Genomic DNA, 56,345 nt, shown 5'->3' with positions numbered 1-56,345 from the left:
CGAAACGGTTGAACGTGTAGACGAGGTAGTCGTCCTCCGACAGCTTCAGCGGCCGGTCGGTCAACAGGTAGCGCGCGAGCGTCTGGATGTAGCAGGCGATCGCCGCCGCGCGGTCGACCGACAGCGGCGTGTCCATCACGCGCACCTCGATCGTCCCGTAGCCGGGCTTCGGGCGGATGTCCCAGTAGAAATCCTTCATCGAGTTGACGACGCCGGTGTTCACCATCTTCGTGAAGTACTCCTCGAAGCTGTCCCAGGTCAGCACGAACGGCGCGCGGCCCGACAGCGGAAACGCGAACACCGAATTCAGGCGTGCCGAATGGAAGCCCGTGTCGACGTTCTGCACGAACGGCGACGACGCCGACAGCGCGATGAAGTGCGGAATGAAGCGCGACATCGAGTGCAGCAGGAACAGTGCGCTGTCCGGATCGGGGCAGCCGATGTGAACGTGCTGGCCGAACACGGTGAACTGCTTGGCGAGATAGCCGTACAGCTCGGAGATGTACTGGAAGCGCGGTGCATCGTAGATCTGCCGGTCGCTCCATTGCTGGAACGCATGCGTGCCGCCGCCGGCCAGCCCGACGTTGAGCTGGTCGGCCGCCTTCACGAGCACGTCGCGGATCGCGTGCAGCTCGCTCACCGCCTGCTCGTGCGAATGGCAGATGCCGGTCGACAGCTCGATCATGCTCTCGGTGATTTCCGGCGTGATGTTGCCCGGAAAGGTCTCGCCCTGGATCAGGCGCATCAGGTCGGATGCCGCTTTGGTCAGGTCGTAGTTGTGCGTGTTGACGACCTGGATCTCCAGTTCGACGCCGAACGTGAACGGCTCGGAATTGACGAAGGTTTCGAGTGCCATGGCAGGTTCCGGAATCAGTTGCTGTCGCTGCGTTCACCGACCGCCGACAGGCAGCGGTAGACGATGAACGGGCTGACGAGCTGCAGGATCACGATCGTGCACATCACGATCGCGCGCAGGTGCGGGTCGAAATTCGGATAGAGCTGGTAGGTGTCGTCGACGAGCAGGTACGACAGCGCGGACATCGGCGTAAGCGCGATGCCGAGCGCGACGCCCTGCTTCATCCCGATGCCGCTCGGCTTCGCGAACGCGACGACGCCGGCCAGCTTCGCGACGAGCCGCGTAATGATCAGCACGATTGAAAGCAGCCCGCCGAGCGCGATGTCGCCCCACGTGAACGACGTGAGCGTGAGCACGAACAGGACCACCGTCAGCAGCCAGCCGGCCGTGCCGAAGTGTTCGGGCCACAGTTGCGGGCGTGCTTCGAGGTTCTTCACGATGATGCCGGCAAGCAGCAGCGTGAGCAGCGTCGACAGCTTCAGCGCCTGGGCGACGGCGATCGCGAGCATCACGAGCCCGAACAATGCAACGAACGAATGCTCGTCGCGCATCGTCGCGGTCATGTGGCGGAACAGGTAGTTGCACGAACGCGCGACGATATACGCGACGATGAACGAACCGGCGATCAGGTAGAGCGGCTGCAGGATCGTCGCGAAAACGTTGCCGTACGCTTCCTGGTGGAGCCAGCTCGTCACGAGCTTGGTCAGCACGATCGCATAGACGCTGTTGAGCGCGGTGAGCGTGATGAGGCGTTGCGACACCTGCCCTTCCGCGCGCAGCTCGGTCTTCAGCTGGATCACCATCGACGGCGACGTCGCGATCGCGATCGCCGACAGCACGAGCGCGACCATCCCCGATACCCCGAGCGCGAGCATCACGAACAGCACCAGCACGAACGTCAGCGTGGCTTCGGCGAGGCTCGACGCGACGAGCCACGGATTGCGCCGGATCCAGCGCAGGTCGAGACGGCTGCCGAGCTCGAACAGCAGCAGGCCGAGCGCGACGTCGATCAGCAGCCGCGAGGTTTCGTCGGTGCTTGCATCGATCACGCCGAATCCGAATGATCCGGCGATGAGACCGATCACCGCATAACCGGTGATGCGCGGCAGGCGCCATGCGCGATAGCACAGTTCGCCACACAGGCCGGCCGCGAACAGCGCGAGCCCGGCCCAGAACACGGCATCCGGCGTGAGCGGCCAGTTGGGCAGGAATGAGAACGCCGACTTCATCGTGGTGACTTCTCCTTTGGAAGCAACCGCCAGCGACGCGGGGTCAAGCGTCAGAAATGGATGCGCGCCGGCTGGGTGTCGCCCCGAATGTGATTGTTGTGGTCGACGACGGCGGGACATGGGATCCGCCTTTTCCGCCACAGGGCGGAAAGTCGTTCAGGTTGCCGATCTGGATTGTCGGCCTGGTGTGTGAACGGACTGCGCAGTCTCGAAGATTCAGATTCGAAATCGTGCCGACCGTTCCATTGAAGCATGTCCGGCGCCTGGCCGGATGAACGCGAAGGAAACCGATTGTGCCACAGCTTTTTCGGTCTGGAACCCATTGAATCGACTCGCGGCGCTGTGCGACACCTCAGGCCTTTGGTTTCAAAGGTTTACTTGTATATATACGTAGTAGAAGTTAACAAAGGACGCACAGTTCTGTGGATAACTTCGGTTTACGTCGACGGATCAAGGTGTTGGAGAGCCCATAACCCGTTGCACAGACTGTTCGCTCACAGAGGTTTGAGTTGAGCAACTTTCGGGCCGTCTCACAGCAGTGCCGAGTTGCCCAGTTTACGTCCACTGTGATTACACACGAAGTGCGTGTGGATTCCGCGGGGTTATCCACAGCGTCGAGTGGATAACCTTGCGCAGAAAAGTCGGGAAACTGTGAGCGGCTCGGGTGAGCGGTCAGCCGTCCTGGCCGACGCGGCGCGCGCGCAACGCGCGGATCAGGAAGCGTGCGGGATCGACGGCATCGGCAAGTTCGCGCTCGAGCGGCCACGGCTCGCCTTCGAGTTGCGATGCAATCAGTTCGGCGCCGAGTGCAGCCCATACGAGGCCGCGCGAGCCGAAGCCGAATGCCCCGTAGAGTCCGGGCATGCGCGGCAGGTCGCGCGCCTGCGCACCGCTCAGCGCGCGTGCATTGGCGACGGCGCCCGCTTCGTCCGCGAGCGGGCCGAGCAGCGGCAAGCGGTCGCCGACGACCCAGCGGAACGCAACACGGCCGCGCAGGGTGTCGGGAGCCGGCAGGTCGCCGATCAGGCCCGGCAGCAGATGCCGCACGCGCTCGAGGTTTTCGAGGTGGCCGGCCGCGCGCATCGCGGGATCGACGTCGTCGGGTTCGAACGTCGCGCCGATCAACAGCGTGCCATCGTCGAGCGGCACCGCGTAACCGTCGCCGATCGTCGGGCACGGCAACGGTGCCGTGCTGCCGGGCGGCAGTAACGTGAGCTGGCCGCGCACCGGTTGCAGCGCGACATGCCGCAGCCCGGCAAGACGCGCGGCGTCGCCGGCATTCGCGAGCACGACGACGGGAGCTTCGGCCAGCGTGCCGCCCGCATCGTCGAGTGCATGCCATGCGTCGCCCCGCCGTTCGAGTCGTGCAACGCCGGTGGAGGCGAGCAAGTGCACGCGCTCGCCGGCCGCTGCGCATTGGGCCGCGCAAAGGCCGGCCGGCCAGACGGCGCCACCGTGCGGAAACAGCAGCCCTCCCTGCGCGACCGGCAGGTTCAGATGGGTACGCGCGGCATCGGCATCGAGCAGCGACACGTAGTCGGACGGTGCGCCGAATGCATCGAACGCATCGCGCATCCGGGCGAAGTCGTCGGCCGATTCGGCGAGATGGATCATCCCGTGCGTGCTGCGCGCGAATGCATGGCCCGCGCGTTCGAGTGCGCGCCAGCGAGCGATCGCGTGCAGGAAGCCGCCGCGCGTGAGCCGGCTCGCGACGTTGTCGTCGCGTGTCATCAGCGGATGGAACACGCCGGCCGGATTGCCCGACGCTTCGCTCGCGATCCGGTCGTGCCGCTCGATCAGCGTGACGTCCCAGCCGCGCGCGGCGAGGCGTTCGACGACTGCGCAGCCCGCCAGGCCCGCACCGATCACGATCGCGCGGCGCGTCGCAACGGGCAGTGCGAGCGGCGGCTCGTGCCGGCGCGCGCGCCAGCGCGGCGCATATTCGCCGACGAGCTGACCGTCGGCCTCGCGATACGTGAAACCCGCTTTGCCGAGTGCGTGTTTCAACACGTCGGAATGCGCATGCGTTGCAAACGTTGCGCGTTCGCCGGCGATTTTCGAGAGCGCGCGGACGATGTCTGTCGCGCGGAGATCGGCATCATTCGATGACGTGAAGCCGTCAATACAGAATGCGTCGGCGCGCGCGACGATCTTTCCCAGCATGTCGATCGCATCGCCGAATGCGAGCGTGAGCACCACGCGCCCATCGTCGAATTCGAGCCGATGCACGCCCGGCACAAGCATCGGCCACGCGTCGACAAGTGCATCGACATCCGCCGATATGGTTGTGTTGGCAACGATATGTGAAGCTGCGCGGCGCAGGTCGTCACGCGAGAACGGATGCGGTTCGGCTGCGACAAAATGCAGCCGCTCGCAGCGCGCGGGATCGTCGCGCCACGCGGCCCAGGCCGCGAGGAAGCTGCCGCCCGCGCCGAATCCCGTCGCGACGATCGTGAACGTACGGCGGCCCTGCCAGCGCGCCGGCAGCCCGTTGCCCGCGACGAACACGCGATGCGCAAGCGTGCCCGACACGCCGCGATGGAGATCGCCGAACTCGGGCGAGACGAGCGTGCCGTCGTCGCGACGCGTGAGTGTGGCGGGAACAAGTCGGTCGGTCATGCGAAACAAAAAACGTGGCAGCCAAGCCTGGCAAGGGATTGCGCGGGGCCGCCCGTCCGTCCGTTGGAAAAAGCCAACGGCGCGGCGCTCAGGCGGACCGCGCTGCGTATCCTGTCCGGTTGGCGCTGGTCAAAAAACGGGCAGTCGATGATTCATTCGGCGAAATACCGATGAAAATCTTTGAAACCCTTGTCGTTATTGGGTTTGCGCTGCGCTATCATAGCAACGCCGTACCGCGGGGTGGCCGCCGGCTAACCGGAGGGCGCGTCGCGCGGGCCAGGATTCGGCGCTGTGTCGTCGGAGTCTGACTCTCGACGGCACGGTTCGCGCACGTATAATCGGCGCGTTCGCGCTGTTCGTGTCAACCTAACCTGATAAAGGAACCTTAATGAACAAACAGGAACTGATCGACGCCGTCGCCGCCCAAACGGGCGCCAGCAAGGCTCAAACCGGCGAAACGCTGGACACGCTGCTCGAAGTCATCAAGAAGGCCGTGTCGAAGGGTGATGCGGTTCAGCTGATCGGCTTCGGCAGCTTCGGTTCGGGCAAGCGCGCAGCACGTACGGGCCGCAACCCGAAGACCGGCGAAACCATCAAGATCCCGGCAGCCAAGACGGTCAAGTTCACGGCTGGCAAGGCGTTCAAGGACGCCGTCAACAAGCGTTAAACCAGCGCCTGTTCCAAGAAAAACCCGCCTTTCGGCGGGTTTTTTATTGGGCGCACGCAGCATTTTTGCCACAGTCCGCGCCCCTCTTGCAAGATTTAACGGTTGTTTTTACAACGCGTTACGCATGCACGATCTGCGTGTCGCCGTGATCGTCGTCGTCGTGCGAATCGACATCCCACGCCGGGAACGGATCGTCGAACGCGTGCCATCCCGCCGCGCCGAGTGCGAATTCCGCATCGGTCAGCAGGCATGCGTCGAGTTTCGCGCGCCATGCATCCGCGTCGAGCGCGATGCCGATCAGCACGAGTTCCTGCCGGCGATCGCCCACTGCGCGATCGTCGAGATCGCCGTGCCATTCTGCGCGGATTTCAGCAAGCAGCTCGTCGTCGTCCGGCCATTCCGTGCGATCCTGCGCAGCCCACCAGAGACCTGCGGGGCCATGCCGGCATACGCCGCCCGCTTGCGACAACGAGCCCGCGATGTCGTTGCGCGTCGCGAGCCAGAAGAAACCCTTGCTGCGCAGCACGCCCGGCCACTCCTGATGCAGCAGCGCCCAGAGTCGTGCCGGATGAAACGGCCGGCGCGCGCGGTAAACAAAATTGCCGATTCCGAATTCGTCGGCTTCACCGTGCACGTGCGCATGATGTTCGTCATGGCAGTCGGGGTCGTCGCAATGCGTGTGACCGTGATCGAGCGACGCAAGCCAGCCCGGCGCGTTCGCGGCCTCGTCGAAATCGAAGCGGCCCGTGTTCAGCACTTCATCGAGCGGCACGTTGCCGAACGTCGACACGACCTGGTGTGCGCGCGGATTGAGTCGCGCGAGGATGTGCTGCAGGCGTGCGAGTTCGTCGGCGCCGACGAGGTCGGCCTTGTTGATCACCAGCACGTCGCAGAACTCGATCTGCTCGATCAGCAGCTCGACGAGCGTGCGGTCGTCCTCTTCCGATGCGGCGATGCCGCGCGTCGCGAGCGCGTCGTCCGAGCCGTAGTCGCGCAGGAAGTTGTACGCGTCGACCACGGTGACGAGCGTGTCGAGCCGCGCGATTGCCGACAGCGACGTGCCGTCGTCGTCGACGAACGTGAAGGTTTCGGCGATCGGCATCGGCTCTGCGATCCCGGTCGATTCGATCATGATCGCGTCGAAGCGGCCTTCGGACGCGAGCGTGCGGATCTCGACGAGCAGGTCGTCACGCAGCGTGCAGCAGATGCAGCCGTTCGACATCTCGACGAGGCGCTCCTCGACGTGCGACAGCGCCTGCGCGTCGCGCACGAGCGACGCGTCGATGTTGACCGCCGCGAGATCGTTGACGATCACGGCGACTTTCAGGCCCGCGCGGTTCGCGAGGATGTGATTGAGCAGCGTGGTCTTGCCGGCGCCGAGGAAGCCGGACAGCACGGTGACGGGCAACGGCTGGTTCATTGCCGGATTCATAGCGATATGCACCAACGGAAAAATTGAAAAAGCGGCCGCGGCGCCCTTCCGGGGCGCGATCGTCCCGCGGACGGGCGAAATGGCGGCGTGAGCCCGCATTGTGCATCAAACGGGCGCCGGCCGGCCGGGACGGCGTCAGGCCGCGGTGCGGTGCGCTGTCACTGCACGGGCGGCAGCAGCTTCCACTGCGACAGAATGCCGGCGATCTGCCGCGCGTACTTGTCGCGCAGCGACGGTGTTTCCGAATGATAGGCGCCGACGGCCTGCCACGTGTTGCCGTAGCGGTTCATCTTCTGCTTGAGATGCCACGCGGCGATGTACACGTTCTTGCACGGCTCCATCAGCGTGTCGCGGCCGATTCCGTAGCGCGACAGCGTCGGCAGGTGGATCGAATTGATCTGCATCAGGCCGTAGTCGACCGAGCCGTTCGTGTTCTTGTTCAGCGCGCCGGGCCGGTTGCGCGACTCCTGCCACGCGATCGCGCGCAGGATCAGCGGATTGACCTGCTGATATTTGGCCGCCTCGTCGAAACAGTCCGCGCGAGCGTTCGCGCTGGCGAAATACACGCCGGCGGCGATCAACGTGATCGAAACGAACCGTCTGTTCATGGTGCGAAATCGACAGGAAAATGCGTGGAGGTCGGGAAAACCCGTGCCTGTTATTCGTGCGACGAGAAACGCGCCGCCCGTATGATACCGACAGTCCGTCAGCTTGCGACATACAGGAATACGGCAGCCCGGTTATACCGAATTTCCGTGTCGATTTATCATGAAACGGGGCGATGGCCGGCATGCCGAGAATAGTACCGAATCTTACATATTGCATACGGCTCGTCGAATACATGTCGTATGTGAGACAGTCCTCGGATCAATGTGATATTTCGGACATGAAAAACTGCTAATGTCGCCTCTTTAGGACTTGGATCCCAGCACTACCGCCGGAAGTGGCCTGAGCCGGCATCGACCCATTCATCCATGACAAGAAATCGCTTCGTTATGCGGCGTGTCGCCACGACCCTGATCGTCGCTGGCATCATCGTCTCGCAGGCCGCCTACGCTCAGGTCACGCTCAACTTCGTGAATGCGGATATCGACCAGGTCGCCAAGGCGATCGGCGCCGCAACCGGCAAGACCATCATCGTCGACCCGCGCGTGAAGGGTCAGCTCAACCTCGTGGCCGAACGGCCGGTGCCGGAAGACCAGGCACTGAAGACGCTGCAGTCGGCGCTGCGCATGCAGGGCTTCGCGCTCGTGCAGGATCACGGCGTGCTGAAGGTCGTGCCCGAGGCCGACGCGAAGCTGCAGGGCGTGCCGACCTACGTCGGCAATGCGCCGCAGGCGCGCGGCGATCAAGTGATCACGCAGGTGTTCGAGCTGCACAACGAATCGGCGAACAACCTGCTGCCCGTGCTGCGGCCGCTGATCTCGCCGAACAACACGGTCACTGCCTACCCGGCGAACAACACGATCGTCGTGACCGACTACGCGGACAACGTGCGGCGCATCGCGCAGATCATTGCGGGCGTGGACAGTGCCGCGGGCGCGCAGGTGCAGGTCGTGCCGCTGCGCAACGCGAACGCGATCGACCTCGCTGCGCAGCTGCAGAAAATGCTCGACCCGGGCGCGATCGGCAACAGCGATGCGACGCTGAAGGTGTCGGTCACGGCCGACCCGCGCACCAACTCGCTGATGCTGCGTGCGTCGAGCGCGTCGCGCCTTGCGGCCGCGAAGCGGCTCGTGCAGCAGCTCGACGCGCCGAGCGCGGTGCCCGGCAACATGCACGTCGTGCCGCTGCGCAACGCCGATGCGGTTAAGCTCGCGAAGACGCTGCGCGGGATGCTCGGCAAGAGCAGCGGCAGCGATAGCGGCTCGTCGGCGTCGTCCAACGATGCGAACAGCTTCAACCAGAGCGGCGGCTCGTCGTCGAGCGGCAACTTCTCGACCGGCACGTCGGGCACCCCGCCGCTGCCGTCGGGCGGCCTCGGCGGCTCGTCATCCTCGTCGTCGTCGTACGGCGGCTCGTCCGGCGGTGGCGGGCTCGGCAGCGCTGGCCTGCTCGGCGGTGACAAGGACAAGGGCGACGACAACCAGCCCGGCGGGATGATCCAGGCCGACGCGGCGACCAACTCGCTGATCGTCACCGCGTCGGATCCGGTCTACCGGAACCTGCGCTCGGTGATCGACCAGCTCGATGCGCGGCGTGCACAGGTCTATATCGAAGCGCTGATCGTCGAGCTGAACTCGACGTCGCAGGGCAACCTCGGCATCCAGTGGCAGGTGGCGAGCGGCCAGTTTCTCGGCGGCACGAATCTGAACCCCGGGCTGGGGCTGGGCAACAGCATCATCAACCTGACGGCGGGTGGCGTGGCCAACGCCGCCGGCGGCATCACCGGCGGCGGGCTGGCCAACAATCTCGGGGCGCTGAGCCAGGGCCTCAACATCGGCTGGCTGCACAACATGTTCGGCGTGCAGGGGCTCGGCGCGCTGCTGCAGTATTTCGCGGGCGTGAGCGACGCGAACGTGCTGTCGACGCCGAACCTGATCACCCTCGACAACGAGGAAGCGAAGATCGTCGTCGGCCAGAACGTGCCGATCGCGACCGGTTCGTATTCGAACCTGACGAGCGGCAATACGAACAATGCGTTCAATACCTACGATCGTCGCGACGTCGGCCTGACGCTGCACGTGAAGCCGCAGATTACCGACGGCGGGATCCTCAAGCTGCAGCTCTACACCGAGGATTCGGCGGTCGTCGCGGGTACCACGAGCGCGCAGACCGGCCCGACCTTCACGAAGCGCTCGATCCAGTCGACGATTCTCGCGGACAACGGCGAGATCATCGTGCTGGGCGGCTTGATGCAGGACAACTACCAGGTGTCGAACAGCAAGGTGCCGCTGCTCGGCGACATCCCGTGGATCGGCCAGCTGTTCCGTTCCGAATCGAAGGTGCGCGCGAAAACCAACCTGATGGTGTTCCTGCGTCCGGTGATCATCTCCGATCGCGGCACCGCGCAGGAAGTCACGGCCAACCGCTACGACTACATCCAGGGCGTGACGGGTGCGTACAAGTCGGACAACAACGTGATCCGCGACAAGGACGATCCGGTCGTCCCGCCGATGCCGATCGGCCCGAGCCAGGGCGGCACGGCCGCGGGCAACCTGTTCGATCTCGACAAGATGCGTCGCCAGCAGCTGCAGCGCCAGGTGGCGCCCGTGCCGGCCCAGCCGTTGCCGGAGGCGACGCCCGCGCAGCCGCAGAGTGTGCCGCAGCAGGCGGTGCCGCAACAGCCGTTGACGGCCACGCCGGGAGCGTCGCAGTGAGCGACATGCTCGCCTCTTCCGCCCACGACGGCGCGCCGGGCGAACGGCAGCCGCCGTCGCCGCTCGCCGCGCGACTGTTGCCGTACGGTTTCGCGAAGAACGGCCAGGTGCTGATCGCGCATCAGCTCGACGACACGCTCGAGGTGTGGATCAGCGAACGCACGAGCGACGCCGCGCTCGCGGAGATCGCGCGCAACTTCGGCTCGATCTCCGTGCATCGCGTGCCGGCCGACGAGCTCGCGCAGGCGATCAACCATGCGTACGCACGCCAGGATGGCAGCGCGGCCCAGGTGGTCGGCGAGGTCGAAGGCGAAGTCGACCTGTCGCGGCTGATGCAGGACATCCCCGAAGTCGAGGATCTGCTCGAATCGGAAGACGATGCGCCGATCATCCGGATGATCAACGCGCTGCTTACGCAAGCGGCGCGCGAACAGGCGTCGGACATCCACATCGAGCCGTTCGAGAATGCATCGGTCGTGCGCTTTCGCGTCGACGGCACGCTGCGCGATGTGGTGCGGCCGAAGAAGGCGCTGCACGGTGCGCTGATCTCGCGGATCAAGATCATGGCGCAGCTCGACATCGCGGAGAAACGCCTGCCGCAGGACGGCCGCATCACGCTGCGCGTCGGCGGCCGGCCGGTCGACGTGCGTGTGTCGACGCTGCCGACCGGGCACGGCGAGCGTGCGGTGCTGCGTCTGCTGGAAAAGGATGCGCAGCGGCTGAACCTCGAAGCGCTCGGGATGGGCCGCGACACGCTCGTGCAGTTCGACAAGCTGATCGCCCGCCCGCACGGCATCGTGCTCGTCACGGGCCCGACGGGTTCGGGCAAGACGACCACGCTGTATGCGTCGATGTCGCGGCTCGAAACCGCGACGACCAACATCATGACCGTCGAGGACCCGATCGAATACGACCTCGGCGGCATCGGCCAGACGCAGGTGAACGAGCGGATCGGGATGACCTTTGCCCGTGCGCTGCGCTCGATCCTGCGCCAGGATCCGGACGTGATCATGATCGGCGAAATCCGCGACCTCGAAACCGCGCAGATCGCGGTGCAGGCATCGCTGACGGGCCACCTCGTGCTCGCGACGCTGCACACGAACGATGCGGCATCGGCCGTCACGCGTCTGACCGACATGGGCGTCGAGCCCTACCTGCTCGCGTCGTCGCTGCTCGGCGTGCTCGCGCAGCGGCTCGTGCGGCAGCTTTGCTCCGTCTGCAAGGAAGAACGCCAGGAAGAAGGCCGCACCGTGTGGCATCCGGTCGGCTGCGACAAGTGCGGGCATTCGGGCTACGCGGGCCGGCGCGGGGTATACGAACTGTTGCTGGTCGACGAGTCGATCCGCTCGCTGATCCACCGCAATGCGGCCGATGCGGAGATTCTCGCCGCCGGCCGTGCGGAAGGGATGCGCACGTTGCGCGATGACGCCGAGCGCTGGCTCGCGTCGGGCGCGACGTCGCTCGAGGAAGTGCTGCGCGTGACGGGAGGCGCATAGCGCGATGCCGGCATTCCGTTTCGAAGCAATCGATTCGGCGGGACGCGCGCAGAAAGGCGTCGTCGATGCCGACAGTGCGCGTGCCGCGCGCGGCCAGCTGCGTACGCAGGGTCTTACGCCGCTCGTCGTCGAGCCGGCCGCCAGTGCGACGCGCGGTGCGCGGTCGCAGCGGCTCGCGTTCGGCCGCAAGCTGTCGCAGCGCGAACAGGCGATCCTCACGCGCCAGCTCGCGAGCCTGCTGATCGCGGGGCTGCCGCTCGACGAGGCGCTCGGCGTGCTGACCGAGCAGGCCGAGCGCGACTACATCCGCGAACTGATGGCCGCGATCCGTGCCGAGGTGCTCGGCGGCCATTCGCTCGCGAATGCGCTGGGCCAGCATCCGCGCGATTTCCCGGAAATCTACCGCGCGCTCGTCGCGGCGGGCGAGCACACCGGCAAGCTCGGCATCGTGCTGTCGCGTCTCGCCGACTATATCGAGCAGAGCAACGCGCTGAAGCAGAAGATCCTGCTGGCGTTCACGTATCCGGGGATCGTCACGCTGATCGCATTCGGCATCGTCACGTTCCTGCTGAGCTATGTCGTGCCGCAGGTCGTCAACGTGTTCGCGAGCACGAAACAGCAACTGCCCGTGCTGACGATCGTGATGATGGCGCTGTCGGAATTCGTGCGGCACTGGTGGTGGGCGATCCTGATCGCGGTCGCGCTCGTCGTGTGGTTCGTGAAGGCGACGCTGTCGCGTGCGGGGCCCCGGCTCGCGTTCGACCGCTGGGTGCTGACCGCGCCGCTCGCGGGCAAGCTCGTGCGCGGCTACAACACGGTGCGCTTCGCGAGCACGCTCGGCATCCTCACCGCGGCGGGTGTACCGATCCTGCGCGCGTTGCAGGCGGCCGGCGAAACGCTGTCGAACCGCGCGATGCGCGCGAACATCGACGATGCGATCGTGCGCGTGCGCGAAGGCTCCGCGCTGTCGCGCGCGCTGAACAACGTGAAGACGTTTCCGCCGGTGCTCGTGCACCTGATCCGCTCCGGCGAAGCGACGGGTGACGTGACGACGATGCTGGATCGCGCGGCCGAAGGCGAAGCGCGGGAGCTCGAGCGTCGCACGATGTTCCTGACGAGCCTGCTCGAGCCGCTGCTGATCCTGGCGATGGGCGGCATCGTGCTCGTGATCGTGCTGGCCGTGATGCTGCCGATCATCGAGCTGAACAACATGGTGCAGTGACGGCCTGACCGTCTGGCACGGCCGTCACCTTCGGCTTCAGCGCACGTAGATCGCCGGGGACGGCGTGTTGGCGGGAAGCTGGACTTCGGTGCGGGCGCCGTTGCGCTCGACGATGATCGAGCGGGGGCGGACTTCGGCGAGCTTCGCGCCGGACGTGACGTCCGCGCCGAGCGACACGGCACGCGGCGGTTCGCCGCCGATGCCGACGATCGCGGCGCCGCCGTGGTCGAGCGCGAGGATGCCGAACAGGTGGATGTCCTGCACGGGATTCTTGTCGAGCTGACCGCCGAAGAGCGCCGCGGCGTCCTCGGTGCGGATCGGCAGCCGCGCGGCGGCGGCGGGCAGCGGCGCTTCGCGGGCCGACAGCGTGACGACCCAGTAGGTGGCCGTCGCGCACAAACCCGCGAAGAGGGCTAGGGAGAGGATCCGGATCGAGAGCGCGTTCATGCGCGCTATTGTACGGATGTATGTGAAATTTGCGTTGGGTGAAAGCCCTCGGCAATGCGCGCCTTACAATGCGTGCTCCGCGCCCGCGGGTTCGGAAGGTTGCCGTCAGGTAATCGTCCGGTGCGCCGGGTGCGTCACTCAACCAACGACATTTTTTGGAAAGAGGTAGTCAGTCATGCAAACGTGGATCACTCGCCGCAACGCGGCCGTGCGTCGTCAGCGCGGTTTCACGCTGATCGAGATCATGGTGGTGGTCGCGATCCTCGGGATCCTGGCGGCGCTGATCGTGCCGAAGATCATGAGCCGCCCCGACGAGGCGCGCCGGATCGCCGCGAAGCAGGACATCGGCACGATCATGCAGGCGCTCAAGCTGTACCGGCTCGACAACGGCCGCTACCCGACCCAGGAGCAGGGCCTGAACGCGCTGATCCAGAAGCCGTCCACCGATCCGATCCCGAACAACTGGAAGGACGGCGGCTATCTCGAGCGCCTGCCGAACGATCCGTGGGGCAACGGGTACAAGTACCTGAACCCGGGCGTGCACGGCGAGATCGACGTGTTCAGCTACGGCGCCGACGGCAAGGAAGGCGGCGAAGGCAACGACACCGACATCGGTTCGTGGCAATAAGCGCGCACTGACCGGCCCGACGCTTCGTTCCCGTTCTTCATGCTCGCCATTCGCACGACCTTCCGCTGCGGCCGCGATCGCCGTGTGCGTCGCGGCGCGGCTTCGTCCGTGCAGGCGCGGGCCGGCGGCGGGCAGGCGTTGCACGGTGTGCGGCGCCATCGCGCGCGCGGCTTCACGCTGCTCGAAATGCTGGTCGTGCTCGTGATCGCGGGGCTGCTCGTGTCGCTCGCGTCGCTGTCGCTCACGCGCAATCCGCGCACCGACCTGCGCGAGGAAGCGCAGCGCATCGCGCTGCTGTTCGAGACCGCCGGCGACGAAGCGCAGGTGCGTGCCCGGCCGATCGCGTGGCAGCCGACCGCGCACGGCTTCCGTTTCGACGTGAGCTCGCCCGACGGCTGGCGCACGCTGCGCGACGACCTGCTGCGCCCGCGCGACTGGGACGGCGGCGTCACCGGCGCCGACATCGATTATCCGGGGTCCGACACGCACGCGAATCGCGTTGTGTTCGGCACCGAGAGCATCGACACGCCGGTGCGCGTGACGCTGCATTCGGCCGCCGGCAGCGCGACGATCGTCGGCACCGGCAACGGCCGCTACGAGGTGCAATGACGATGCGTCGTCGCTTGCCCTCCCCCGTTTCTTCATCGAGCGGTTTCACGATGATCGAGGTGCTGGTCGCGCTCGCGATCATCGCAGTCGCGCTCGCCGCGTCGATCCGCGCGGTCGGCACGATGGCGACCAACGCCTCCGATCTTCATCGCCGGCTGCTCGCCGGCTGGAGCGCCGACAATGCGCTCGCGCAGATGCGGCTCACGCATGCGTGGCCGGAGATCGGCGAACAGAGTTTCGACTGCTCGCAAGGCAACGTGCAACTCGTCTGCACGCAGCGCGTGAGCACTACGCCCAACCCGGTGTTCCGGCGTGTCCGGATTTCGGTGAGCATGCCCGGGCGGTCCGGCGTGCTCGCGCAGATGGTGACGGTGGTCGCGAATGAAACCAGCCGTCCGCTCTGACCCGCCGATGCGACGCCCGCTCGCCCGCCCCGCCCGCGGCTTCACGCTGATCGAGCTGATGATCGCGATCGCGATCCTCGCGGTGGTCGCAATCCTCGCGTGGCGCGGGCTCGACCAGATCATGCGCGGTCGCGACAAGGTCGCGTCCGCGATGGAAGACGAGCGCGTGTTCGCGCAGATGTTCGACCAGATGCGCATCGACGCGCGGCTCGCCGCGACCGACGACGAGGCCGGCCAGCCTGCGATCGGCGTCGCCGGCAGTACGCTGCAGATCGTCCGTGAACTCGAGGTGCCGGGCGCCGCGCCGCGGTTGCAGGTGATCCGCTACCGGATCGCCGGCGGGCGCGTCGTGCGCTATGCGTCGCCGCCGATCGACGACGCGAACCGTCTGCGCGGCATGCTGAAGGACAGCAGCGTCGAAGGCTGGAGCTGGGTCGCGCTGATGGGCGGCGTCGGCGCGATCGACGCGAAGCTGTACGTGCCGCGCGTGGGCTGGACTACTAACCTGCAGACGGCCGACGAAGCGCTCGCGCAGAACAACGATGCGCTCAAGGTGCCGCAGATCGGCAACGCGCCGCCGACGCGCGCGGTGACGGGGCTGCAGGTCAGCATCGGCGCGACGTCGCTGCGCGTGCCGGTCACGCGCATCTTCCTCGTCGGGGAATGAAGATGCGCGCGCGCCCTCACCGCTCATTGCTTGCCGTCCGTGCCGCCGGTCGCGCGCGGGCACGCGGCCGCCAGCGCGGTGCGGCGATCATCACCGCACTGCTCGTCGTCGCACTGTCGGCGATCCTCGTCTCGGGGATGCTGTGGCGCCAGCAGGTGCAGATCCGTCGCATCGAGAACCAGCGCGTGATCGCGCAGGCGCAGTGGGTTGCGCGCGGCGCGCTCGACTGGACGCGGATGATCCTGCGCTCCGAAGGCGATACGGCGCCTGGCATCACCTATCTCGGCGGCATCTGGGGCGTACCGATCGCGAAGACGAAGCTGTCGGATTTCCTCGGCCGCATCGGTGCGCCCAACGACACCGGCAGCGAAGACACCTATATTTCCGGCTCGATCGAGGACGCACAGGCGAAGTTCAACCTGCGCAACCTCGTGGCGTCGCCGGCACCCGGCGTGCTGCAGCTGAACGTCACGCAGGTCCAGGCGTTCCAGCGCCTGCTGACGACGCTCGGCTACGACGGCGCGTTGTCGAAGCGCATCGCGCTTCAGGTGCGCGCGAGCCTGCTGAATTCGGCGACGCGTTTCCAGATGCCGACGCTGCCGGGTGGCGGCACGGCGCCGATCACCGCGCCGGTGGCGACCGATCAGCAGGGCGGCGGCGGCTTCACCGACGATCCCGGCATGACGGGCGGCGACCGCGGGCCCGCGCCGCTGATGATGACGGGCGTCGACAGCCTGCTCGACGTCGACGGCGTGACGCCCGAGATGGTCGCGCGGCTGCGCCCTTTCGTCACCGTGCTGCCGACCACGACGCCCGTGAACATGAACACCGCGCCGGCCGAGGTGATCGCGGCGCTGATACCGGGGATGAGCGTGTCGTCCGCGCAGGCGCTCGTGTCGCGCCGCGAGACCGTGTTTTTCCGCAACGTCGGCGACGTGCAGCTCGCGCTGCGCGGTGCCGGTGTGCCGCCGAACGTGACGATCGATTCGAGCCTCGTCGACGTCAATTCGAGCTATTTCATCGTGCATGGCCGGATCCAGCACGAACGCGCGGAGGTCGATCGCACCTCGCTCGTGTATCGTGATCCGACCACGCACTCGACACGGGTCGTGCGCATCCGCGACCAGCTATAACGACGCCAATCGGGAGAGGAGCTCTTGTGAGCACGTTGATTGTTTCTTTGCCGCCGCGCGAGCCTGCCGTGCCGTTGCAGGAATGGCAGTGGCCCGAGCTGCCGTTCACGCTCGTCGACAAGGCCGGCCACGTGCAGCGCGCCGGCCGCGCCGCGCTCGCGCTGCTGCCGCGCGCGAACGCGACGGTGCTGATCGTCGCCGCGCGCGACGTGCTGCTGCTGGCCGCGACCGTGCCGCCGCTGAAGGGACCGAAACTGCGCCAGGCGCTGCCCAACATCATCGAGGATCAGCTGATCCAGGATCCGCTCGGCTGCCATATCGCGCTCGATCCGGACGCGCTGCCCGACGGGCGCCGCGTGCTGGCCGTCGTCGATCGCGCGTGGTTCCGCACGATCTGCGAAGCGTTCACGGCGGCCGGCCACCGGCACCTGAGCGCGGTGCCCGCGACCCGCTGCCTGCCGGCGCCGCACGCAACGGGCGCGCCGGCCGGCAGCGAAGCCGCCGCCGCCGCGGTTGCCGCGGACGCCGTCGAGGCGCCGCCGGCCCGCCCGACGACGGTGGCCGCGGTGCTCGGCCTCGCGGCATCGGTCGAACAGGTGCTCGTCGAGGCCGGCGCGCAGCCGGCTGCGGCCGGTGCGCCACGCCTCGAACTCGCGGTTGCGCGCGGTGCGCTCGGCGAAGGCTTCGCGGCGCCCGCGTCGCGCGCAGCCGGCACGCTGGCTGCGCTCGCGGGCGGCGGTGACGTCGAACTGTACGAACTCGGCGAACCGGGCGCGGAGCCGCGGCTCGCGTCGGTCGGCCGTGCTGACGGCCCGTTGCTGCCGGGCGCCGCGCCGCTGTCGTTCGACACGTTCGCGCGGCGCGCGCTGACCGAGAAGTTCGACCTGTGCCAGTTCGAATTCGAATCGCAGCCGTGGCGCTTCGACCGCGCGACGGTGAAGCGCCTGCGCGTGCCGCTCGCCCTCGTCGCGGCGACGCTCGGCGTGGCGGTGATCGGGATGAACCTGCACTGGTGGAAGCTGTCGCGCGAGCGCGATGCGCTGTCCGCGCAGATCACCGAGACGCTGCTGTCCGCGTTCCCGAAGACGACGACGGTGCTCGATCCGCCCGCGCAGATGCAGCGCCAGCTCGACCAGTTGCGCCTGGCGGCCGGCGAGCTGTCGCCGAACGATTTCCTCGCGCTGTCGAGCGGGCTGTCGCGTTCGATGGGTGCGCTGCCGCTGAACGGCATCGCGTCGCTCGACTATCACGACCGGCGGCTCGACGTCGGCTTCAAGCCGGAGGTCAAGGTCGATCCCGATTTCACGCAGCGCCTCGCGCGTAACGGACTGTCCGGCGAAGTCGACAGCAACACGGGCAAATGGACGATCCGGAGCCGCTCATGAAGACGGAACAACTGAACCAGACGCTGGCCCAGTTCTGGGGCGAGCGCTCCCAACGCGAAAAAATGCTGCTCGGCTGGGGCGGCGCCGTGCTGGCGGTCGCGATCGCGTATTCGGTGCTGTGGTCGCCCGCGCAGGAAGGCCGCGCGCGGATCCAGCGCGAGCTGCCGACGATGCGCCGCGAGCTTGCGCAAATGACTGCGCAGGCGAACGAGGCGAAATCGCTGGCGGCCGCCGCGCAGGGCGTGGCGCCGACCGGCCTCGCGTTGAAGGACGCGCTCACCGCGTCGCTGTCCGATCACGGGATGCAGGGCGCGCAGGTGCAGATCGTCGGCAACGGCGTGCAGATCCAGATGAAGAACGTGTCGTTCCCGGCGTGGACGCAGTGGCTCGACGATGCGCGCCGGCAGTTCAAGGTGCAGGTCGGTGAGGCGCATGCCACCGCGCTGAAGGACGACGGCCAGGTCGACCTGACGGCCGTGATGCAACCGTCTACGCAGAAATGACGCAGTGGATGACGCAAGTGGCGGCCGGCCGATGAGGCCGGGGATGAAGCGGCTCGCCACCGCATTGCCGTGGGTACTGGCGGGTGGACTGGCGACGGCGGTGACGCTCGTCGCGCTCGCGCCGGCCGCGTGGATCGCGCCGCAGTTCGCGCGCGCGACCGGCGGGCATGTGAATCTCGTCGATCCCGACGGGTCGCTGTGGCACGGTTCGGGCACGCTGATGCTCGCGCCGGGCGCCGACCAGAGCACGGCCACGCTGCTGCCGGGGCGGGTCGAATGGACCACGGGCTTCTGGCCACTGCTGACCGGGCGCGTGCAGATGCGCATGCGGCAGACCGAGGCGATGCCCGATGCGGTCACGCTCGATGCGACGTGGCGCGGCGCGGTGCTGTCGGCGGGCACGATGGCCGTGCCCGCGTCGCTGCTCGCAGGGCTCGGCACGCCGTTCAACACGCTCGACCTGCAGGGCGACGTGCGGCTCGGCTGGAGCGACTGGCGCCTGATCGGCAACAACGCGTTCGGCCAGCTGACGGTAACGATCGACTCGATGAGTTCGCGCGTATCGCGCGTGAAGCCGCTCGGTTCGTACCGCGCGGTGCTGCAGGCGAAGGGGGCCGGCGCCGATCTCGACCTGTCGACGACGCAGGGCCCGCTGTTCCTCGACGGCCACGGCAGCTTCGGCCCCGGCCAGGGATCGTTCCGCGGCACCGCGCATTCGGCGCCCGAGCAGCAGGCGAACCTCGCCGGGCTGCTGAACCTGCTCGGCCACCCGATCGGCAACAACGAGGTGTCGCTGATCTTCGGCGACGCGCAGCGCTGACGCGCGCGTCGCCCTTCCCTTCCTACTGCTGCGCGAGCGGCGCGGCAGCCGACGGTGCGGTGGCTGCAGGCGCGGCCGCACCGGACGCCGGCACGGGTGCCGGCGCAGCCATGTCGCCGTTCTCGCGCGCCATCTCCGATACGTTCCAGCCGCCGCCGAGCGCCTTCACGAGCCCGACCGACGACACCATCCGCTGCCCGGCGATCGTCGAGAGCTTCTGCTGCGCGGTGAACGCGGTGGTCTGCGCGGTCAGCACGTTCAGGTAGGCGACCGTGCCGGCCTTGTACTGGTTCGTGACGATCGCAAGCGAATGCTCGGCGCTGTCGACAGCCTGCCGCTGCACGTCGATTTCCTGCGCGAGGATGCGTTGCGACGCGAGGTTGTCCTCGACGTCCTGGAACGCGGTGAGCACCGCGAGACGGTACGCGGCGACATCCTGGTCGTAGGTCGCGCGCGCGGCGTCGGTCTGCGCGGCGCGCAGCCCTGCGTCGAACAGCGTGGCCGCGAGCTGCGGGCCGACCGTCCAGAAACGCGCCGGCAGCGTGAACAGCTGCGACCACACCGAACTCTGGAAGCCGCCGGTGGCCGACAGCGTGAGCGTCGGGAAGAACGCTGAGATCGCGACGCCGATCTGCTCGTTCGCGGCCGCCGCACGGCGCTCGGCCGCCGCGATGTCGGGCCTGCGCTCGAGGATCGCGGACGGCACGTCGACCGGCGTGATCGGCGGCTCGGCCGCGAGCGGATTCGGCGGCAGCGAGAAGGTCGACGCCGGTTCGCCGATCAGCGTCGCGATCGCATGCTCGTACTGCGCGCGCGCGACGCCGTTGTCGATCGACGCCGCCTGTGCGCTCTGCAGCTGCGTTTGCGCCTGGATCACGTCCGCGCGTGCGGCGACGCCCTGCGCGTACTGGTTCTGCGTGAGCGTCAGCGACTGCTGGTACGACTTCACGGTGTCGTCGAGCAGCTTCTGCAGCGCATCGGACGTGCGCAGCTGGAAATAGGTTTGCGCGAGCAGCGCCTGCTGCGACAGCCGCGCGTTCGCGAGATCGGCCGCGGCGGCCGCTTCGCCGGCGCGCTGCGCGCTGACGGTACGGCTCACCTTGCCCCACAGGTCGGGTTCCCAGCTCGCATCGAGGCCGACGCTGTAGCTGTTGTTGATCGAGCCGGACGAACCGCTGCCGAAACTCGACGACGAGCCCGACGACACCGACGTGCGCGGCGTCCGGGCGCGCGAGCCCGACGCGGTCAGCCCGACGGTCGGGAAATACGCGGCGCGTGCCTCGGTGACGAGCGCGCGCGCCTGCCGGTACGCGGCCGCCGATTGCGCGATGGTCTGGTTCGATGCGTTGAGCTTGCCGATCAGCGCATCGAGCTGCGGATCGTTGTAGACCGCCCACCACGGGCCGCGGTCGGTGCGGTCGGCGGGCTGCGCGACCTTCCAGCCGGCCGGCGCTTCCTTGTATGCGGCGGGGATCGACGTGTCGGGCCGGTGATAGTCGGGCCCGACGGCGCAGCCGGCGAGCAGCACGGCCGTCGCGACGGCGGCGCTCAGCGGGCGAAGGGCGCGCGGGAGGGAGGCGTACGGCATGGTGATGTTCCTGTCTGGGCGCGACGTCCGGCGAGCGGCGTCGCGCGATGCGGTCGTCGTGCCGCTGGCGGACAAATGGTAACTGACGGCGGGAAAGCTGCGCAGCCCCAAGGGTACGGCGCGCGGCGACAGGAATGTGTTACCGGCGCGAGCGGACGGTTTACCGGCCATTACGGCTCGCTTGCAGGAAAACGGGCGTGCGACGCCGGCCGTGCGTGGCGCGGCCGGCGCTCGGTCGGAGCAGTCAGGAAGGCGGGAGATGCGCGATGTCAGTGGCAGCGCGCGGGCAGCGGGAGCGGTTCGGCGGCGGACCGCCATGTCGACGGCTCCGTCGCAGCCGGCTGGCCCGTGCGGCGAGCGCCTTCTTTCGCGTTGCGCTGCCGGCGATGATCGAACCATGCGACCCCGAGCGCCGCGAGCGAACCACCCGGCACCACCAGCATCGTCACGTACAACGCGATTTTCCAGCCGCGGTGCGGCCCGGAAAACACATGGTGAGCGGTATCGGTCAGGTTGCGGCGCAGCGCGCCGGCGGCATTTTTCAGGAACAGCATCGCGAACAACCTCGGGGTGCCCGCAGCGCGGGCGAATCGGTCAGAACATAGTCTCCGGCAGTGCAACATGCACGTCGTAACTGGTTGCTTCAAATAATATTGACTAAGCAAGCAATTTTCAAGATACTGGGCGCGTTTAAATCTGAAACGCACTATTGCTGCGTGCGCAATCGCATGACCGGCGGCCTCTACGATCCCGAGAACATCGCGCTGGAAACGAGCCTCGGCTATTACCTGTCGAAGGCGAAGCAGGCGCTCGTCGAGCGAATGGACCGCGCGCTCGAGCCGCTCGATCTCACCGCGCAGCAGATCGGCGTGATCCTGCTGCTGTCGCGCGGCTATGCGCGCACGCCGTTCGAGCTGTCCCGCAAGATGTCGTACGACAGTGGTTCGATGACGCGGATGCTCGACCGGCTCGAACGCAAGGGGCTGATTGCGCGTTCGCGCAGCGAGCAGGACCGCCGGATGATCGAGCTGACGCTGACCGAACGCGGCGCCGAAGCCGCCCGTGCGCTGCCGTCGCTGGTCGCGACCGCACTCAACGCGCAGCTCGACGGCTTCTCGGCCGACGAACTCGCGACGCTCACCGGCCTGCTGCAGCGCTTCATTGCCAACGGGCCCGGTACGACCGGTTGCCCGAAGCCCGACGACGAAGCGGACTGCTGATGTGCGCGGAGGCCCCATGTCTAGGTTAAACATTCGTTTATTTATCTGTCTGGGCAGAAGATGACAAGGCACGCGCTCCTCTTTTTCCTTTATCCGTTCCACCCGGCCGGGTTGCGCTGCGGCGCACACCCGCGCGTTGTGCCGGCGCGTCGCGCGCGCCGCGTCTAGGAGATTCCGATGTCCGCCACCACGGCATCCGCCGCCTCCCCCGCTTCTTCTCCCGCGCCGCTGTCCGGCGGCGCACTCGCACTGCTCACCGTCGGGCTCGCGCTCGGCACCTTCATGGAGGTGCTCGACACGTCGATCGCGAACGTCGCGGTGCCGACCATCTCCGGCAGCCTCGGCGTCGCGACGAGTGAAGGCACGTGGGTGATCTCGTCGTACTCGGTCGCGTCCGCGATCGCGGTGCCGCTCACCGGCTGGCTCGCCCGGCGGGTCGGCGAGGTGCGCCTGTTCACGCTGTCGGTGCTCGCGTTCACGATCGCGTCGGCACTGTGCGGCCTCGCGACCAACTTCGAGACGCTGATCGCGTTCCGGTTGCTGCAGGGCCTCGTGTCGGGGCCGATGGTGCCGCTGTCGCAGACGATCCTGATGCGCAGCTACCCGCCCGCGAAGCGTGGGCTCGCGCTCGGGCTATGGGCGATGACGGTGATCGTCGCGCCGATCTTCGGCCCGCTGCTGGGCGGCTGGATCAGCGACAACTACACGTGGCCGTGGATCTTCTACATCAACCTGCCGATCGGCATCTTCTCGGCGACCTGCGCGTACTTCCTGCTGCGCGGCCGCGAGACGAAGACGACGAAGCAGCGGATCGACGCGATCGGCCTCGCGCTGCTCGTGATCGGCGTGTCGTGCCTGCAGATGGTGCTCGACCTCGGCAAGGACCGCGACTGGTTCAACTCGACGTTCATCGTTGCGCTCGCGCTGATCGCGGTCGTGTCGCTCGCGTTCATGCTCGTGTGGGAAGCGACCGAAAAGGAGCCGGTGGTCGACCTGTCGCTCTTCAAGGACCGCAACTTCGCGCTCGGCGCGATGATCATCTCGTTCGGCTTCATGGCGTTCTTCGGCTCGGTCGTGATCTTCCCGCTGTGGCTGCAGACGGTGATGGGCTACACGGCGGGCAAGGCCGGCCTTGCAACCGCGCCGGTCGGGCTGCTCGCGCTCGTGCTGTCGCCGCTGATCGGCCGCAACATGCACCGGCTCGACCTGCGGATGGTCGCGAGCTTCGCGTTCATCGTGTTCGCCGGCGTGTCGATCTGGAACTCGACGTTTACGCTCGACGTGCCGTTCAACCACGTGATCCTGCCGCGTCTCGTGCAGGGGATCGGCGTCGCGTGCTTCTTCGTGCCGATGACGACGATCACGCTGTCGAGCATCTCCGACGAGCGGCTCGCGAGCGCGTCGGGGCTGTCGAACTTCCTGCGCACGCTGTCGGGCGCGATCGGCACCGCGGCCAGCTCGACGTTCTGGGAGAACGACGCGATCTACCACCACGCGCGGCTGTCGGAATCGGTGAGCGTGTATGCGCAGAACACGACCGACTACCAGGGCGCGCTGGCGCAGCTCGGCGTCGTCGGCCAGACGGCCAATGCGCAGCTCAACCAGCTCGTCACGCAGCAGGGCTTCATGATGGCGACCAACGACTTCTTCCTGCTGTCGGCGTTCATGTTCTGCGCGCTCGCGGCGCTCGTGTGGGTCACGAAGCCGAGGAAGGGCGCGGGGCCGGCGATGGGGCATTGACGGCGCGGCGGGCGGCCGTCGTGCCTGCCTCGGCAGGCCTCACTCCCTCGCCCGCAACCCGCCGAACGCCAGATCGTCGCCGGGCGCGATCGGCAGCGTCGCCCGCGCGACGTCGAGCCACGCACGTGCCGCGTGCGACAGATACCCCTTCTTCAGCCAGCCGAGCGCGATTGCCCACGTGATTTCCGGCTCGACGATCGGCCGGCACGTGAACTGGCCCGCGTCGAGCCGCCGGCAATACGGCTCAGGCAGCAGCGCGATGCCGACCCCCGCATGCACGAGCGCGGCCATGAAATCCCAGTGGCCGCTGCGGCTCACGATCGACGGCGTGAAGCCGGCCTGCCGGCATGCGTCCAGTACCGCGTCGTGCAGCGCGAGGCTTTCCGCGTAGAACACGAACGACTCGCGCGCGAGATCCGCGAGCGGCACGGCCGCGTGATCCTCCCAGCGCGACTCGCGCGGAGCGACGAGCCACAACGGCGCGCGCACCATCGGCAGCCGCTCGAAGGTGCCCGGATCGACCGGCTCCAGCAGCCCGCCCAGCTCAAGTTCACCCGACGTCAGCGCGGCCTCGATCATCCGCGCGCCCTGCTCGAACAGCTTCAGTTCGATGTTCGGATAGCGCTGCTTGTACGCGGCGATGATCGGCGTGAACAGCGAGCCGCCGAGCGGCGGGATCCCGATCGTCAGCTCGCCACGCCCGAGCGTGCCGAGATCGTTCAGCTCCGACTGCAGCTGCGCCTGCGCGGCGAGCACGTCCTGGCCGCGCTGGAACACGATCCGCCCCGCGTCGGTCAGCACCATCTGCCGGCCGTCGCGCAGCAGCAGCGGCGAACCGATCTCGTCCTCGAGCGCCTTCACCATCTTGCTGATGGTCGGCTGGGTCACGAACAGCTTGTCGGCGGCCGCCGTGAAGCTCTGCTGGCGAACCACCTCGACGAAGTACCGCAGCGCGCGCAATTCCATCGGTGTCTCCCCAAATTGGTGCGGCGATCCAAGATTGAATTCCGAATTGGAATGACAAGGATAGAGACAAGTCATTTTATTTATGGTTAGGGGAAACCCTATACTGACGCCATTGACAGCATCATCCGTATGGAGCCCGCCATGAACAAGCCGACCACCACTGCCGCCGCCCGCCCCGCCGCTTCCGGCAACGTTGCGCGCACGGGCCGGATCGTGCTGCAGTCCGCCGCGCTCGGCGTGCTGTGGATGGCGGTCGACTGGGCCGTGCGCAAGGTCGGGCTGCCGGTGCCGTCCGGCGTGATCGGCCTTGCGGTGCTCCTTGCGCTGCTGTTCTCGGGCCGCGTCGCGCCTGCGTGGGTGAAGGACGGCGCGAACTGGCTGCTGTCCGACATGCTGCTGTTCTTCGTGCCGGCCGCCGTCGCGGCCGTGCAGTACGGCGGGCTGTTCCGCGAGGACGGCTGGCGCATCGCGCTGGTGATGCTCGCCGGCACCGCGTTCGTGATGGTCGCGGTGGCCGTTGCGGTCGACCTCGCCGCGAAGCTCGAGCGCCGGCTCGCCGCACAGCGCGTGTTCGCCGAACGCCGCCGCGCACGCCTGAGCGCCGTGGCCGCGCACTGAGCTGGAGCATCCGATGCTTGCCGCGCTCTCGAACCTGTCCGCCGACCGCGTGAATACCGCGATCTCCCTCGGCTGCTTCGTGCTGACGGTCGTGCTGTATTTCGCGTCGAAGCGGCTCTACGCATACAAGAAGACGCTGCTGTTCTCGCCGCTCGTGTTCGTGCCGGGCGTGCTGGTGCTGCTCGTCCTGCTGACCGGCATCCCGTATTCGGTCTACTTCCGCGACACGCGCTGGCTGATGTGGCTGCTCGGCCCGGCGACGATCGCGTTCGCGGTGCCGATCTACGACTATCGCGACCTGATCCGTCGCCACTGGCTGTCGCTGTCGGTCGGCGTCGCGGTCGGGATCGCCGCGGGCGTGTGCGGGTCGCTGCTGCTCGCAAAGCTGCTGCACCTGTCGCCCGAGCTGCAGCGCTCGCTGATGACGCGCTCGGTGTCGACACCGTTCGCGCTCGCCGTGTCGGACAAGATCCACGCGCCGAAGGATCTCACCGCGCTGTTCGTGATCGCGACCGGTATCTGCGGAATGCTGCTCGGCGAACTGGTGCTCGCACTGGTGCCGATGCGTACGCGGCTCGCGCGCGGCGCGCTGTTCGGCGCGGCAGCCCACGGCGTGGGCACCGCGAAGGCGCGCGAGATCGGCAGCGAGGAAGGCGTCGTGTCGAGCCTGACGATGATGATCGCGGGCGTCGCGATGGTGCTGATCGCGCCGCTCCTGACGCTGCTGCCGATCTGACCGGGCGACCGACGGCCGCCTGGCGCCGGCCCGGCGCGACGCGATCGTGCCTGCACCGTCGGCGCGGCAGGCCCCGTGCGGCGGGCACGGCGCCACCTCCCGGCCGGGCCCGCTCCATGTGCCGGCCCGGCGGCCCTTTCCGCGCCCGGCATGGCCGCCTTCTCCGGCCAGCCCTACCCTGCATCCGGCCGACACTCGGTCGACACCCGGCCGACCATCGGCTGAGATAGCCGCAAATCCCCCCTCTTTTCCGCCCATCGGGCTCGGCCCGGATGCCGAACAATGCATGCTACGAGACATCACGCACGCATTCACATGGCCTCCACGACCGCAAACCCGACCGCCGACAAGCCGGCTTCGTCCGGCAAGTTCAAGCGCATCGCGCTCATCGCCGTCATCGCGCTGGGCGCGGCGGCCGCCGCAGCCGGCGGCATGTACGTGTTCCTGAGCAAGGAAGGCGTCGGCCATGCGAGCGCGCCCGCCGAGCCGGCGCCGCTCGCCGCGCCGGTGTTCTTCCCGCTCGACCCGCTGACCGTGAACCTGCAGTCCGACGACGGCGCGCAGCACTACCTGCGCGTCGGCCTGTCGCTGAAGCTCACCGACCCGAAGGCGCAGGAGCAACTGACCGCGCGGATGCCGGAGATCCGCAGCCGGATCCTGCTCGCGCTGTCGAACAAGCATCCCGAGGATCTCGCGACGCCGGACGGCAAACGTTCGCTCGCGAAGGAGCTGCGGGAACTGATCGAGCAGCCGACGCAGCCGGGCAACCAGCGCGCGAAGGTCGACGACGTGCTGTTCACCGAGTTCGTCGTCCAGTAACGCGGCCGCGAAAGGAGCGCGTATGGGCCACCAGGAGTTCATGTCCCAGGAGGAGGTCGATGCCCTCCTCAAGGGCGTCACGGGCGAAACCGATGCAGTCGACGAGCAGCGCGACACATCGGGCGTCCGCCCCTACAACATCGCGACGCAGGAGCGGATCGTCCGCGGCCGGATGCCCGGCCTCGAGATCATCAACGACCGCTTCGCGCGCCTGCTGCGGATCGGCATCTTCAACTTCATGCGGCGCACGGCGGAAATCTCCGTCAGCCAGGTGAAGGTGCAGAAGTACAGCGAGTTCACCCGCAACCTGCCGATCCCGACGAACCTGAACCTCGTGCACGTGAAGCCGCTGCGCGGCACGTCGCTGTTCGTGTTCGACCCGAACCTCGTGTTCTTCGTCGTCGACAACCTGTTCGGCGGCGACGGGCGCTTTCACACGCGCGTCGAGGGCCGCGACTTCACGGCCACCGAGCAGCGGATCATCGGCAAGCTGCTGAACCTCGTGTTCGAGCACTACACGACCGCATGGAAGAGCGTGCGGCCGCTGCAGTTCGAATTCGTGCGCTCGGAGATGCACACGCAGTTCGCGAACGTCGCGACGCCGAACGAGATCGTGATCGTCACGCAGTTCTCGATCGAGTTCGGGCCGACGGGCGGCACGCTGCACATCTGCATGCCGTATTCGATGGTCGAGCCGATCCGCGACGTGCTCGCGTCGCCGATCCAGGGTGAGGCGCTCGAAGTCGACCGCCGCTGGGTGCGCGTGCTGTCGCAGCAGGTGCAGGCCGCCGAGGTCGAGCTGACCGCGAATCTCGCCGAGATCTCGTCGACCTTCGAGAAGATCCTGAACCTGCGCGCGGGCGACGTGCTGCCGCTGGAAATCGAGGACACGATCACCGCGAAGGTCGACGGCGTGCCGGTGATGGAATGCGGCTACGGAATTTTCAATGGTCAATATGCGTTGCGCGTGCAGAAGATGATCAGCGCGGGCGATTCGATGAAGGAAGGTGGATATGAGTGAGCTGAACCAGACGCCCGAGGACGACGCACAAGCGATGGCCGACGCGGCCCTCGCGGCATCGGCTGCCGCCGCGCAGGCGGCACCGGCCGCGTCGGAAGAAGATCCGGGCATGGACGACTGGGCGGCCGCGCTCGCCGAGCAGAACCAGCAGCCGGTGCCGGCGGGCGCGACGGGCGCCGGCGTGTTCCAGCCGCTGTCGAAGGCCGCGGCAAGCTCGACGCACAACGACATCGAGATGATCCTCGACATCCCGGTCAAGATGACCGTGGAGCTCGGCCGCACGAAGATCGCGATCCGCAACCTGCTGCAGCTCGCGCAGGGTTCGGTCGTCGAGCTGGACGGCATGGCCGGCGAGCCGATGGACGTGCTCGTGAACGGCTGCCTGATCGCGCAGGGCGAGGTGGTGGTGGTCAACGACAAGTTCGGTATCCGCCTGACCGACATCATCACGCCGGCCGAACGCATCCGGAAGCTGAACCGGTGAACGCAGTCGCGCCCGGCCGCCGCGTGCGCGTCGCGAGCGTGGCGGCGGCTGCCGCGGCCATTGCGGCGTCGCTTGCCTGCGCGCCGGCCGGCGCCGCCGACATGAACGCGGTGAACCACGCCGGGTCGATCGCGTCGAGCGTGATGGTCGGCTCGGCCGCGCCGTCGCTCGGCATCGGCGCGGTGCTGCAGACGCTGGTCGGGCTCGCGGTCGTGATCGGTCTCGTGTTCGCGTGCGCGTGGCTCGCGCGCCGCTTCGGCTTCCAGCACGCGCGGCGCGGCGGCCCGCTGAAGGTCGTGTCGAGCGTCGCGGTCGGCGCGAAGGAAAGCGCGACGATCGTCGAGATCGGCGACACCTGGCTCGTGCTCGGCGTCGCGCCGGGCAACGTGCGATTGCTGCATACGCTGCCGGCCGGCTCGGCAGCGGCTACCGCGACAGTGGCGTCGGCCCCGGCCGATGCGCCCGCCGGCGCCGCACCGTCCGAAGGCGGCCTGCCCGGCACGTTCGGCTCGCGGTTTCGCGACGCGCTCGCCGGCGAAGCCGCGAAGCGCCTCGGTCGCGGCAAAGATCGCTGACATGGCGCCGCGCCCTCTTTCCGACCCCGCATTCCGATGAAACACGCATTCCTGCATCGCTGGGCGCGCTTCGCGCCCGTGCTGATCCTCTGCCTCGCCCCCGCGCTCGCGTGCGCGCAGGCGAACGGCCTGCCCGCATTCAACGCGAGCCCGGGCCCGCACGGCGCCACCACCTATTCGCTGAGCGTGCAGACGATGCTGCTGCTCACGATGCTGTCGTTCCTGCCGGCGATGCTGCTGATGATGACGAGCTTCACGCGCATCATCATCGTGCTGTCGCTGCTGCGCCAGGCGCTCGGCACCGCGACGACGCCGCCGAACCAGGTGCTCGTCGGCCTCGCGATGTTCCTCACCTTCTTCGTGATGTCGCCGGTGCTCGACCGCGCCTACAACGACGGCTACAAGCCGTTCTCCGACGGCTCGATGCCGATGGAGCAGGCGGTGCAGCGCGGCGTCGCGCCGTTCAAGACCTTCATGCTGAAGCAGACTCGCGAGACCGATCTCGCGCTGTTCGCGAAGATCTCGAAGGCCGCGCCGATGCAGGGCCCCGAGGACGTGCCCCTGTCGCTGCTGGTGCCCGCGTTCGTCACGAGCGAGCTGAAGACCGGCTTCCAGATCGGCTTCACGGTCTTCATCCCGTTCCTGATCATCGACATGGTCGTCGCGAGCGTGCTGATGTCGATGGGGATGATGATGGTGTCGCCGTCCACCGTGTCGCTGCCGTTCAAGCTGATGCTGTTCGTGCTGGTCGACGGCTGGCAGCTGCTGATCGGCTCGCTCGCACAAAGCTTTACGTAAGCGGCGGAGGAAACGCGCGATGACGCCCGAACAAGTGATGACCCTGGCGCACCAGGCGATGATGGTCGGCCTGCTGCTTGCCGCCCCGCTGCTGCTGGTCGCGCTCGCGGTCGGCCTCGTCGTGAGCCTGTTCCAGGCCGCGACGCAGATCAACGAGGCGACGCTGTCGTTCATCCCGAAGCTGCTCGCGGTCGCCGCGACACTCGTGATCGCCGGCCCGTGGATGCTGACGACGATGCTCGACTACCTGCGGCAGACGCTGCTGCACGTCGCGACGCTCGGCGTCGGCTGAGCCGCGCGCAGCACCCGGCGGCGATGTTCTCGGTTACCTACGCGCAGCTCAACGGCTGGCTCACGGCGTTCCTGTGGCCGTTCGTGCGGATGCTCGCGCTCGTCGCGACCGCGCCCGTCGTGGGCCACGCGGCGGTGCCCGTGCGCGTGAAGATCGGCCTCGCCGCGTTCATGGCGCTGGTCGTCGCACCAACGCTCGGTGCGATGCCGGACGTCACCGTGTTCTCCGCGCAGGGCATCTGGATCCTCGTCACGCAATTCCTGATCGGCGTCGCGCTGGGCTTCACGATGCAGCTCGTGTTCGCGGCCGTCGAGGCGGCCGGCGACTTCATCGGGCTGTCGATGGGGCTCGGCTTCGCCACCTTCTTCGATCCGCACACGAGCGGCGCGACGCCCGTGATGGGCCGCTTCCTGAACGCGGTCGCGATGCTCGCGTTCCTCGCGGTGGACGGCCACCTGCAGGTGTTCGCCGCGCTCACCGCGTCGTTCCAGTCGCTGCCGGTGTCGGCCGACCTGCTGCACGCGCCCGGCTGGCGCACGCTCGCCGCATTCGGCACGACGGTGTTCGAGATGGGGCTGCTGCTCTCGCTGCCGGTGGTCGCGGCGCTGCTGATCGCGAACCTCGCGCTTGGCATCCTGAACCGCGCGGCGCCGCAGATCGGCGTGTTCCAGGTCGGCTTCCCCGTCACGATGCTCGTCGGGCTGTTGCTCGTGCAGCTGATGGTGCCGAACCTCGTGCCGTTCGTGTCGCACCTGTTCGACATGGGGCTCGACGCGATGGGGCGCGTGCTGACCGGCTGGCGCTGAGCGCATCCGGCCCCCGTTCCCGCCTGTTCCGGCCCTCCGTTGCAGGAAAACCCCTAAAGGAATCGCCATCCCGCGAAAGGTTGCAGAAGGTTTCGCCTCCCTATACTCGTCGTGACGATGCAGCAAGCATCGCGCCATACGAATACAACGAACGGAGACGACCCGATGCGACCCATCCTGCGCACCCTCGCCGTGGCAGCCAGCCTGAGCTGCGCGCTTGCCGCTCACCCCGCCTTTGCCGATGACGGCGGCAAGATCACGATCATGGTCGGCGGGATCGCGAAGCTGATTTACCTGCCCGCGCGGCTCACGCAGGAACTCGGCAACTTCAAGGCCGAAGGGCTCGACGTCGAGCTGCTGTCGCAGCCGGCCGGCGTCGACGCGGAGAACGAGCTGCTCGCGGGCGCCGTGCAGGGCGTGGTCGGCTTCTACGACCACACGATCGACCTGCAAAGCAAGGGCAAGGACGTAAAGGCGATCGCCGTGTTCGGCCAGGTGCCGGGCGAAGTCGAGATGGTGTCGACCAAGGCCGCGCCGACCTTCAAGTCGATGGCCGATGCGAAGGGCAAGACGCTCGGCGTGACGGGCCTCGGCTCGTCGACGAGCTTCCTCACCCAATACCTCGCGCTGCAGCACGGCGTGCCGTCGACGGAGTACACGATGCTGCCGGTCGGCGCCGACGCGAGCTTCATCGCGGCGATCAAGCAGGGCCGCATCGACGCCGGGATGACGACCGAGCCGACGGTGTCCGCGCTCGAGAAGATGGGCGACGCGAAGGTGCTTGTCGACATGCGCACCGTCGACGGCACGCGCGCGGCGCTCGGCGGCACCTACCCGGCCGCGAGCCTGTACGTGCAGTCGGCCTGGGCGGATTCGCACAAGGCGCAAGCGGTGAAGCTGGCTCACGCGTTCGCGAAGACGATGCAGTTCATCCACACGCACAGCGCGGACGAAATCGCCGCGAAGATGCCGGCCGACTACCAGAAGGACAAGGCGCTGTACGTGACCGCCCTGAAGGCGTCGCTGCCGATGTACACCGCCGACGGCAAGATGCCGGCCGACGGCCCGGCGACCGTGCTGAAGGTGCTGTCGGCGTTCAACCCGTCGGTGAAGGGCAAGCACATCGACCTGGCGCGCACCTACACGAACGATTTCGTGAACGCGAAGTAATCGATCTCGGCAAAGGCGCCGGCGGCGGCGATCCCGCCGCCGTGCGTACCCCGTACCGGCCCGTTTGACCGGCCCGGCGTTGCGTCACGATGCGACGCCTTCCTCACCCGCAGGACAAAGAGCGATGACCCAGGCAGTCTCCCCGAGCACACCGGCGATCGAGTTTCGCAACGTGTCGTGCCGCTTCATTTCGCCGGAAGGCAAGGCCACCGTCGCGCTGCGCGACTTCAGCATGAGCGTCGCGCGCGGCGAGTTCATCGCGATCGTCGGGCCGACCGGCTGCGGCAAGTCGACGACGCTGAACCTGATCACCGGGCTGCTCAAGCCCGTGTCGGGCGAGGTGCGCGTGATGGGCCGCCCGGTCGACGGGATCGATCCGCGCATCGGCTTCGTGTTCCAGGCCGACGCCGTGTTCCCGTGGCGCAACGTGATCGACAACGTCGCGGCGGGCCCGCTGTTTCGCGGCCGTTCGAAGGACGTCGCGTACGCGCAGGCCGAGGAATGGATCCGCAAGGTCGGCCTCGACAAGTTCACGAAGCACTACCCGCACCAGCTCTCGGGCGGGATGAGGAAGCGCGTCGCGCTCGCGCAGACCTTCATCAACCAGCCGGAAATCCTGCTGATGGACGAGCCGTTCTCCGCGCTCGACATGCAGACGCGCACGCTGATGCAGGACGAGCTGCTGCAGCTCTGGTCCGCGAACAAGGGCTCGGTCGTGTTCGTCACGCACGATCTCGAGGAGGCGATCGCACTCGCCGACCGTGTGTTCGTGCTGACCGCGCGCCCCGCGACGCTCAAGCGCGTGTACGAGATCGACCTGCCGCGCCCGCGCGTCACGTCAGAGATTCGCTACGACGCGCGCTTCATCGAAATTTCCAAGGACATCTGGCACGACCTGCGCGAAGAAGTGCAGATCGGCTGACGCATACGCCGCACGGCAAGGACAGCAAGGACAGGAGCATGACCGACATGACGCTTCCCCCCACCGCCATTCCGGCGACGACGCTCGAGGACGAGTCGCGCGCCGCTCAAACCCGGCTGCGCCGCCGCCGGCAACTGATCATCGGCCTGCGGATCGCCGTGCTCGTCGTCGCGCTCGGCGGCTGGGAACTCGCCGCGCGGCTCAAGTGGATCGATCCGTTCTTCTTCTCGCAGCCGACGCTGATCTTCGCGCAGATCCAGGACTGGTTCGTCAACGGCACGTCGCAAGGGCCGCTGCTCACACAGGTCTGGGTGACGCTCGAGGAGACCACGATCGGCTTCGTGATTGGCTCGGTCGCCGGCGTGATCTGCGGGATCGTGCTCGGCCGCAACAAGCTGATGGCCGACGTGTTCGGCCTGTATATCCAGATCGCGAACTCGATCCCGCGCGTCGTGCTCGGCTCGATCTTCGTGATCGCACTGGGCCTCGGGATGGCGTCGAAGATCGCGCTGGCCGTCGTGATGGTGTTCTTCGTCGTGTTCGGCAACGCGTTCCAGGGCGTGCGCGAAGCCGACCGCTACCTGATCGCGAATGCGCAGATCCTCGGCGCGTCGCGCCGGCAGATCACCACGGCAGTCGTGATCCCGTCCGCGCTGAGCTGGATTCTCGCCAGCCTGCACGTGAGCTTCGGCTTCGCGCTGGTCGGTGCGGTCGTCGGCGAATTCCTGGGTTCCAAGCAGGGCATCGGGCTGCTAATCTCCACCGCCCAGGGTGCGTTCAACGCAAGCGGCGTGTTCGCGGCGATGATCGTGCTGGCCGTGGTCGCGCTGGCCGCCGACTACCTGCTGACGTGGCTCGAGAAGCGGCTGCTGAAGTGGCGCCCCGCGGCGTTCTGAACGCCACCGACGGACGCCTGACATGACACCCCCGACCGCGCCGGCGCCCCCGGCGCGGTTCGGCATTTCGGAGAAGGAGCGCAACAGGATGGCGCACAGCCTGCGCGGGCGGCTGCTGTGGTGGCTGCTGCTGCCGCTCGCGGTGTTCGTGCTGATCGCCGGCGCGATGTCGTACGACACCGCACGGACCACGGCCGCGCTCGTGCAGGACAGCGCGCTCGTCGCGTCCGCGCGCACGATCGGCGAGGACATCGAATGGCGCAACGGGCTGCCGGTTGCCGACGTGCCGCCGGCCGCGCTGGAGATCTTCGAATCGCCGTCGCGCGATTCGGTGTTCTACAAGGTGATCGACGGCCATGACCGCCTGCTCGCGGGCACACCGGCGCTCGACGTGCCCGCGCGGCACGGCATCGAGCCGACGCTGTACGACACGTCGCTCGACGGCGTGCCGCTGCGCGCGGTGGCCTACGATCGCCAGCTGTACGACGAGGGCAAGATCGAGACGGTCACGGTGGCCGTCGCGAAGACGACGCGCTCGCACCGCGCGATGATCGCGACGATCTGGCGGCCGCAGCTCGTGCGCCTGTCGCTGATGCTGATGCTCGCGATGGGGCTCGTGTACCTCGGCCTCACGTTCGAGATGCGTCCGCTGATGAAGCTGAAGGACGACGTGGCCGACCGCGGGCCGATGGAGCTGGAGCCGATCCGCCCCGAGCGGCTGCAGAACGAGCTGAGGCCGATCGTCGATGCGATCAACCAGTGCATTGCGCGGCTCAACACGCATACGGCCACGCAGCGCCGCTTCATCGCGGATGCCGCGCACCAGTTGCGCACGCCGATCGCGGTGCTCGACACGCAGATCCAGTACGCGCAGCGGCGCGGGCACGACGATCCGGAGCTCGCATCGGTGCTCGACAGCATGCAGCGCAGCAGCCGCAAGATGGCCGACGTGACCGACAAGCTGCTGCTGCTCGCGCATGCCGAGGCAACGCCGTCGACGCTGCTGAACCATCGCGTCGATCTTGCGGCCGTGGTGTCGAGCGTGCTCGAGGAGACGATCGTGCTCGCGCAGCGGCGCAATATCGATCTCGGTGCCGATCTCGGCGAGCGGCTCGACGTCGCGGGCAGCGACAGCCTGCTGACCGCGCTGGTGATGAACCTCGTCGACAACGCGGTGCGCTACACGCAGCCCGGCGGCTGCGTGACGGTGGCCGCCCGCCGCGACGGCGGCGCGATCGTGCTCGACGTGGTCGACAACGGCCCCGGCATCCCGGCCGAAGCGCGCCCGCACGTGTTCAAGCGGTTCTACCGCGTGTCGGCCGACACCGAAGGCTCGGGCCTCGGGCTCGCGATCGTCCGCGAGATCGCGCAGGCGCACGGCGGCAGCGCGTCGCTCGCGCCGGGGGCCGGCAATCGCGGTATCGTCGTGACTGTACGGCTGCCTGCGTACGATTGAAGAGATGTCGTCATGAAACTCCTGCTGGTCGAAGACAACGCCGAACTCGCGCACTGGATCGTGACCCTGCTGCGCGGCGAGGATTTCGCGGTCGACTGCGTCGGCGACGGCGAGCGCGCCGATACGGTGCTGAAGACCGAACGCTACGACGCGGTGCTGCTCGACATGCGCCTGCCCGGCATCAGCGGCAAGGAGGTGCTCGCACGGCTGCGGCGCCGCAACGACAACGTGCCGGTGCTGATGCTGACCGCGCACGGCTCGGTCGACGACAAGGTCGACTGCTTCGGCGCGGGCGCCGACGATTACGTCGTGAAGCCGTTCGAATCGCGCGAGCTGGTCGCGCGGATTCGCGCGCTGATCCGCCGGCAGGCCGGCGTCGGCACGACGCAGCTCGTGTGCGGCGATCTCGTCTATGCATTCGGCACGCGCGAATTCCGCTGCGGCGAAACGGTGCTCGCGCTGCGCCGCCGCGAGCACGCGATCCTCGAAACGCTGATGCTGCAGCAGAACAAGACGGTGTCGAAGGCGCGGCTGATGGACAGCGTGTTCGCACTCGACGACGAGCCAAGCGCCGACGCGATCGACATCTACATCCACCGGCTGCGCAAGCATCTCGCGGGCAGCTCGGCCGAGATCATCACGCTGCGCGGGCTCGGTTACATCCTGCGCATGAAGAGCACGCAGGACTGACGGGCGTTCACCTGTCGCCTGGCACGAATTATTGATTCGTAGCACGAAACGTCCTTGAAGCCAGCCGGATGCCCGGCAGGCTCGCCTTCGCATGCCTGCCCGATCCGTGATGGCTGCGCGTTCGGTGTTTTCACCGATCCGATTCCTGCCGCCGGGAAAGCGTCGTGAAGGATTGCACCCTCTACGATGCTACGCGTCGGCCCTCTCGCTGTGGCCGGCAAGAGTCGGCATACATGACGTACTGCCAACGACCAGATTTCAATGCGGCAGCTCGGAGGAGACGATCTTGAAACGAAAAACCCTTGCCCTTTCCATCGCGGCGGCTGGCCTGTGCGCCGGCACCCAGGCGCATGCGCAGTCGAGCGTGCAGCTCTACGGCCTGATGGACCTGAGCTTTCCGACTTACCGAACCCACGCCGACGCGAACGGCAATCACGTGATCGGGATGGGCAACGAAGGCGAGCCGTGGTTCAGCGGCAGCCGCTGGGGCCTGCGCGGTGCCGAAGACATCGGCGGCGGCACGAAGGTCATCTTCCGCCTCGAAAGCGAATTCGTGGTCGCGAACGGCCAGATGGAAGACAGCGGCCAGATTTTCGACCGCGATGCGTGGGTCGGCGTCGAGGACGAGCGCTTCGGCAAGCTGACGGCCGGCTTCCAGAACACCATCGCGCGCGACTCGGCGGCGATCTACGGCGACCCGTACGGCTCTGCCAAGCTGACGACCGAGGAAGGCGGCTGGACCAACTCGAACAACTTCAAGCAGATGATCTTCTACGCGGCCGGCCCGACCGGCACGCGCTACAACAACGGCATCGCGTGGAAGAAGCTGTTCAGCAACGGCATCTTCGCGAGCGCCGGCTACCAGTTCAGCAACTCGACCGCGTTCGCGACCGGCTCCGCGTACCAGGTCGCGCTCGGCTACAACGGCGGGCCGTTCAACGTGTCGGGCTTCTACAACCACGTGAACCACGACGGCTTCACGAACCAGACGTTCTCGGTCGGCGGCAACTACACGTTCAGCATCGTGCGCCTGAACGCCGGCTACTTCCGCTACAACGGCGACCAGGGCTCGCTCGGCCAGCGCCACGACGATTCGTGGACCGTGTCGGTGAAGGTGGCGCCGCCCGGTGCGCTCGACTACGAGCTCGGCTACCAGCAGATGCGGGTGAAGAACGCCGCGAACAATTCCGACGGCTTCACGCCGAACGCCAACCTCGGCGCGTTCAGCCTGACCAACGGCGTCGCCAACGGCTTCAAGGAAACGATCTACGGGTCGGTGTTCTATCACCTGAGCAAGCGCACCGAGGTCTACCTCGCCGGCGACTACATGAAGCTGCACGGCGGCTACACGGTGTCGTCGACGTTCGGCGCGAAGAACCAGCTCGAGCTGACGTCGGGCATCCGCACGCGCTTCTGACCTGAAACGGGGCCCGACGGGCCCCGTCGCACCCTCCGTCCGGGATTCTCCATGCGGGCACGCCGGCGCTTGGCGCCGACCGTGCCCTTTTTTCGTCCTTTCCGGAATACGCCCGCGGATGCCCGCCAGGCGGCTGCCGGCCGGCCATGCGACAACCGGCCCGAAGCCGCTTGCGGCCCGCCCGGCGGGCAATCGCGGCCGATGCCCGCACGATCGGCCCACATCGGCGCTTGACCTCGGCCGATCGACTCGATAGCGTTTCGGGTTTGCCCGGGCGGCTGTTGCCGCCAGTGCCGCGAGCGCGCCCGACGTCCTGGCGCGCGCGGCCGGGCTCCGATGGAAAAGACGATGCAGAAACTCGATGCGGCGAGCCCGCAGGCGATGTCGACGGATTTCACCGCCGACAACGTCGCGCGCCTGAAGGCGCTGTTCCCCGAACTCGTGACCGAAGGCCCCGGCGGCGCGTCGGTCGACGTCGACGTGCTGAAGGCACTCGTCGGCGAACGCACGGTCGGCGACGCCGACGAGCGCTACGGCTTCCACTGGCACGGCAAGCGCAGCGCGCGCCAGGCCGCACTCACGCCGTCGACGGGCACGCTGCGGCCCTGCCCCGACGACAGCGTCGCGTGGGACGACACGCGCCATCTCGTGATCGAGGGCGACAACCTCGACGTGATGAAGCTGCTGCACAAGAGCTACGCGGGCAAGGTGAAGCTCGTCTACATCGACCCGCCGTACAACACCGGCAGCGATTTCGTCTATCCGGACGACTTCAGCGACAGCATCCGCCACTACCTGGCGATGACCGGGCAGACCCAGGGCGGCGTGAAGCGCAGCACCAACACCGAGGCGAACGGCCGGTTCCACACCGACTGGCTGAACATGATGTATCCGCGCCTGAAGCTCGCGCACGCGCTGCTGTCCGACGAAGGGCTGATCGCCGTGCACATCGACGAGCACGAAGTGCATGCGCTCGTGCTGATGCTGCGCGAGATCTTCGGCGAGGAGAACGAGCTCGGCGTGGCCGTGTGGGACAAGCGCAACCCGAAGGGCGACGCGCGCGGTGTCGCGTACCAGCACGAATCGCTGGTGCTGTTCGCGCGCAACGCCGAGACACTGCTCGAACAGGCGCCGCTGAAGCGCCCGAAGCGCAACGCGCAGCGCATGCTCGACGCCGCACACGACGCCGTGTACCGCAGCGGCAACGCGAAGGACGCGCAGAAGGCGTACCGCGCATGGATGAAGGCGCAGACCAACCTGTCCGGCGGCGAAGTGATGTACGACCGGCTGTCGGAAGACGGCCGCGTGTACCGCCTCGTGTCGATGGCGTGGCCGAACAAGAAGAAGGCGCCGGAAGAGTATTTCACGCCGCTGATCCACCCGGTCACCGGCAAGCCGTGCGCGATGCCGGCCCGCGGCTGGCGCAACCCGCCCGCGACGATGCAGGCGCTGATCGAGCGCGGCCAGATCGAATTCGGCGCGGATGAAACCACGCAGCCGCAGCGGATCTACTACCTCGACGAGAACATGTACGAGAACGTGCCGTCGGTGCTGCCGTTCGCCGGCTCCGACGACGCGCTGTTGAAGACGCTCGGCATCCCGTTCGACCTGCCGAAGCCGGTCGATTTCGCGGCGGCCGTGATCGGCTGGTGCACGCGCGGCGACGACATCGTGCTCGACTGCTTCGCCGGCTCCGGCTCGACCGGCCACGCGGTGATGCAGGTGAACGCGACCGACGGCGGTGCGCGCCGCTACATCCTCGTGCAACTGCCCGAGGCGCTCGACCGCCGCGACAAGACGCAGCTGGCGGCCGCCGATTTCTGCGCGAAGCTGAAGAAGCCGCTGACGCTCGCCGAAGTCACGAAGGAACGCCTGCGCCGCGCCGCGCAGCAGGTCGCGCGCGATTACCCGGAAAGCTATGGCGACCTCGGCTTCCGCGTGTACCGGCTCGACACGACCAACGTGATCGAGTGGGATCCGCGCCGCGACGACTTCGACCACGCCCTCTTCGCATCCGTCGAGCACGTGAAGACCGGCCGCACCGAGGACGACCTGCTTGCCGAGCTGACGCTGAAGCTCGGCCTCGACCTGTGCACGCCGGTCGAGCATCACCAGGTGGCGGGCAAGACCGTGCACCTGATCGGCCGCTCGATCGTCGCTTGCTTCGATGCGCGCATCTCGCGCGACGACGCGGGCCCGCTCGCCGACGGCATCGTCGACCTGCTCGACGCGACCGGCACGACGCACGACGTCACGTGCCTGTTCCGCGACAGCGGTTTCGTCGACGACGTCGCGAAGCTCAATCTCGCCGCGCTGCTCGAACAGCACGGCGTGAAGCGCGTGCGGAGCCTGTGATGCGTCTGCATTTCGAAGCGGATCTCGACTACCAGCGCGAGGCGATCGACGCCGTCTGCGACCTGTTTCGCGGCCAGGAATCGTATCGCGGCGACTTCAGCGTGCTCGCGAACGCCGCGCCCGGCACGACCGCCGCCGCGCAAGGCTCGCTCGGCTTCGCGGTGTCGGAGCAAGGCGTCGGCAACCGGCTGTCGCTGACCGACGACGCGCTCGCGCGCAATCTTGCCGACGTGCAGCTGCGCGGCGGGCTGCCGCCGTCCGGCCTGCCCGGCTCGCGCGACTTTACCGTCGAGATGGAAACCGGCACCGGCAAGACCTACGTGTACCTGCGCACGATCTTCGAGCTGAACCGCCGCTACGGCTTCACGAAATTCGTGATCGTCGTGCCGTCGATCGCGATCAAGGAAGGCGTGCACAAGACGCTCGCGATCACCGAGGATCACTTCCGCGCGCTGTATGCGGGCGTGCCGTACGACTACTTCCTGTACGACTCCGCGAAGCTCGGCCAGGTGCGCCACTTCGCGGCGAGCGCGGCGATCCAGGTCATGGTGATGACCGTTGCCGCGATCAACAAGAAGGAAATCAACAACCTCTACAAGGACAGCGAGAAGACCGGCGGCGAGAAGCCGATCGACCTGATCCGCGCGACGCGGCCGATCGTGATCGTCGACGAGCCGCAAAGCGTCGACGGCGGGCTCGAAGGCCGTGGCCGCGAAGCGCTCGCCGCGATGGCACCGCTCTGCACGCTGCGCTACTCGGCCACGCACGTCGACCGTCACCACATGGTGTACCGGCTCGACGCGGTCGACGCGTACGAGCGCAAGCTCGTCAAGCAGATCGAGATCGCGTCGGCGATCGTCGAGGATGCGCACAACAAGCCGTACGTGCGGCTCGTCGGCGTGTCGAACCGGCGCGGCGCGATCAGCGCGCGCGTCGAGCTCGACGTCGCGACGGCGGCCGGCGTGAAGCGCCAGATCGTGACGGCCACCGACGGCGACGATCTCGAACGGCTGACGAAGCGCGCGCTGTATGCGGGGCTGCGCGTCGGAGAAGTCCACGCGGTGAAGGGTGCCGAATACGTCGAGCTGCGCCATCCGGAAGGCGAGGCGTTCCTGTCGCTCGGCGAGGCGTTCGGCGACATCGACACGCTCGCCGTGCAGCGCGAGATGATCCGCCGCACGATCCGCGAGCATCTGGACAAGGAATTGCGCCTGGCCGAGCGCGGCGTGAAGGTGCTGTCGCTGTTCTTCGTCGATTCGGTCGAACGCTATCGCCGCTACGACGAGAACGGCACGCCCGTGAAGGGCGACTACGCGCTGATCTTCGAAGAGGAATATGCGCGTGCAGCCCGCGTGCCGGCCTACCGTGCGCTGTTCGACGGCGTCGACGTCGCGCTCGAGGTCGAGCGCGCGCACAACGGCTACTTCTCGATCGACCGCAAGGGCGGCTGGACCGACACGAGCGAGAGCAGCGCGGCGGCCCGCGAGAACGCGGAGCGCGCATACGGCCTCATCATGCGCGAGAAGGAAGCGCTGCTGTCGTTCGACACGCCGCTGAAGTTCATCTTCTCGCACTCGGCGCTGAAGGAAGGCTGGGACAACCCGAACGTGTTCCAGATCTGCACGCTGCGCGACATCCAGACCGAACGCGAGCGCCGCCAGACGCTCGGCCGCGGGCTGCGCCTCGCCGTCGACCAGGACGGCGAACGCGTGCGCGATGCGGGCGTGAACACGCTCACGGTGATCGCGACCGAGCGCTACGAGTCGTTCGCGGAGAACCTGCAGAAGGAAATCGAGGCCGATACGGGCATCCGTTTCGGGATCGTCGAGGAACACCAGTTCGCGGCGCTGCCCGTGCAGGAAGGCGACGGGCCCGCGCATGCGCTCGGCATCGAGCTGTCGCGCGTGCTGTGGAACCACCTGCACGAGCAAGGCTACGTCGACGCGCAAGGCAAGGTGCTCGACCGGCTGAAGGATGCGCTGCGCCAGAGCGCGCTGGTGCTGCCCGAAGCGTTCGAGATGCTGCGCGCACCGATCGTCGCAACACTGCGCAAGCTGTCGGGCCGCTTCGCCGTGCGCAATGCGGACGAGCGCCGTGCAATCGCGCTGCGGCGCGATGCGTCGGGCAAGGCCGTCGTGTTCGGCGAGGATTTCCGCGCGCTGTGGGACCGCATCCGCCATCGCACCGTGTACCGCGTCGAGTTCGACAACGCGAAGCTCGTACGCGACTGCGCGGCCGCGCTGCATGACGCGCCGGACATCGCGCGCGCACGGCTGCAGTGGCGCAAGGCCGAGATCGACATCGGCAAGGCCGGCATCGAGGCGATCGAGGTGGCCGGTGCCGGCACGGTGCTGCTCGACGAAGGCGAGCTGCCGTTGCCCGACCTGCTCACCGAGTTGCAGGACCGCACGCAGCTCACGCGCCGTTCGCTTGCGACGATCCTGGCCGACAGCGGCCGGCTCGACGATTTCCGCGTGAATCCGCAGCAGTTCATCGCGGTCGCGGCCGATGCGATCAACCGCTGCAAGCGCCACGCGCTCGTCGCGGGCATCGCGTACCGCAAGCTCGGCGAGCGCCATGTGCATGCGCTGGAATCGTTCGAGAGCGAGGCGCTGACCGGCTACCTGCGCAACCTGCGGCCCGATGCGCAGAAGTCGATCCACGAGGCGGTCGTGTGCGAGACGGACGCGGAGCGCGCGTTCGCCGATGCGCTCGAGGCGCACGACGGCGTGAAGCTGTATGCGAAGCTGCCCGCGTGGTTCCGTGTGCAGACACCGCTCGGCAGCTATCACCCCGACTGGGCCGTGCTCGCGGAACAGGACGGTGGCGAGCGGCTGTACTTCGTCGTCGACACGCCGAATGCGGACGGCCACGTGCCGAGCGAGCACGAGCGTGCGAAGCTCGCATGCGGCGAAGCGCATTTCCGCGCACTGGTGGAAGGCGACGGCGCCGCGCGCTTCGTGCGCGTCAGGCAGGCGGACGCGCTGTTCGAGCCTGTGGCGCCGCTGGCGGGCGCCGGGCGATAACACGAAGGGCGGCGCGGTGAGCCGCCCATTTTTATCGGCTTTTTCGACGCTGCGGGGCACGCTTGCGATGCGCGCACCTCGCGCCGATTTCCTGTCTGTTAGCCGCGTGTAAGCGATCCGTATTCGCACCCGTTCGCGGCGCGGTTACGGCTGGTTGCAAATCGGGTCGGCACGATGTTTTCGCGCGACAGCCGCGTTGCATTCCCGCAATGAAAAAAGGGCGCCGAGGCGCCCTTCCGTCACGTTTGCACGCCGCGCTTAAAGCGTGCGGCCCAATGCATGGTGATGCGAACGATGCGTGGACGTCGACGCGTGCGTGGTGTGGCCATGCGCACGTGCGTGCGTGTGACCGCGGCCCGGCTGCGCACCGGCGCGATCGGCGATCGTGTCGGAGCGGTCGGCCGCGCGCGACAGGCCCTTGTCGCGGTCGCCCGCGTGCATCCCGTTCGAGTTGCTCAGCGCCTCGCCGCTCATGTGGCCGGCGGACATGCCGCCGGCATTGCCGCCCAAACCACCTGCGCCGTGACCGCCGCCACCGCCACCACCGTTTCCACCGCCATTGCCGCCGGCAGCGGCATACGCGGAAACCGTGCCGAGCGCGAGCAGCGCGGCCATCAGTACGGACAGATATCGTTGCTGTTTCATCTTGTGCTCCCTGGAGCGCGTTCGTATGACTGCATTCTATGAACGCGCAAAATTCGCGCCGCACGACGTTGTAAATGATCGTAACGATGCGCGCGACGCGCATTCGTCCGATCAATCCGGGTGTACGTGAACGGGGAACGAGGCAGGCGGGCGCGGCGCCGCAGCGCCGCCCCGGTGACGAGGGTGCTTACTGCGCCGGCTGCATGCCCTGCGCAGCGGCCTTGTGTTGCGCGGCCTGCTCCTGCGCCTGCTTCTTCGCCATGTGGCGGCCGACGATACAGCCGCCAACCGCGCCGACGACCGCGTGATGCCCCGCATAGTGGCCGGCCACACCGCCGACCACCGCGCCCTTCATGCAGCCCGCTGCGTGCGCGCTGCCGACGGTGGCAAGCGCAACGACGGCCGCGGTGGCACATAGCCTGATGTGTCGAATGGGCATCATGTTTTCATTCTCCTCTTGTGGTGATCAAGTCGAGCCGCCTCGCTCAATCCCAGCGGCCGCCGCGCCAGCCGCCGCGATCGCGCCACTCGTGCTCGCGCCATTCACGGCGGCGCCACTCGTGTTCGCGCCATTCGCGCCGACGCCAGCCGTCGTCGCGCCAACCATCGTCGCGATAGCCGACCGGTGCGTACATGACGGGCGGAGGCGGCGCCACGTAAACGGGCGCCGGCGCCGCATAGGCAGGTACGCCAATGCCGACCGACAGGTCGACGTGGGCCGATGCGACGCCCGAAGCTGCCAGCGCCGCTACACCGAGAACTGCACCGAGGATGAGTTTCTTGTTCATCTCGCGACTCCCTGCACGTGTCGTGCGTCATGTGAATACGGTTCGGAGTCTAGGCACCGGACACAGACACAGGTGAAACGGGTATGCGAGACAGGTAACGGACGTTTACAGGTGCCCGCAAAGCCTTGCGGGACAAGGAAGAGGCGGCATTCTACGCACCGTTGCAGCGGCGCCTCGGGCCGGTAAAAAAGGGATTTTCCGCACGAAACCGGGCGATCGGAGCGCGCCGGCGTGCGCCGGAATACGTCGAATGCGAACCGCCCGCTCCATAAGCGAGCGGTCCGCAAGCGCGTGGGTCACGCGCGAATATCGTCGACGCTGCGCAGCCAGTGCACGCTGAACAGGTTGTCCGCGTCGGTCCACACGGTATCGGGCGCAAATCCTGCGCGGCGCGCGATCGCATGGAAACCGTCGATCGTGAACTTGTGCGAATTCTCCGTGTGGATGCGCTCGCCCGCTTCGAAGCGGAACGCGTGGCCGCGCACGTGCACGGTCTGCGCGATGTCGCTGACGAGATGCATCTCGATGCGCTGTCGCGCGCGGTCGTAGAACGCGCAATGCGAGAACGCGTCGACGTCGAAATCCGCGCCGAGCTCGGCGTTCGCGCGCACCAGCAGGTTCAGGTTGAACTGCGCGGTCACGCCCTGCGCATCGTTGTACGCGTCGTGCAGCGTGCGCTCGTCCTTCACGAGATCCGCACCGACCAGCAAGCCGCCGCCACGCAGCAGCCGCGCGGCGTCGCGCAGAAACGCATCGGCTTCTTCCCGCGAGAAGTTGCCGATTGTCGAGCCGGGAAAGAAGCCGATACGCCGCGCCGGTGTCGCGGTCAGCTCGGCCAGTTGCTCGGCCTTCGTGTAGTCGGCCGCGATCGGCGCGACGTCGAGCCACGGATACGCGGCCCGCAGCCGCGCAGCGGCGTCGTGCAGATAGTCGGCCGAGATGTCGACCGGCACGTAGCGCGCCGGCGCGTTCGCGTAGTGGCTTGCGAACGCGTCGAGCAGCACGCGGATCTTCTCGAGCGAGCCCGCACCGAATTCGACGAGTTCCGCATGCGGGCCGACGCGCCGCACGATCTCGGCCGCGCGATCGCGCAGGATGCCGAGCTCGGTGCGGGTCGGATAATACTCGGGCAGTTCGCAGATGCGATCGAACAGCGCGGAACCGGCCGCATCGTAGAAGTATTTCGGCGGAATGCTGCGCGGCGTACGCGACAGCCCGTCGATCAGGTCGCGCTCGAACGCGCTCGGCCGCGAATCGCGGGCGGGTTGCTGGCCACCGCTCGTGGCCGTCTGGTCAGACGTCTCGCGCAAGTCGCACTCCCGTGAATTGCCAGCGCGCGGCCGGCGGAAAGAAATTGCGGTACGTCGGCCGTTCGTGCCCGGGCGGCGTTGCGATGCTGCTGCCGCGCAGGACCTGCTGGCCGACCATGAACTTGCCGTTGTATTCGGCAGCTACCCCGGCAAGCGGCCGAAAGCCCGGGTACGGCTCGTAGGACGAGCGCGTCCATTGCCACACGTGCCCGAGCATCTGCCGGATGCCTTCGGCGGGGAACGCGGCTTCCCATTCGAATTCGGTCGGCAGGCGTGCGCCGGCCCATTCCGCGTATGCGGCCGCTTCGTAGAAGCTCACGTGGCACACCGGTGCGTCGGGTGCGAGCGGTTCGACGCCGTGCAGGCCGAACGTGCGCCGTACGCGCGTCGCGGCCGCATCGTCGTCGTCGGGCATCCAGTACGCGGGCCCCTGCCACCCTTCCCGCTGCACCGTGGCCCAGCCGTCCGACAGCCAGAACTCGGGGCGCGTGTAGCCGCCGTCGGCGACGAACGCCGCGAATTCCGCATTCGTTACCAGGCGGCTCGCGATCTCGTACGGCCGCACGAGCGCCGTATGGCGCGGCCGTTCGTTGTCGAACGAGAACGCGTCGCCATCGTGGCCGATCTCGACGAGCCCGCCCGGCTGGTGCAGCCAGCGTTGCGCGCCGGCGTCGCCCGCAGCCATCGCGCCTGCGTCCGCCCCGTTGCGCGGCCGGAACGCCGGCTTCAGCGGGTTGCACGAGAACGCATGCAGCATGTCGGTGACGATCAGCTCCTGGTGCTGCTGCTCGTGATGCAGGCCGAGCACGATCTCGGGCGCGATCGTATCGAGCAGCGCGGGATCGGCGCCGGCCAGCGCGCGCAGCATCGCGTCGTCGACGTACTGCCGGTACGCATGCACCTCGTCGAGCGACGGGCGCGTGAGCAACCCGCGTTGCGGCCGCGGATGGCGCGGTCCGAGCGCTTCGTAATAGGAATTGAAGAGGAACTGGAAGGCGGCGTCGAACGGCGCGTAGCCGGGCACGCGGCGCATCAGCACGACGGTTTCGAAGAACCAGGTCGTATGCGCGAGGTGCCATTTCGTCGGGCTGGCGTCGGGCATCGACTGCACGGCCTGGTCTTCGGCGGACAACGTCGCAGTCAACGCGACGCTATGCGCGCGCACGTCCTGATAACGGCGCTGAAGCTGTGATGCAAGGAGGCTCATCGGTTTACCGTCCACGTCGCGATTCGCTGCGTTGCGTTGCCGGAAAAGGGAAAGCCTTGCGCGTGATGCGCGCGGCTGACGTGCGAACTGCTGCTGCGTCGTCGGGCAACCGGCGCGCGCCGGGCCGCTGATGCGGCGTCACTTCATCTGCCCACGCAGAACAGTATGGGCCAGAAATGTGAATGTTGCTGATCGAGATGCGGGTGAAACGGCTGAGAAATGTAAATGAAAGTAATCGATCACCTGCCAATTGCTGACATCAGCGCGTATCGAGGTACGTACTGAGAGGCATGCGTCGGCCGTTGTGATCGACGCGCGCCGTGGACATTCACGCGGCCGTGATCGTCACCATGACGTGAACGAGGAATCGTCTGACCAGCACGGGCACGCGAAGCGTGCTCGCCGCGTCTTTCGCGTTCGGCGAACGCCCTGCCCGCCCTTGCCCGGCGCCCTTCCACGCCGATCCGCGCGCCGGCTTCGAAAAAAATTTTGCGTCGATGTCACACACACAGGTGGCTCGCTCGTCATATCACCGGAACCCACACGAAAGGAGAAGGACCATGACTGCGAAACTCAATCCGTTTGCCGCCGCGCCCGCCTTGATGAAGCACTGGATGACCGTCTCGGTCGCCGCCGCGCAGAGCCTCGAGCCGACGCTGATCGAGCTGGTCAAGATCCGCGCGTCGCAGATCAATGCGTGCGCGAACTGCATTAACATGCACACCGCCGAGGCGCGCGAGCAAGGCGAGACCGAGCAGCGCATCTACCTGCTGTCCGCATGGCGCGAAGCGCCCTGCTACACCGACCGCGAACGCGCGGCGCTCGGCTGGACCGATGCGCTTACGCGGCTGTCGGAGGGCCACGCGGCGCACGAAGCGGCCTACGCGGCGCTGAACGACCACTTCAGCCAGGAGGAACAGGTGAAACTCACGCTGATGATCAACGTGATCAACGGCTGGAACCGGCTCGCGGTCGGCTTCGGGCTGTGGATCGACCCGGCCGACGCGAAGGCAGCCGCCGCGAAGATGGTGGCCTGATGCCGAACCTCGACCCGGCCAAGGACAGCGCCGACGAGCGGGCCGATGCGGCGGCGAGCTTCGACCCGCTGCGCCGCACGCTGATCCGCGTCGCGTACCGGATGCTCGGTTCCGTCGCGGATGCCGAGGACATGGTGCAGGAAGCGTTCATCCGCTGGATGGATGTCGACCGCACCGAGGTGCGCGTACCTGAAGCGTTCCTGCGCCGCATGGTGATGCGCATGTGCCTCGATCAGCTGAAGTCCGCACGGCACCAGCGCGAGACCTATATCGGCCCGTGGCTGCCCGAGCCGGTCGTCGAGGAAGACGAACAGGAAGACGTCACGCTGCCGCTGCTGCTCGCGCTCGAACGGCTCTCGCCGCTCGAACGCGCGGCGTTCCTGCTGCACGACGTGTTCGGCCTCGAGTTCGACGAAGTGGCCACGACGATCCAGCGCGACTCGGCCGCGTGCCGGCAGCTCGCCGCGCGGGCCCGCACGCACGTGCGCGAGGCTCGGCCGCGCTTCCATGTCGAGAAACAGCGCGGAATCGAATTGGCGGAAGCGTTCTTTGCGGCGTCACGCAGCGGCGACATGCGCGCGCTCGGCGCGATGCTCGCCGAGGACGTGAGCCTGCACGCGGATGGCGGCGGCAAGCGCTCGGCCGCGGGCACGCCGGTGTTCGGCTTCGAGCGCGTGATGAAGGTGCACGAGTACCTGGCAGGGCTGTTCGCCACGCATGCGTCGACGCTCGTGCGTGCAGGGTTCATCAACGGGCTGCCGGGTTTCGTCACGCAGGAAGCGGACGGCGAGCTGCAGACCACCGCGTTCGAGATCGAGGACGGTAAGATCGTCGCGATCTATGTCGTGCGGAATCCTGACAAATTGAAGCATCTGCACTGAGTCAGACGGGATCGCGTGTCGGGTGCCGTGCGCATGCATGGCCGCGATGCGCCCTTTTCTCCGCTCCGTCCTGCCGCCCTGCTTTGCCGGCTGCCGGTTCCTGCGATCAATACGTCCCGGCAACGACGTAGATCAGGAAGCCGAGCAACGGCGTCGCGACCGCGAAACCGGCCGCCGCGAGCCAGTTCGTGCCACCTTGCGCTTCCAGCAGCGCGAGAAACGATTCGCGCGACGTCGCGTTTGGGCGCAGCTTCTCGATCTGGCGTTCGACGTACGTCCTGTAGAGGCTGTTCCCGCACCAGCCAAGCGTGACCGCGATCCCGATGGTGACCGGATCGATCATGCTCGATTCGAAGTATTTCGGGAAGTACAGCAATTCGACCAGCGTGATCCCGAGCGTGACGCCCAGCACGGCTGCCGCCTGCCAGTACATGCATCGATACGCCATCCACACCGGGCCCAGGAAACAGGCCGCCCAGTTCCACGACTGCCGGTTCTTTCGCGACGCGGCGATCGTCCATTTCCTCTCGAACCAGTCGGCCTTCTTGCCGACGTATGCGGCGATTTCGTCGTTGCTCGCGGACGATGTGGCGGTCGTGACGTCGGACATGGTCGTGTGCTCTCGGTCGCGCGGATCGCGCGTCGTTGTTGGGATGCGTTGGAGATCGGGCGACGCTCGGAACGCCCCGCTTCGATGCGCACACGATTCTACGCGCGGCGCCGTGGCCGTTGTATGGCGAATCGAAGTGTCGGTGACGAAGGATAGGATGCCGTGGATCGCGTAACGCATCGCGGCGACATGCGTTGTTTCGGCCGGAAAAAGAAAAACGCCACGCGAAGTTGCCGCGTGGCGTTTGTATGTTGGCGAGCCGCATTGCCTGTAGGCAACTTGTGCTGCCAGACCCCTTCATTTGTTCGTTGGTAGGCTCGATTGGATTCGAACCAACGACCCCCACCATGTCAAGGTGGTGCTCTAACCAACTGAGCTACGAGCCTAAGAAGCCGCGAATTATAGAGAGGGATTTTGAGGAGCACAAGCCCCTTCGTGAAAATTTTTTGAATCGGGGTGCGCGGGGCCAACGATCGATGTTGCGTGGCGATGCCTGGGACGTTGGCTTCGCCTGTTCGCATCACAGCAAAACGCGTCGATGCGCTGCTGTGTTATCCACATTGCCCTCTGGATAACTATCCTGCAAGCCTCTGGATTCACAGTGGAGCGATTGAGGATATGTCGGCGACGCTGTGAATCGACGAAAAGTTGTTCTGTGCTGCCCGGAGCTGTTCACGTGAGACACCCAAGGTTATGCATTCTGCTTCCTGCCGGGAATTCATGAGGTTAGGGACGTTATCCACTGTGAGGCACAGGGTTTGTTAACTATCACTACGTATGTATATGAACTCTGTTAACACCTTTGGATAAGCACAGTCCGTCGACTGTGATCCGCTCAGGATATGCACTGCGTGCAGTGACTGGATGAACGAAGCGGAAGGCTGTGAAGCGCTCGAGCGACCCGTGAGCCGTCATGTCTGTAGAATCGCCGGCATCCAGGATGAGGGCCTGGCGCACAGGCTCGCGACACATGACCGATTCTTCGTTGACCCGGCTCGACGCACTCGATATCGATGCCGTCATAGACCGGATGCAGCAGCATCCCGGCGACATCGTGTTCGAGCAGCGTGTGTCGATCCCGGAAGCCGAGGTTCTGTGTTGCCGCTACAAAGGCGAGCGATTCAACGTGAAGTTCGATCTCGACTACGGGGTGTTTGTCGATCGCGTCGGGAAGCTGTCCGGCGAGGACATCGCGGAGGTTGTCGGATGGCTTATGAAGAAGGAAGCAGGGTGATCACGGCGGACGACACCGGACGAGGCAATCGATGAAGGTACCCGCCAATGAGATGCTGGTGCTGGATATTGCAGGTCACGTTGCGGTTGTCGTGACCGACGTGGCGGCTGTTGCGGATGTACTGATGCGGCTCGGGTTTGCACCGCACGGCGATCGTTGGGAGCGCACGATCGCGGACGATCATGATCGACGTGCTCTCGTTGCCGCGCTTGTCGACCTGGACGCGTTGTTTTCCGCTGGCTGTGACTGGAGCCCTCAAGCGCTCGTCGAGTATTACCGGGAAATTGGCGTCATTCGAAACGATTACCGTTCGATCGCATGGCGCGGGCCAGCACAATACGTAATCGAGCGGCATTGAAGCGACGATCGATCGATCGATGTTTTCCGCATACGTGACGATGCCGAAGAAAATGCAGAGCGAGGGCCGGTAATGGGACCGATCGTTTGCCATCGGCACGGGTTCAACGTTGTCAGAACGACGTCGAAGGGCGTCCATGCACGCGTTCGGACGCGCGGCCAGTTTGCGCCCGGCGAGCTGCTCAAGGTCTTGCTCGACCGGCCGAAGTACAGCCGCGAAATGTGGGTGCTACGTACCGAGTTCGACGAACTCGATGTCGAAGCGTCGTTTATCGGGAACGTCGCCCATGTCACTGCATTCCCGAAAATCGCGGCGCTCGAGCGTTTGCGCGCGTATGGCTGTTCGACGTGTGTCGACGAGCTGCTCGTGCGATCGGGCGAAACGCCGCGTGAGCCGACATCGGAGGCGCAGGCGTTCGATACGTCCGTCGTCGCGGCGGACGCCAAATGGCCGCACGGCTTCGCGCGTTGCGAGTTTCATGGGTTGATCCTGCCGACGCGCACGTCGCCGGATATCGAAGCAGCGATTCTGTCGATCGATGTGATCCGCCATTGCCATGTCGTACAGGTGACCGACCGCACGAAGAAGCACGAACCGAAGTACTGGTTCAGCGAAGCGTTTCTGCGCAAGGTGCTCGGGGCCGATGTCGCGGTCGACGGATCGACGTTCAGGCTCGATGACGAGGAGACGTTCGACAAGCTGTGGAATGCGGGCGAACGGGTCTGTCGAAGCTGTCTGCGCGAAACGTTGAGGCGCAGCGGTCTAGGTGACGATGACATACCGGCGTAAGCCAAGGTCTATCTGACCAAGTGACTTCGGCGGTGGCGAAGGTGCTCGGCATTCGTGTGTGGATAACCGGGGCGCAAAATGACTCGGAGCGCTGTGCATCCGGTTGGTGAGCGTGCGTCGGAATCGCCAGCCGGGCGCGGATCCAGGCGATATCGGAGAGTGACGGGCGAATCCGGGCGCATGAGCATGCGACTGAACGGAAGGTCACTGTTGCCACGACGTGGCCACATGCGCAATGTGCATCGCGTTTCGTGCGGCCTTAGTCAGGCTCGACATGGTCGCATGTGGACAACCCGCACACCAACCAGTCGAATCTCTGTGCATTGAATCGGTGAGCGCCTTGCATTCGATCACACGAGTCAGTCCGAACACCTTGTCTGGCAGGGCTCTGCGGGAATAGTGCAGATGATGTGGGTAGTGCTGGCACGATCCGACGAGATTGAATGCCTTGTGGATATCGAGCAGTCAAAGCACTCGAAGGCCTGTGCATTCAGCGGGCGAGGGTAATCGAATTCGGAGCGGATGTTCGCGTTATCTCACTGGTGTGGATATCGCACGCGAAAACAACCCGAAACACTGTGCAGGCCGAAGGTGAGCGAGTTGACCGATGACCGTACGCGGCGCCGCCATGATCGATGTGGATATCCCGTTCCGCAGCGACTCGAAACCCTGTGATTCCAAAGGGTGAGGGCGCCGAAGGCGTTCCGGTGTGGACAACAGGCCCGGAAAGTCAGTCGAAACACTGTGCGAGCGAGTGGTGAGCGTGAGCGCCCCCAAGCCGGCAAAGCCGCATCATTCCAGGCGCTGGCGGCCACCGAGGACCGCCAACAGGGCGCGCATCGTACCACTCAAGTCTGCTGATCGAGCGCCTGCACGACCGCTTTCTCCGCGAGGCTCCCGGCCGGCCCGACCACCGCATAGTTGAGCCCGTTCACTGACCCATACCGTGCCAGCAGCGCGCCATCCACGCGTTGCCCGGCCGGCAGCAGCCGATGTACCGATTCCGCCGGCCGGAGATAGAAGCTCAGCGTCCGCCCGGCTGCGTCCTCATAGAGCACCATCGCAGCCGTGGCGCCGCTGTCCGTCGTAAACAACCGTCCGCCGACGGGCCTGAACCCCGCCGCACTCAAATCCGGCAGCTTCGCCGACGCACCCACACGCTTGGTGAGCCACCCCTGCAAATCTCCCGCACCTGTTGGCCGGTAATCGACCTTGGCCGTCTGATCCACCACCATCATCCGGTAAGCCTCGACCGCATCGCTCATCGGCGCGATGGGCGGCGCTGCGTTCCACCCGCGCGCCTGCCACCCGCCTAACGTCCCCAGCCCGACGCAGAACACGAACGAAGCCGCCATCGCAAACCGCATCCGCGTGCGTTCTGCCCGCCGGCCGCGAATCGCCGCCGGATCGAGCGCAGGATTATCCGCTGGCATCCGCACGCTCTCGAGCGCGGCCCGCAACCGCTGCGCATCCTGCTGCCATTGCTTCACCTGTTCCGCACGCTCCGGATGCAGCGCGAGATAGCGCTCGACCGCGGCGCGTGCATCGTCGTCGAGCTGGCCGTCGACGTAGGCCTGGAGGTCGTGTTCGTTGGGAGGCGTGTTCATTTCTTCATCAACCGGAGAGAAGGAGCAGGAAGCTCGCCGTCGCTGAGCTGGCGCAGCGCTTGGCGCGCGCGGGAGAGCCGCGACATCACGGTGCCGATCGGCACGTCGAGCAGGTCGGCGACTTCCTGATAGGTGAAGCCCTCGACCGCGACGAGCAGCAGCAGGCTGCGCTGCTCGTCCGAGAGCCGGCCGAATGCTTCGAGCGTCGCGCGCGCTGTGAATTCGCGTTCGGCGGACGGCCAGTGCGCTTCGTCGTCGTCGCGGATGCGCCCAAGCAGCCACGCGTAGCGCTTCGCGCTGCGTTTGCCGTCGAGAAACTGCCGGTACAGGATCGTGAAGAGCCAGCTGCGCAGCGATGCGTCGTCGCGGCGGCTCGTCCAGCGCGACAGCGCGCGCTCGAGCGTCGACTGGACGAGATCGTCGGCCGCGTGGACGTCGCGCGCCAGCCAGAGCGCGAAGCGTCGCAGCCTGGGGATGAGTTCGCGCAGTGCTTCGTCGTCGAGGGCGGTGGAGGGCATGGCCGGGCCGGTTGCCGAAAGGGTCGAGATGTCGCGTAGGACGCTGGCGAGCATCGATTATTCCCTTCAGCATAGGAAAAAAATTTTCGTGGAATAAAGCGACGCGGGTGGCGTCCTACGCGGGTTCGACAATGACCTGACGGTCGGGAGCATATACATGGAGCGATCTTCTTCCTCTTCTTCGCCGCAGCGCGAGCCCGGGCGCGGGTGGTGGCGCTGGGCCGCGATCGGCGGCGCGGTGGCCGGCGTGGCCGTGGCGTTCGGGTATGTCGGCGGGTGGCTTGCGCCGGCGCGTCTGACCCCGCACCGGATCGTCGATGCGTTGCAGACGGCCGGCGGCGGTATTCATCCGGGCTTCCGGCGCAACCACGCGAAGGGCGTGTGCGTGACCGGTTACTTCGAAGGCAATGGCGCCGCGAGCGCGTATTCGGTCGCGCCGTTCTTCAAGGCGGTGCGCACGCCGGTGGTCGGGCGCTTCGCGTTGCCGGGCGGGAATCCGTATGCGCCCGACAGCAGTGTGCCGATCCGCAGCCTCGCGCTGAAGCTCACCGCGCCCGATGGCGAGCAATGGCGCACCGGGATGAACGCGATGCCCGTGTTTCCGGTCGCGACGCCGCAGGCGTTCTACGCGCAATTGGTGGCGACGCGGGCCGATCCGAAGACGGGCAAGCCCGATCCGGCGAAGGTGAAGGCGTTTTTTGGCGCGCACCCGGAGACGGCCGCGTTCCGCGAATGGGTGAAGGGTGCGAAGCCGAGCGCGAGTTACGTCACCGAAAGCTATTACGGGTTGAACGCGTTCTACTTCGTCGATGCGGCCGGCAAGCGCCAGGCGGTGCGATGGCGCGTCGTGCCGGAGCAGACGGCCGGCGCCGGGAACGTCGCGACGGCCGCGGATCCGAACGTATTGCAGCAGGACGTGACGCAGCGCATCGCGGCCGGTGCGCAGAAGTGGAAGCTGCTCGTCACCTTGGCGGAGCCCGGCGATCCGGTGGACGACGCGACGAAGGTCTGGCCCGCGCAGCGCACGACGATCGATGCGGGCACGCTCGTGCTTGACCGCGTGGAGGCGCAGGACAGCGGGCCGTGCCGCGATGTGAATTACGACCCGACGGTGCTGCCGCAGGGGATTCAGGTGTCAGGGGATCCGTTGCTGGCGGCGCGGTCGGCGGCCTATGCGGATTCGTATCTGCGCAGGACGAGTGAAGAGGCCGGGGTGGCAGGCGTGGCGCGATTGAGTGGGGAGGGACGGTGATGAAGGCTTCGACGACGTTTAGTTTGCCGGCGAGGGTGCTGCACTGGGTGATGGCCGCGATGATCATCGCGATGCTGTTCATCGGGGTGGGGATGGTGGCGTCCGTTTCTGAGCGGCATGCGCTTTTGGTGGCGATTCACAAGCCTCTGGGTATTGCCGTGCTCGTGCTGGTTTGCGTGCGGATCGTGGTGCGGATCCTGTCGAAGCCGCCGGCGTTGCCCGAGGATCTGCCGGGGTGGCAGAAGGTTGCCGCGCACGGGTCGCATCTCGTGCTGTATGCGCTGATGCTCTCGATGCCGCTGATCGGGTGGGCGATGCTGTCGGCGGGCGGGTATCCGGTGACGCTGGGCGATGGTGTGCAGCTGCCGGCGCTGGTGTCGGCTGATCCGGTGACGTTCGCATGGCTCCGGGTCGCGCACCGGGTGCTGGCGTATCTGTTCTTCGCGACGTTCCTCGCGCACTTTGCTGCCGCGCTGTATCACGGGCTGATTCGGCGGGACGGTGTGGTGAGGGCGATGGTGGGGCGGTGAGCGACGGAGCGTTGCGTTCGATGCGGCGGGGCTGGTCACGGGCGACCGAGGCTGCTCCTGCCGTGTCGCATATATATGACCACCGGAGAGGCTCAGCGGCCCCCGGCACCGCATGTCAAAATAATTTCACAAAAGGGCTTGCGGAGACTGAGGCGGGTGCTTAGAATCACGCCTCTTTCGCGCTAACGGAAACGCAGCGCGGGGGGAAAGAAGGGAAGCGGTGCTGTTGATGTCGGTTTTATCGATTCCAGCGCACACGAAATTAAACCGCAGTCGTCGCAACGAAGTAGTTAAAAAAGTTGTTGACGAGTTTTAAAAAACGGTTAATAATCTCGCTTCTCTGCTGCTGAAAACGCAGCGCTGCCGGGAAACACGAAGTTCCTCGCAGAATGCTCTTTAAAAATTAACAGCCGATAAGTGTGGGCGCTTGATGGAAGCGAGCTGATCCTCGGATCAGATAGCGAAAGTATCAAGAGTCTCACACTAAAGTAAGTCAGGTTTATGAAGTGATTCATATTCCTGTCAGCTTTGAGTGAGCGACCGGTTC

The 56,345-nt window shown here is 66.8% G+C and carries 56 protein-coding genes and 1 tRNA gene (1 of these 57 running past the window's edge); 38 read left to right on the top strand and 19 right to left on the bottom strand.

Annotated features, from left to right (window positions below):
- The 3 genes from B7G54_RS23570 to mnmC all read right to left on the bottom strand — a co-directional run.
- On the bottom strand, positions 1-856 hold the 5' portion of the coding sequence (locus tag B7G54_RS23570) for a YbdK family carboxylate-amine ligase (protein ID WP_021160413.1). It extends 260 nt beyond the left edge of the window; only the first 856 of its 1,116 coding nucleotides appear in the window; it begins with the start codon at positions 854-856; the stop codon falls past the left edge of the window.
- A 14-nt stretch (positions 857-870) separates the two neighbouring features.
- Positions 871-2,085 (bottom strand): cation:proton antiporter, encoded by a 1,215-nt coding sequence (locus B7G54_RS23565; RefSeq protein ID WP_085041264.1) that lies wholly within the window; start codon positions 2,083-2,085, stop codon positions 871-873.
- A 672-nt stretch (positions 2,086-2,757) separates the two neighbouring features.
- Positions 2,758-4,704: a bifunctional tRNA (5-methylaminomethyl-2-thiouridine)(34)-methyltransferase MnmC2/FAD-dependent 5-carboxymethylaminomethyl-2-thiouridine(34) oxidoreductase MnmC1 gene (gene mnmC, locus B7G54_RS23550; protein ID WP_085041262.1), complete on the bottom strand. Its 1,947-nt coding sequence runs from the start codon at positions 4,702-4,704 to the stop codon at positions 2,758-2,760.
- A 388-nt stretch (positions 4,705-5,092) separates the two neighbouring features.
- Between mnmC and B7G54_RS23545 the strand changes: the two genes are divergently transcribed.
- The gene (locus B7G54_RS23545) at positions 5,093-5,371 is read left to right on the top strand and encodes an HU family DNA-binding protein (protein WP_006401505.1); all 279 of its coding nucleotides are present in this window, start codon (positions 5,093-5,095) and stop codon (positions 5,369-5,371) included.
- Positions 5,372-5,489: 118 nt separating this feature from the next.
- Here the strand turns inward: B7G54_RS23545 and B7G54_RS23540 are convergent, their stop codons facing one another.
- Together B7G54_RS23540 and B7G54_RS23535 are read right to left on the bottom strand one after the other, a co-directional pair.
- Entirely contained in the window at positions 5,490-6,803 is a 1,314-nt protein-coding gene (locus B7G54_RS23540; RefSeq protein WP_085041261.1) for a GTP-binding protein, read from the bottom strand.
- Between the two features lie 158 nt (positions 6,804-6,961).
- On the bottom strand, positions 6,962-7,411 hold the full coding sequence (locus B7G54_RS23535; RefSeq protein WP_085041260.1) for a lytic transglycosylase domain-containing protein: 450 nt from the start codon (positions 7,409-7,411) through the stop codon (positions 6,962-6,964).
- Positions 7,412-7,777: 366 nt separating this feature from the next.
- On the opposite strand from B7G54_RS23535, the gene gspD reads away from it, so the two are divergent.
- From gspD to gspF, 3 genes are read left to right on the top strand one after another with little or no spacing between them, the layout of a single operon-like run.
- On the top strand, positions 7,778-10,123 hold the full coding sequence (gspD, locus tag B7G54_RS23530) for a type II secretion system secretin GspD (RefSeq protein WP_085041259.1): 2,346 nt from the start codon (positions 7,778-7,780) through the stop codon (positions 10,121-10,123).
- Between the two features lie 5 nt (positions 10,124-10,128).
- Positions 10,129-11,619: a type II secretion system ATPase GspE gene (gene gspE, locus B7G54_RS23525; RefSeq protein ID WP_106409016.1), complete on the top strand. Its 1,491-nt coding sequence runs from the start codon at positions 10,129-10,131 to the stop codon at positions 11,617-11,619.
- A 4-nt stretch (positions 11,620-11,623) separates the two neighbouring features.
- Positions 11,624-12,841, top strand: a complete 1,218-nt coding sequence (gene gspF, locus B7G54_RS23520) for a type II secretion system inner membrane protein GspF (protein ID WP_085041257.1) — start codon at positions 11,624-11,626, stop codon at positions 12,839-12,841.
- Positions 12,842-12,877: 36 nt separating this feature from the next.
- Here gspF and B7G54_RS23515 read toward each other — a convergent pair whose 3' ends face one another.
- The gene (locus B7G54_RS23515; protein WP_085041256.1) at positions 12,878-13,288 is read right to left on the bottom strand and encodes a general secretion pathway protein GspC; all 411 of its coding nucleotides are present in this window, start codon (positions 13,286-13,288) and stop codon (positions 12,878-12,880) included.
- A 175-nt stretch (positions 13,289-13,463) separates the two neighbouring features.
- Here B7G54_RS23515 and gspG point away from each other — a divergent pair, with 175 nt between their 5' ends.
- From gspG to B7G54_RS23475, 8 genes are read left to right on the top strand one after another with little or no spacing between them, the layout of a single operon-like run.
- Positions 13,464-13,916, top strand: coding sequence for a type II secretion system major pseudopilin GspG (gene gspG, locus B7G54_RS23510; RefSeq protein WP_085041255.1), 453 nt, complete (start codon positions 13,464-13,466; stop codon positions 13,914-13,916).
- Positions 13,917-13,955: 39 nt separating this feature from the next.
- Positions 13,956-14,525, top strand: a complete 570-nt coding sequence (locus B7G54_RS23505; RefSeq protein ID WP_085041254.1) for a GspH/FimT family pseudopilin — start codon at positions 13,956-13,958, stop codon at positions 14,523-14,525.
- Between the two features lie 2 nt (positions 14,526-14,527).
- Positions 14,528-14,929: a type II secretion system minor pseudopilin GspI gene (gene gspI, locus B7G54_RS23500; protein WP_425266519.1), complete on the top strand. Its 402-nt coding sequence runs from the start codon at positions 14,528-14,530 to the stop codon at positions 14,927-14,929.
- 7 nt (positions 14,930-14,936) lie between these two features.
- On the top strand, positions 14,937-15,596 hold the full coding sequence (locus tag B7G54_RS23495; RefSeq protein WP_106409012.1) for a PulJ/GspJ family protein: 660 nt from the start codon (positions 14,937-14,939) through the stop codon (positions 15,594-15,596).
- Between the two features lie 2 nt (positions 15,597-15,598).
- Positions 15,599-16,729, top strand: coding sequence for a type II secretion system minor pseudopilin GspK (gene gspK, locus B7G54_RS23490; RefSeq protein ID WP_085041398.1), 1,131 nt, complete (start codon positions 15,599-15,601; stop codon positions 16,727-16,729).
- A gap of 26 nt (positions 16,730-16,755) precedes the next feature.
- On the top strand, positions 16,756-18,114 hold the full coding sequence (gene gspL / locus B7G54_RS23485; RefSeq protein ID WP_085041251.1) for a type II secretion system protein GspL: 1,359 nt from the start codon (positions 16,756-16,758) through the stop codon (positions 18,112-18,114).
- Positions 18,111-18,617: a type II secretion system protein GspM gene (gene gspM, locus B7G54_RS23480; RefSeq protein ID WP_085041397.1), complete on the top strand. Its 507-nt coding sequence runs from the start codon at positions 18,111-18,113 to the stop codon at positions 18,615-18,617. The genes gspL and gspM overlap by 4 nt, the downstream gene beginning before the upstream one ends.
- A 31-nt stretch (positions 18,618-18,648) precedes the next feature.
- Positions 18,649-19,437 (top strand): type II secretion system protein N, encoded by a 789-nt coding sequence (locus tag B7G54_RS23475; RefSeq protein WP_085041250.1) that lies wholly within the window; start codon positions 18,649-18,651, stop codon positions 19,435-19,437.
- A 22-nt stretch (positions 19,438-19,459) separates the two neighbouring features.
- On the opposite strand, the gene B7G54_RS23470 is transcribed toward B7G54_RS23475, so the two are convergent.
- Complete coding sequence (locus tag B7G54_RS23470; protein WP_085041249.1) at positions 19,460-21,025, bottom strand: efflux transporter outer membrane subunit; 1,566 nt, start codon at positions 21,023-21,025, stop codon at positions 19,460-19,462.
- Positions 21,026-21,294: 269 nt separating this feature from the next.
- Positions 21,295-21,579: a multidrug ABC transporter ATPase gene (locus B7G54_RS23465; protein WP_085041396.1), complete on the bottom strand. Its 285-nt coding sequence runs from the start codon at positions 21,577-21,579 to the stop codon at positions 21,295-21,297.
- A 174-nt stretch (positions 21,580-21,753) separates the two neighbouring features.
- On the opposite strand from B7G54_RS23465, the gene B7G54_RS23460 reads away from it, so the two are divergent.
- Together B7G54_RS23460 and B7G54_RS23455 are read left to right on the top strand one after the other, a co-directional pair.
- Entirely contained in the window at positions 21,754-22,245 is a 492-nt protein-coding gene (locus B7G54_RS23460) for a MarR family winged helix-turn-helix transcriptional regulator (protein ID WP_085041248.1), read from the top strand.
- 177 nt (positions 22,246-22,422) lie between these two features.
- Entirely contained in the window at positions 22,423-23,985 is a 1,563-nt protein-coding gene (locus B7G54_RS23455) for a DHA2 family efflux MFS transporter permease subunit (RefSeq protein WP_085041247.1), read from the top strand.
- 39 nt (positions 23,986-24,024) lie between these two features.
- Here the strand turns inward: B7G54_RS23455 and B7G54_RS23450 are convergent, their stop codons facing one another.
- Entirely contained in the window at positions 24,025-24,951 is a 927-nt protein-coding gene (locus B7G54_RS23450; RefSeq protein ID WP_085041246.1) for a LysR family transcriptional regulator, read from the bottom strand.
- 141 nt (positions 24,952-25,092) lie between these two features.
- Here B7G54_RS23450 and B7G54_RS23445 point away from each other — a divergent pair, with 141 nt between their 5' ends.
- From B7G54_RS23445 to B7G54_RS23365, 17 genes are all read left to right on the top strand, one after another.
- Entirely contained in the window at positions 25,093-25,569 is a 477-nt protein-coding gene (locus B7G54_RS23445; RefSeq protein ID WP_085041395.1) for a CidA/LrgA family protein, read from the top strand.
- A 13-nt stretch (positions 25,570-25,582) separates the two neighbouring features.
- Complete coding sequence (locus B7G54_RS23440; protein ID WP_085041245.1) at positions 25,583-26,305, top strand: LrgB family protein; 723 nt, start codon at positions 25,583-25,585, stop codon at positions 26,303-26,305.
- 282 nt (positions 26,306-26,587) lie between these two features.
- The gene (gene fliL / locus B7G54_RS23435) at positions 26,588-27,124 is read left to right on the top strand and encodes a flagellar basal body-associated protein FliL (protein ID WP_049097223.1); all 537 of its coding nucleotides are present in this window, start codon (positions 26,588-26,590) and stop codon (positions 27,122-27,124) included.
- 22 nt (positions 27,125-27,146) lie between these two features.
- The gene (gene fliM, locus B7G54_RS23430; protein WP_027788752.1) at positions 27,147-28,145 is read left to right on the top strand and encodes a flagellar motor switch protein FliM; all 999 of its coding nucleotides are present in this window, start codon (positions 27,147-27,149) and stop codon (positions 28,143-28,145) included.
- A complete protein-coding gene (fliN, locus tag B7G54_RS23425) occupies positions 28,138-28,629 on the top strand; it encodes a flagellar motor switch protein FliN (protein ID WP_085041244.1) in 492 nt (163 codons plus the stop codon). The genes fliM and fliN overlap by 8 nt, the downstream gene beginning before the upstream one ends.
- Positions 28,626-29,204, top strand: a complete 579-nt coding sequence (fliO, locus tag B7G54_RS23420; protein WP_085041243.1) for a flagellar biosynthetic protein FliO — start codon at positions 28,626-28,628, stop codon at positions 29,202-29,204. Before fliN ends, fliO begins: the two co-directional genes overlap by 4 nt.
- A 36-nt stretch (positions 29,205-29,240) precedes the next feature.
- Positions 29,241-30,002 carry a flagellar type III secretion system pore protein FliP gene (gene fliP / locus B7G54_RS23415; RefSeq protein ID WP_085041242.1) on the top strand — a complete coding sequence of 254 codons (762 nt, stop codon included), beginning with the start codon at positions 29,241-29,243 and terminating at the stop codon, positions 30,000-30,002.
- A 19-nt stretch (positions 30,003-30,021) separates the two neighbouring features.
- Complete coding sequence (fliQ, locus tag B7G54_RS23410) at positions 30,022-30,294, top strand: flagellar biosynthesis protein FliQ (protein WP_006491272.1); 273 nt, start codon at positions 30,022-30,024, stop codon at positions 30,292-30,294.
- 23 nt (positions 30,295-30,317) lie between these two features.
- On the top strand, positions 30,318-31,100 hold the full coding sequence (gene fliR / locus B7G54_RS23405) for a flagellar biosynthetic protein FliR (protein ID WP_085041241.1): 783 nt from the start codon (positions 30,318-30,320) through the stop codon (positions 31,098-31,100).
- 165 nt (positions 31,101-31,265) lie between these two features.
- A complete protein-coding gene (locus B7G54_RS23400) occupies positions 31,266-32,270 on the top strand; it encodes an ABC transporter substrate-binding protein (protein ID WP_085041394.1) in 1,005 nt (334 codons plus the stop codon).
- Positions 32,271-32,394: 124 nt separating this feature from the next.
- Complete coding sequence (locus B7G54_RS23395) at positions 32,395-33,192, top strand: ABC transporter ATP-binding protein (protein WP_085041240.1); 798 nt, start codon at positions 32,395-32,397, stop codon at positions 33,190-33,192.
- Positions 33,193-33,230: 38 nt separating this feature from the next.
- Positions 33,231-34,088: an ABC transporter permease gene (locus tag B7G54_RS23390; RefSeq protein ID WP_106409011.1), complete on the top strand. Its 858-nt coding sequence runs from the start codon at positions 33,231-33,233 to the stop codon at positions 34,086-34,088.
- An 88-nt stretch (positions 34,089-34,176) separates the two neighbouring features.
- Positions 34,177-35,544 carry a sensor histidine kinase gene (locus B7G54_RS23385; protein WP_085041239.1) on the top strand — a complete coding sequence of 456 codons (1,368 nt, stop codon included), beginning with the start codon at positions 34,177-34,179 and terminating at the stop codon, positions 35,542-35,544.
- A gap of 12 nt (positions 35,545-35,556) precedes the next feature.
- Complete coding sequence (locus B7G54_RS23380; protein ID WP_085041238.1) at positions 35,557-36,234, top strand: response regulator; 678 nt, start codon at positions 35,557-35,559, stop codon at positions 36,232-36,234.
- Between the two features lie 286 nt (positions 36,235-36,520).
- Positions 36,521-37,651 carry a porin gene (locus B7G54_RS23375; protein WP_085041237.1) on the top strand — a complete coding sequence of 377 codons (1,131 nt, stop codon included), beginning with the start codon at positions 36,521-36,523 and terminating at the stop codon, positions 37,649-37,651.
- Between the two features lie 336 nt (positions 37,652-37,987).
- On the top strand, positions 37,988-40,006 hold the full coding sequence (locus B7G54_RS23370; protein WP_085041236.1) for a site-specific DNA-methyltransferase: 2,019 nt from the start codon (positions 37,988-37,990) through the stop codon (positions 40,004-40,006).
- Complete coding sequence (locus B7G54_RS23365; RefSeq protein ID WP_085041235.1) at positions 40,006-43,032, top strand: type III restriction-modification system endonuclease; 3,027 nt, start codon at positions 40,006-40,008, stop codon at positions 43,030-43,032. The genes B7G54_RS23370 and B7G54_RS23365 overlap by 1 nt, the downstream gene beginning before the upstream one ends.
- 258 nt (positions 43,033-43,290) lie before the next feature.
- On the opposite strand, the gene B7G54_RS23360 is transcribed toward B7G54_RS23365, so the two are convergent.
- From B7G54_RS23360 to egtB, 5 genes are all read right to left on the bottom strand, one after another.
- Positions 43,291-43,677 carry a hypothetical protein gene (locus tag B7G54_RS23360; RefSeq protein ID WP_085041234.1) on the bottom strand — a complete coding sequence of 129 codons (387 nt, stop codon included), beginning with the start codon at positions 43,675-43,677 and terminating at the stop codon, positions 43,291-43,293.
- A 187-nt stretch (positions 43,678-43,864) separates the two neighbouring features.
- Entirely contained in the window at positions 43,865-44,119 is a 255-nt protein-coding gene (locus tag B7G54_RS23355) for a hypothetical protein (RefSeq protein ID WP_085041233.1), read from the bottom strand.
- A gap of 43 nt (positions 44,120-44,162) precedes the next feature.
- Positions 44,163-44,465, bottom strand: a complete 303-nt coding sequence (locus tag B7G54_RS23350; protein ID WP_085041232.1) for a hypothetical protein — start codon at positions 44,463-44,465, stop codon at positions 44,163-44,165.
- 296 nt (positions 44,466-44,761) lie between these two features.
- A complete protein-coding gene (gene egtD / locus B7G54_RS23345; RefSeq protein WP_085041231.1) occupies positions 44,762-45,775 on the bottom strand; it encodes an L-histidine N(alpha)-methyltransferase in 1,014 nt (337 codons plus the stop codon).
- On the bottom strand, positions 45,759-46,982 hold the full coding sequence (gene egtB, locus B7G54_RS23340; protein ID WP_085041230.1) for an ergothioneine biosynthesis protein EgtB: 1,224 nt from the start codon (positions 46,980-46,982) through the stop codon (positions 45,759-45,761). Before egtB ends, egtD begins: the two co-directional genes overlap by 17 nt.
- A gap of 560 nt (positions 46,983-47,542) precedes the next feature.
- Between egtB and B7G54_RS23325 the strand changes: the two genes are divergently transcribed.
- Positions 47,543-48,019: a carboxymuconolactone decarboxylase family protein gene (locus B7G54_RS23325; protein ID WP_085041228.1), complete on the top strand. Its 477-nt coding sequence runs from the start codon at positions 47,543-47,545 to the stop codon at positions 48,017-48,019.
- Positions 48,019-48,900, top strand: a complete 882-nt coding sequence (locus B7G54_RS23320) for a sigma-70 family RNA polymerase sigma factor (RefSeq protein ID WP_085041392.1) — start codon at positions 48,019-48,021, stop codon at positions 48,898-48,900. Before B7G54_RS23325 ends, B7G54_RS23320 begins: the two co-directional genes overlap by 1 nt.
- 106 nt (positions 48,901-49,006) lie before the next feature.
- On the opposite strand, the gene B7G54_RS23315 is transcribed toward B7G54_RS23320, so the two are convergent.
- Positions 49,007-49,510 (bottom strand): DUF2628 domain-containing protein, encoded by a 504-nt coding sequence (locus tag B7G54_RS23315; RefSeq protein ID WP_085041227.1) that lies wholly within the window; start codon positions 49,508-49,510, stop codon positions 49,007-49,009.
- Between the two features lie 309 nt (positions 49,511-49,819).
- Positions 49,820-49,896 (bottom strand) — tRNA-Val (locus tag B7G54_RS23310).
- A 584-nt stretch (positions 49,897-50,480) separates the two neighbouring features.
- Here B7G54_RS23310 and B7G54_RS23305 point away from each other — a divergent pair.
- Together B7G54_RS23305 and B7G54_RS23300 are read left to right on the top strand one after the other, a co-directional pair.
- Positions 50,481-50,744 (top strand): hypothetical protein, encoded by a 264-nt coding sequence (locus tag B7G54_RS23305; protein WP_085041226.1) that lies wholly within the window; start codon positions 50,481-50,483, stop codon positions 50,742-50,744.
- Positions 50,745-50,775: 31 nt separating this feature from the next.
- Positions 50,776-51,102, top strand: a complete 327-nt coding sequence (locus B7G54_RS23300) for a hypothetical protein (protein ID WP_085041225.1) — start codon at positions 50,776-50,778, stop codon at positions 51,100-51,102.
- Between the two features lie 228 nt (positions 51,103-51,330).
- Here the strand turns inward: B7G54_RS23300 and B7G54_RS39150 are convergent, their stop codons facing one another.
- Complete coding sequence (locus tag B7G54_RS39150) at positions 51,331-51,582, bottom strand: hypothetical protein (RefSeq protein ID WP_165765609.1); 252 nt, start codon at positions 51,580-51,582, stop codon at positions 51,331-51,333.
- A gap of 3 nt (positions 51,583-51,585) precedes the next feature.
- Here B7G54_RS39150 and B7G54_RS39145 point away from each other — a divergent pair, with 3 nt between their 5' ends.
- Positions 51,586-51,891, top strand: a complete 306-nt coding sequence (locus B7G54_RS39145; protein WP_165765608.1) for a hypothetical protein — start codon at positions 51,586-51,588, stop codon at positions 51,889-51,891.
- Between the two features lie 848 nt (positions 51,892-52,739).
- Here B7G54_RS39145 and B7G54_RS23290 read toward each other — a convergent pair.
- Together B7G54_RS23290 and B7G54_RS23285 are read right to left on the bottom strand one after the other, a co-directional pair.
- Positions 52,740-53,498: an anti-sigma factor family protein gene (locus B7G54_RS23290; protein ID WP_085041223.1), complete on the bottom strand. Its 759-nt coding sequence runs from the start codon at positions 53,496-53,498 to the stop codon at positions 52,740-52,742.
- Positions 53,495-54,016 (bottom strand): sigma-70 family RNA polymerase sigma factor, encoded by a 522-nt coding sequence (locus B7G54_RS23285; RefSeq protein WP_085041222.1) that lies wholly within the window; start codon positions 54,014-54,016, stop codon positions 53,495-53,497. The genes B7G54_RS23290 and B7G54_RS23285 overlap by 4 nt, the downstream gene beginning before the upstream one ends.
- Positions 54,017-54,173: 157 nt before the next feature.
- On the opposite strand from B7G54_RS23285, the gene B7G54_RS23280 reads away from it, so the two are divergent.
- Complete coding sequence (locus B7G54_RS23280) at positions 54,174-55,268, top strand: catalase family peroxidase (RefSeq protein WP_085041221.1); 1,095 nt, start codon at positions 54,174-54,176, stop codon at positions 55,266-55,268.
- Positions 55,268-55,798, top strand: a complete 531-nt coding sequence (locus B7G54_RS23275; protein ID WP_165765607.1) for a cytochrome b — start codon at positions 55,268-55,270, stop codon at positions 55,796-55,798. The genes B7G54_RS23280 and B7G54_RS23275 overlap by 1 nt, the downstream gene beginning before the upstream one ends.
- Positions 55,799-56,345: the final 547 nt, after the last annotated feature.

This window comes from Burkholderia puraquae (assembly GCF_002099195.1).
Taxonomy (GTDB): domain Bacteria; phylum Pseudomonadota; class Gammaproteobacteria; order Burkholderiales; family Burkholderiaceae; genus Burkholderia; species Burkholderia puraquae.
This window is presented reverse-complemented; position numbering and strand designations above follow the sequence as displayed.

Coding starts and splice junctions, on each gene's coding strand:
- B7G54_RS23565 (WP_085041264.1), bottom strand. CDS start 2,085: ATGAAGTCGGCGTTCTCATTCCTGCCCAACTGGCCGCTCACGCCGGAT.
- mnmC (WP_085041262.1), bottom strand. CDS start 4,704: ATGACCGACCGACTTGTTCCCGCCACACTCACGCGTCGCGACGACGGC.
- B7G54_RS23545 (WP_006401505.1), top strand. CDS start 5,093: ATGAACAAACAGGAACTGATCGACGCCGTCGCCGCCCAAACGGGCGCC.
- B7G54_RS23540 (WP_085041261.1), bottom strand. CDS start 6,803: ATGAATCCGGCAATGAACCAGCCGTTGCCCGTCACCGTGCTGTCCGGC.
- B7G54_RS23535 (WP_085041260.1), bottom strand. CDS start 7,411: ATGAACAGACGGTTCGTTTCGATCACGTTGATCGCCGCCGGCGTGTAT.
- gspD (WP_085041259.1), top strand. CDS start 7,778: ATGACAAGAAATCGCTTCGTTATGCGGCGTGTCGCCACGACCCTGATC.
- gspE (WP_106409016.1), top strand. CDS start 10,129: ATGCTCGCCTCTTCCGCCCACGACGGCGCGCCGGGCGAACGGCAGCCG.
- gspF (WP_085041257.1), top strand. CDS start 11,624: ATGCCGGCATTCCGTTTCGAAGCAATCGATTCGGCGGGACGCGCGCAG.
- B7G54_RS23515 (WP_085041256.1), bottom strand. CDS start 13,288: ATGAACGCGCTCTCGATCCGGATCCTCTCCCTAGCCCTCTTCGCGGGT.
- gspG (WP_085041255.1), top strand. CDS start 13,464: ATGCAAACGTGGATCACTCGCCGCAACGCGGCCGTGCGTCGTCAGCGC.
- B7G54_RS23505 (WP_085041254.1), top strand. CDS start 13,956: ATGCTCGCCATTCGCACGACCTTCCGCTGCGGCCGCGATCGCCGTGTG.
- gspI (WP_425266519.1), top strand. CDS start 14,528: ATGCGTCGTCGCTTGCCCTCCCCCGTTTCTTCATCGAGCGGTTTCACG.
- B7G54_RS23495 (WP_106409012.1), top strand. CDS start 14,937: ATGCGACGCCCGCTCGCCCGCCCCGCCCGCGGCTTCACGCTGATCGAG.
- gspK (WP_085041398.1), top strand. CDS start 15,599: ATGCGCGCGCGCCCTCACCGCTCATTGCTTGCCGTCCGTGCCGCCGGT.
- gspM (WP_085041397.1), top strand. CDS start 18,111: ATGAAGACGGAACAACTGAACCAGACGCTGGCCCAGTTCTGGGGCGAG.
- B7G54_RS23475 (WP_085041250.1), top strand. CDS start 18,649: ATGAGGCCGGGGATGAAGCGGCTCGCCACCGCATTGCCGTGGGTACTG.
- B7G54_RS23470 (WP_085041249.1), bottom strand. CDS start 21,025: ATGCCGTACGCCTCCCTCCCGCGCGCCCTTCGCCCGCTGAGCGCCGCC.
- B7G54_RS23465 (WP_085041396.1), bottom strand. CDS start 21,579: ATGCTGTTCCTGAAAAATGCCGCCGGCGCGCTGCGCCGCAACCTGACC.
- B7G54_RS23460 (WP_085041248.1), top strand. CDS start 21,754: ATGACCGGCGGCCTCTACGATCCCGAGAACATCGCGCTGGAAACGAGC.
- B7G54_RS23455 (WP_085041247.1), top strand. CDS start 22,423: ATGTCCGCCACCACGGCATCCGCCGCCTCCCCCGCTTCTTCTCCCGCG.
- B7G54_RS23450 (WP_085041246.1), bottom strand. CDS start 24,951: ATGGAATTGCGCGCGCTGCGGTACTTCGTCGAGGTGGTTCGCCAGCAG.
- B7G54_RS23445 (WP_085041395.1), top strand. CDS start 25,093: ATGAACAAGCCGACCACCACTGCCGCCGCCCGCCCCGCCGCTTCCGGC.
- B7G54_RS23440 (WP_085041245.1), top strand. CDS start 25,583: ATGCTTGCCGCGCTCTCGAACCTGTCCGCCGACCGCGTGAATACCGCG.
- fliL (WP_049097223.1), top strand. CDS start 26,588: ATGCATGCTACGAGACATCACGCACGCATTCACATGGCCTCCACGACC.
- fliM (WP_027788752.1), top strand. CDS start 27,147: ATGGGCCACCAGGAGTTCATGTCCCAGGAGGAGGTCGATGCCCTCCTC.
- fliN (WP_085041244.1), top strand. CDS start 28,138: ATGAGTGAGCTGAACCAGACGCCCGAGGACGACGCACAAGCGATGGCC.
- fliP (WP_085041242.1), top strand. CDS start 29,241: ATGAAACACGCATTCCTGCATCGCTGGGCGCGCTTCGCGCCCGTGCTG.
- fliQ (WP_006491272.1), top strand. CDS start 30,022: ATGACGCCCGAACAAGTGATGACCCTGGCGCACCAGGCGATGATGGTC.
- fliR (WP_085041241.1), top strand. CDS start 30,318: ATGTTCTCGGTTACCTACGCGCAGCTCAACGGCTGGCTCACGGCGTTC.
- B7G54_RS23400 (WP_085041394.1), top strand. CDS start 31,266: ATGCGACCCATCCTGCGCACCCTCGCCGTGGCAGCCAGCCTGAGCTGC.
- B7G54_RS23395 (WP_085041240.1), top strand. CDS start 32,395: ATGACCCAGGCAGTCTCCCCGAGCACACCGGCGATCGAGTTTCGCAAC.
- B7G54_RS23390 (WP_106409011.1), top strand. CDS start 33,231: ATGACCGACATGACGCTTCCCCCCACCGCCATTCCGGCGACGACGCTC.
- B7G54_RS23385 (WP_085041239.1), top strand. CDS start 34,177: ATGGCGCACAGCCTGCGCGGGCGGCTGCTGTGGTGGCTGCTGCTGCCG.
- B7G54_RS23380 (WP_085041238.1), top strand. CDS start 35,557: ATGAAACTCCTGCTGGTCGAAGACAACGCCGAACTCGCGCACTGGATC.
- B7G54_RS23370 (WP_085041236.1), top strand. CDS start 37,988: ATGGAAAAGACGATGCAGAAACTCGATGCGGCGAGCCCGCAGGCGATG.
- B7G54_RS23365 (WP_085041235.1), top strand. CDS start 40,006: ATGCGTCTGCATTTCGAAGCGGATCTCGACTACCAGCGCGAGGCGATC.
- B7G54_RS23360 (WP_085041234.1), bottom strand. CDS start 43,677: ATGAAACAGCAACGATATCTGTCCGTACTGATGGCCGCGCTGCTCGCG.
- B7G54_RS23355 (WP_085041233.1), bottom strand. CDS start 44,119: ATGATGCCCATTCGACACATCAGGCTATGTGCCACCGCGGCCGTCGTT.
- B7G54_RS23350 (WP_085041232.1), bottom strand. CDS start 44,465: ATGAACAAGAAACTCATCCTCGGTGCAGTTCTCGGTGTAGCGGCGCTG.
- egtB (WP_085041230.1), bottom strand. CDS start 46,982: ATGAGCCTCCTTGCATCACAGCTTCAGCGCCGTTATCAGGACGTGCGC.
- B7G54_RS23325 (WP_085041228.1), top strand. CDS start 47,543: ATGACTGCGAAACTCAATCCGTTTGCCGCCGCGCCCGCCTTGATGAAG.
- B7G54_RS23320 (WP_085041392.1), top strand. CDS start 48,019: ATGCCGAACCTCGACCCGGCCAAGGACAGCGCCGACGAGCGGGCCGAT.
- B7G54_RS23315 (WP_085041227.1), bottom strand. CDS start 49,510: ATGTCCGACGTCACGACCGCCACATCGTCCGCGAGCAACGACGAAATC.
- B7G54_RS23305 (WP_085041226.1), top strand. CDS start 50,481: ATGACCGATTCTTCGTTGACCCGGCTCGACGCACTCGATATCGATGCC.
- B7G54_RS23300 (WP_085041225.1), top strand. CDS start 50,776: ATGAAGGTACCCGCCAATGAGATGCTGGTGCTGGATATTGCAGGTCAC.
- B7G54_RS39150 (WP_165765609.1), bottom strand. CDS start 51,582: ATGAAACTCGCAACGCGCGAAGCCGTGCGGCCATTTGGCGTCCGCCGC.
- B7G54_RS23290 (WP_085041223.1), bottom strand. CDS start 53,498: ATGAACACGCCTCCCAACGAACACGACCTCCAGGCCTACGTCGACGGC.
- B7G54_RS23285 (WP_085041222.1), bottom strand. CDS start 54,016: ATGCCCTCCACCGCCCTCGACGACGAAGCACTGCGCGAACTCATCCCC.
- B7G54_RS23280 (WP_085041221.1), top strand. CDS start 54,174: ATGGAGCGATCTTCTTCCTCTTCTTCGCCGCAGCGCGAGCCCGGGCGC.
- B7G54_RS23275 (WP_165765607.1), top strand. CDS start 55,268: ATGAAGGCTTCGACGACGTTTAGTTTGCCGGCGAGGGTGCTGCACTGG.